The organism is Succinatimonas hippei YIT 12066, from assembly GCF_000188195.1.
GTDB lineage: Bacteria > Pseudomonadota > Gammaproteobacteria > Enterobacterales > Succinivibrionaceae > Succinatimonas > Succinatimonas hippei.
Genome location: NZ_GL830979.1, coordinates 1 through 57,671, shown reverse-complemented (window position 1 = coordinate 57,671; position 57,671 = coordinate 1). Strand labels below are relative to the sequence as shown.

Sequence of the window (57,671 nt, the reverse complement as noted above, 5' to 3'; positions counted from 1 at the left end):
CTTAAAGACGGAAAACTCCAATGAACGCGTCCGTGGCAATCATCCATCAAAACGCCTCTTTCCCTTGCTTTTAACACCGCGTCTTTAACTTTTCCGTTTGCTTCAAAAATAGTTTCACGCTTTACCTGAAAAACATGAGCTACGATATCACCTTTACCTAATACGTTAAATAAATCGGCAACTTTCACGTTATCAGGCAAATTGTCATAGTGCACAACCAAAGGACAGTAATACCCTTTTGATTTAAGATCCTCACTTATCTCTTTAGCTTTTACCAAAGGAGCAAGCCCCTGTTCATTACCTAAAGTTCCAAGACACATCCTGACTTTAAGCCCGCGCAAAACATCAGGATATTTTGCAAAGGTATTTTCAATTAAATCAGGTCTGAAATCTTTAGGATCATGATCTTCTTCATGAATGCACAAACTCTTGTTGCCGAAAGTCTGTACATTTAAGTATGAGTACGTCGAAGCTTCATATCTTATAATATTGCTGTTATAAAACTGCCTGAAATTCGAAGCTCCGCAGGTCCCTCCGTCACAAGCTGTAGTAATTCCGTTCGGAATGCACATCAAATCGCCGTTAACTCCTATCATGCTGCCGTAAAGGTCAAGGTGCAGATGTTCGTCAATAAGTCCCGGCACCACAAATTTATCTTTAGCATCAATAACGGTATTAACTTCAGATTCTTCATTAACTGACGGGGCGGCAGCTATTTTACCGCCGCGTACATACACATCCCCGACAGAAAACTTTCCTGCTTCACTGTCGAAGACTTGTCCGTTTTTAATCAAAAAATCGTACTTCATTTTTACGCCCTCACTACATTAAGCTCGGAAGCAGCATAGCGAAAATCGGCACGTAAGAAACAAGCAATACTGTCGCAAACAGAATAACGACAAACGGGAATGCGTTCTTTGACAAAGTAACGATATCCTGTTTTGTTGCCGGAATTGCAGCAAATAAACAGTTGCCGAAAGGCGGAGTAGCCTGACCTACAGCTAAGTTAAACACAATAATGCAGCCTAAATGGACTGGATCAATTCCATAGCCTACCGCCATATTGTAAACAAGCGGTGCCAAAATCAAGATAATAGCGCCCGAATCCATAATCATGCCCAAAAACAGCAACAGGATGTTCAGGAACAGGATAAACGAGTATTTACCGGTAATAAATGAGCTTACCGCATTGGTAAACAAGGTCGGAACCTGATAAATGGTAAGAACATACCCAAACAAGGATGCGGCCATAATAATCATGAGGATATTGGCAGTACCTTTAACGGAATCGACGACTATATCCTTTAATTTTCTAAGATTAAGCTCACGATGAATGAAAAAAGCCACAAACAAACCGTATATTACGGCCACGGCCGCTGACTCGGTAGGAGTAAAAATGCCGGTATAAATGCCGCCTAAAATAATGATCGGCATAAGCAAGGCCCAAAATGCGTTTTTAGTCGCAACTACAAGACGAGACCAGGAAAACTCATTGGAACTTGGAATATTGTGTTTTCTAGCGTAAAAATACGCATAAATACACATAAAAATACCGCCCATCAATCCTGGAATTACACCTGACATTAAAAGCTGTGAAATTGAAGTACCTGTGATTGCGCCATAAACAACAAAGACGATTGAAGGAGGAATAACTATACCTAAGGTACCTCCGGCAACCGGTAAAGCTGCCGAATACCCTTTCGGATAATTTGCCTTAACCAATTCAGGATAAAGCATACCTCCGATTGCCGCAGTAGTCGCAATTGAAGAGCCCGACAATGCAGCAAACATCATGCATACAGCCAAAACCACAATCGACAATCCGCCGCGAACATGTCCTAAACATGCTTTTGAAAATTCCACCAGCCGCGATGAAATTCCGCCGTGCTGCATAATTGAACCTGCAAGCATGAAAAAGAAAATGGCAAGCAAAGTATAGCGGGCACCGCCGTTATACATCTTCTGAACCATGGTCATTACCGGAAAACCGTTCATCAGACATAATGAAGCCAGGCATGAAATCGTCAGACTCCAGACAAAAAAGGCACACCGATAATAAGCGTGACAATAAATACGATTAATAAGACCAAAATGGGGCTCATGCTGATTTAACCTCGTCCTTGATTTCAATACCGCAAATCTGGCACAAGTGCTTTAAGGCTATGATTAATCTGTCAAGCAGCACCAGGAAAAAGCCGGCGATCATTACTATGTACACGTGGTAAGTATAAAGAGGCAAAGGAGTTAATCTTTGTTTATTGCGCATTACAGCCGCAACAGTATCAAACAATCCGGACAAGCACACGATAATAGCGATGATGGCTATAATGTCGGGGATAAAATGAATCAAACCGTCTTTAAACGGATCTTTTGATCTGAAAAACTCAATTTTTATTTCGTTATCGGTCTTTACTGAGATATTTGCTCCTATCAGCACCATGAACATAAATAAAACTACACTTAACGTTTCACAGTAATTCAAGCTGTAAGAAGCTATATAACGTAAGCACACATTGGCGAAATTTACGAGTACGACCACAAACACTGCAATAAACAGCAGTATTTTTTCAACTACAAACAAACCGTCGCTCAACTTCACCAAAGCCTTGTAAATTTGATACAGCATGGGCGATTCCTTTATTTTTAAGCTAATAAACCTGCAGTAAGTTTTTAAACACAACTGCAGGTTTTACTAAAGTAACGACTATTTACCCATCATCTTCAACATTTCACCGTACTGCGGTGCATATTTCTCATATACACCCTTAGTGGCGTTCAAAAGTTCATCGTGATTTAAGGAAACGAACGTCATGCCGGCATCGATAGCCCCCTGCTTGGCGGTTTCATTATCAGTCTTGGTTGCCTCCCATTCCACATCGGCGGCATAGGCAGCAGCTGCATCCACCCATCCTTTTTGCTCATCAGTCAAATCGTCATAGGTTTGTTTCGAAATAAGCAAGGAAGCAACTTGGAATACATGATTAGATTCAACCAGGTATTTTTGCACTTCATAATAGGTATTGCTGTAGATATTTACATAAGGATTTTCCTGAGCATCAACGGTTCCCTGCTCCATTGCAGTATAAAGCTCGGAGAAACTGATAACGGTCGGAGAAGCGCCTAAAGCACTGAAAATATCCTGATGAACAGCATTAGACTGTATGCGGATCTTAAGTCCCTTAAAGTCAGCTAAAGAGTTGATGGGTTTATTTGAAGTTATCTCTCTAAATCCCATCGTAAGCCAGCTTGCAACATACATATTTTGTTCAGCCATCTTGTCGGATAGATATTTACCGACGTCACCGGTAATCGTAGTTCTGGCATCATCATAAGAAGCAAAAAGAAAAGGCAGATCAAAAACCCCCATTTCAGGACAGAGATCCATCAATGAAGAAGTAACGATTAAAGATACATCACAAGTTCCCTGCTGCAGCATTGCCGGAATTTCATTGATCGCGCCTAAAGTTCCGTTCGGGAACATGGTGCAAGACATTTCTCCTCCGGAAACTTCACTTAACTTTTCAGAAAATGCGATTGCGGCTTTTCCGAAAATGGAGTCTTCAGGATCTGCATATGCAAGCATCAGATTAGATTTTGCGGATGCCGAACCTGCTGTAAACAAAGATGCGGCAAATAACGTACAGGCCAAGCCTTTTGCTAAAGATTTCATAAAGTATCTCCCTTATGCTGAAGTCTGAATTTCTTTTGATTGTATTTAATAAAATAAAATTAAATACGATCGTTTAATGAATATTATGATTTTAATTAAGCAAATTAAATGTGATTTAACACCGAAAATTGATTATTTTTAGTCAAACGATAACCAAGATTGAAACAACAATTCCGATAAAAACGTTCTTATATATACTTTCCCGCATTTAAACATTATAAAAAACATCTATGATTGTTAAAAATCAAGAAATTTTCACAAAAACAATAATATGAATTAAAGAATAAAATAATCTATTTTATTTGCGTATTCTGTCTTGGACAATCATCTCAAAATCAGCAAAAACAATATCACCACCCGCAATCGTGACTAGCGGTCGAATAATTTTTGAGGCTTGTATTTGTTCCCCTGCATAATCTTTAAACACGAAATCTCCGGCATCATCAAGCTTAAAAATACATATATCAGCTGCAGCTCCGCTTTTTATTATCCCTAAATCATGAATTCCCAAACAAGAAAAAGGCGCTACAGTTACAGCTTTAATTACATTTTCCAAAGACATTCCTGCCGCTAAATACTTTGACATGGTATAAATAAGGCCGTAACCGCGGTTGGTATAAAGTTTTTCACATGTTAAATCGGTACTGATGATATCCGGCAAAAAGCCTTCGGCAAATGCTTTTTTTATAATTGAAAAAGAGTTATTTCTATATCCGTCTGCCGAATCAAACAAAACACCGCGCTCTCTTGCCGCTTTTACCTCTTTTAAGATTTTACCGCCTTCATCCAGAATTCCTTCGCATAAATTCTGATAAATATGACAGACCACATCTCCCTTATCCAAAAGACTTACAATGTCGGCAATACGATCGGGATGATTGGCTACATGTACGACTAAAGGAACCTTAAAATCACAGGCAAGTTGTTTTGCTTCCTCCAAAGCCTTTAAACCCAGATCTTTTACGCATGCTTTATCGAATCTTAATTTAAGCCCCCTAATTTGTTTATATTTACCGAAAAGATCTTTAATTACCGATTTATCAAAAAACTGCGGATTGGCATATTCAGGAGAATGTTCATTAACCTGTCCTGCCGACGCAACATTTAAATATGTAAAAATTTTAGTTCTGCTATGAATTACTATATCGTTATAAAACGCTTTAAAATTTGACGCTCCTACGCTCCCGGCATCCGCCAATGCGGTACAGCCCAAAGGAAAAGATCCTGTATCGGGCAGAAAACCTATTCCGGTACCTCCATAAAACACATGACAATGATGATCAATAAAACCGGGAGACACAAACAACCCTGAAGCATCAATCACCGTATCCGCTTGAATGTCAGGCAAGTTTTCAACTAAATAAATCTTACCTTCGGCAACTGCCAAAGATCCTTTATTTACTCTTCCTTCATCAGGAAAAATGATTTCTGCATTTTTTATTAAAAGACTTGCCTGCATTTTTTTGCTCCTGTTTCTAATAGACCAAATTTACAAGTCCCGTAGTAAATACCGGTACAAATGTCAAAAGAATCAAGCAAAATACCAAGAGCAAATAGAAAGGAACCGCTTCTTTAATGAAATTAAGCATCGGACACTTGGTAATTGAGCAAGTAACAAACATCAAAGTTCCCATAGGCGGTGACAACACTCCGATTGAGAAATTAAAAATCACCACCATGGCAAATTGAATTTCATCAATCCCGAAATGAGCTGCAATCGGCGTTAAAAGCGGAACTAAAATAATCATAGCCGCAGTACTTTCAATAAACATGCCGATAAAAATAAGGAACAGATTGACGCAAATCAAAAATAATACGCCGCTGTTTAAATGATGGATAAACAATCCCGTCAAATATTGAGGAACGCGTTCGCGAGTTAAAATCCAAGCAAAAGCAGAAGCTGCGCCAACAATCAGCATAATGCTGGCAGAAGTCAAAACTGTTTCTTTTAGCCCCTGCATGATATTTTTAAAACTCATCTCGCGGTAAATAATTCCTAAAAGAAGCGAATAAACAATAGCAACAGATCCTGCTTCAGTAGGAGTAAAAGCACCGATACGAATACCGCCGATAATTACGATCGGCAAGCAAAGCGGCAAAAAGGCTCCTTTAAAAGTTTTAACAACCCGCTTAAATGACGTATCTACAGGATGTTTGTTGGTATAGCCCCGTTTATATGAAATCACAGCCACCAAAATCATTAAAGTGACGCATAATAATAAACCAGGTCCGATTCCTGCAACAAACAGCTTACCGATTGAAACATTTGCAATTGAACCGTAAATAATCATTGCGATCCCGGGAGGAATAAGCGGAGTAATAATTGCAGCCGTTGCAACCAAAACTGAAGCAAACTCATTTGAAAAGCCTCTCTTTCTCATCTCCGGAACAAGCATTTTCGCTTCCATGGCCGCATCGGCTAAATTTGATCCGGAAAGTCCTCCCATAATGGTAGCAACCAATACCGTCACATGACCTATACCCCCGATTACATTACCGATTAAAGCCTCGCAAAAATCAATAATTCTCTTAGTAACACCGGTGTAATTCATAAACACACCGGCACACACAAAGAAAGGAATCGCCAAAAGAGGTATTGATTGCGTTCCTGCTATAACCCTTTGCACCATAAAAGCGGAATTAAGCTCCGTATGGAACAAAAAATAAATTGCCGTAGCGCCTAAAATAGCCACAAAAACCGGCTGCCGCATAAAAAGAAAAAGCAGTAAAGCAAAGCAGCATAAAAAAATAGCTATATCCATGTCTTACCCCTTAATTTCGATTCTTTTTGCCGCAATTTCCCGATAAGCCTGAACTGACGAACTGACGATCATAATTACGCAGCTTATCGGAACTACCATGTTGATAAATCCAGTAGGGATCTGCAGAATATAAGTTGCTTTATTCAGATTAAACATAATCTGCACAAGTTCAAAACTTAATACCGAGAGATAAACAAACAAAAGAGTCATTAACACGTAGTTGACTACTGAAAGAATAAGCTGATATTTTTTCGGAAGCATGTCATACACAATCTCAATTGACACATGGGATCCGTAGCGAAAAGCAGCTCCCGCTCCTAAAAAAGATATCCATAAGAAGCAGCCCAACTGAACTTCTTCTGTCCAATGCAAAGGATCGGATAAAAAATAGCGCATAATCACGCCGAAAAAGGTAACGGCGACCAGGATAACGAAAAATATACAGGCAATAATCAAATCCAGATTTAACAAAATCTTAAATTTATCTTTCATCAGATTGAGCCTCTTTAAATAAAAAAGCTGTCTTTAAGGCAATTTTTAAAGACAGCTTTATTCTTAACATGTTATTTCATTGCAGCCTTTACGGTCTCATACAAATTAGGAGACCAATCTTTAAAATCAGGCAGCGTGTAAAATTTCTTAGATGCCTCTTTCAGTTCCTGCTTGAATTCAGGAGTAGGTTCAATCACAGTAACCCCTTCATCCTGCATTTTCTTAATAAGAGCAGTATCTGATTCTTCAGAGAGTTTATTCTGATATAAACCTGCTTCCTTACAAGTATCCATCAGCATCTGCTGCTGTTCTTTAGTTAAAGAATTAAAGAAATCAACGCCTACAACCAAATTGGTAATGTTGTAGACATGCGAATCGAGCAACAGATATTTTGCAACTTCATGGAATTTTCCATAATAAAGCAGCGCCACAGGATTCTCTACGCCGTCAATCGTTCCCTGCTGAAGAGCTGTGTATACCTCACCTAAAGCCATCGGAGTCGGAGCAGTTCCTAAAACCTCCATACCTTTTAACTGAATTACATTTGTAGGAACACGCAATTTTATTCCGTGGAAATCAGCAAGACTTTGTACCGGTTTAGTTGTTAATGTATGACGTACGCCGAAACGCCAATTAGAGGCAACAATTTTAAGCTTGGCAACCTCTGCAAGTTTATCCGCTTGCTCCTGATACCAAGAGCTTTCATAAAGCTTATACGCCTCATCCCAAGAATCAAACAAATAAGGTCCGAAGACAATACCGAAATCTTTTACACCACGATCATAAAAATAAGCTCCGTCCGCCAAGGTACAAATTGCTTCTCCGGTAGCTATTTGGTCTAATAAATCATCTTTGCTTCCAAGCTGTCCTGAAGGATACAGCTCAAGCTGCATAGTACCGTTAGATTTGGCTTCCAATAGTTCTTTCCATTTCTCGCAGCCGGCGTAAAAAGGCTCACCCGGATGGGCATCATGACCTACGCGGATCACGATAGGTTCTACTGTCTGTGGTTTTTCTTCTGCTGCAGCTGTAGGAGCTGCAGCTTTTTCCTCTTCCCCGCATCCGGACAAAGAAAAAACCCCTGCCAAAATTGAGCCATCAAAATCGTAGTTTTCTTAAGCATAAAGACACCTACCGTATTCCCAGTGACTCTGAACAAAAAATATCTATATATGATTGATTTCAAGCTTAAGCATGAAAATAGCAATCAATTGCGATCATTATGATTAATTTAACGCAACAAAAACGTGACTTACTGCTTAAAACTATGTGCTATTTAATAAAATTTGATTGTTTTTAATCAAAAAAAATGAATCTGTAAAAATCAAAAAATAAAAAAGGCACAAAGAATTTATCTCCATGTGCCTTTACTTCATATTGTCTTATAAAAAATAAATCAGCATAAGATAAGCTCAATACCAAGCTTTCTTATTTCATCCGCCTCTTTTCCATCAAGAGCGCTGTCTGTAATAATCATATCTACACTTGTAAGCGGACTTACTTCAAAAAGCTGAGTTAGACCGTATTTACTGCTGTCAGCTACTAAAACTCTCTTTGAAGAATGCTGTGTCATAACCCGTTTGACTGCTGCCTTATCCGAAGTCGGCGCAGTGATTCCTGTATCCACCTTAAACGCATTACAGCTTATAAAAGTGTATGTAGGATGAACTTTCGATAAAAAGTTTACGGCAACATCTCCGATACAGGATTGGCTTGACCAGTCTACGCTTCCTCCGGTAACAGAAACTTCAATTTGCTGGTAATCTGCAAGCAAAAGTCCAATATGAAGATCGTTGGTAATAACTCTAAGAGGTATATCTATAAGATTTCTGGCTATTTCAATTGTGGTAGTTCCTGCATCAAGGACAATGGAATCACCAGGTTTTACAAGTTTTGACGCAGCAGCCGCTATCATCAGTTTTTCTTTATGATGCTGGCCTTGCTTTTCTGAAGTCGTAGGTTGATTGGGAACAAAACGATTTAATGTCACTCCACCATGAACACGGTATACTGCTCCTTCTTTATCTAGTTTAATTAATTCCCGCCTAATCGTAGCAGGAGATGCCCCGGTAATAGAAACCAATTCATCTACGGTTACTAAATTATGCATCTTTAAATATTCTACTATTTGCTTTGATCTTTCTTGAGCCATACTACACCGTCTTATTCATCATATATTCTTATCCTCATCATCAAAGATTATAACAGAACAAAAAAATTTTTCTGATTGAATTTGCTCACAATTTTTCTAAAGCTGTCATAAATATCTAAATTATGCGTGACGATATTCACATTTAGCCACTATTGATTATTTACAATCAAAAAATATTAAATATAATCATCATCAAATAAAGGGAGAAAAATATGCAAATTTCTGTTATCGCAGACGATTTGACAGGTGCTAATGATTGCGCCGCTCAATTTGCTCTACACATTGATACAAAAGTATTTTTACCTACAGAAAACATAAAGCTGACTAAAGTTTCAACAGCCGTTTTTGATACCGAAAGCCGAGATATCGACGCACAAAGCGCTTATACAAACGTATTTAAAATTGCAAAATTAATCAAAAAAGAACGTTTTGAAGAAAAAATTGATACTTTTGATCAAAAAAGATCAATTATTTATAAAAAAATCGACTCCACAGTTAGGGGCAATATAGGAAGCGAATTACAAGCAGCTATTGACGCTATTGAACCGGAAATAACAGTATTTGCTCCGGCTTTTCCCCAATCCGGTCGTACCACCGAAAACGGCTATCAATTATTAAACGGAATAAGGCTTGAAGAAACCGAACTTAAGAATATCCCCAAAAGCCCAATCACTACTTCCTTTATCCCAGATATTATCAAAAAACAAAGTAATCTTGATACAGCAATAATCACTCTTGAAGACATCCACAAAGGAAGTGCTTTTATTTATGAAAAAGCTCTTTACTTAAAAAATGCAGGAGTAAAAGTAATCGTTTGCGATGTCACAGAAAAAGAAGATTTAGAAGCTGTTGCAGCGTCTTTCCTCAATTTCAAAACTCCGTTGTTTGTAGGCTCGGCAGGGCTTGCCGATGCAATAGCTTCTCTTGTTTTTAAAAATAAAGAAAAAACCGTAAATAGAAATACTCCGTCTTTTTACAATCTGTCAAAAATTTTGATTCTGGCAGGTTCAATAAGTGCGGTTACCAGAGCGCAATGTCAAAATTTACTGCAAAACTTCAGCAGTAATAACAAAGAACAAAAAATCCGTGTTTTATTAGAAAGAATAGATCCGGAACAATTTTTAACCGATCCTAAAAAAGAACTGGAGCGCATCATTGCATCGGTTACCTCTTCTTTTGCTGCTTTAGCCTTTGATGAAAAACTTATTGTCTTAATTGCTGGTGCTCTTGACGAAAATGATGTAGCTAAATCCAAAGAGTGCGGACAAAAACTTAACATCGAATTTTTTAATGTTGGCGAACGCATGGCCAAGCTTATGGGTGATCTGATGGCCGCCCTGGCTCCCTCTTTTAATGCATTCATCATGACCGGCGGTGACACCGCAGTCCATGCCTGCAAAGAAGTCGGAGCCAACTCTTTTAAAGTTTTAGGTGAAATAGAAAAAGGCATCCCGCTTTGCCTTATCGACAGCGGCATTCCGCAAAACTGCGTCCTGGTTACCAAAGCCGGAGCTTTAGGCACACCCCAAGTATTTACCAAAACAGTTACCAATCTTTTTAATCTCCACAAAGGAAATATCACCATGAAAAAACCGGTACTGGGCATCACTATGGGTGATGCAGCTGGCATCGGATCCGAAATCACCGTAAAAGCGTTATCCGATCCGAAACTTTATGAAAAAGCAATTCCCGTCGTATTCGGGGATGCATATCAGCTGGAAAGAGCAGCAAAAATCATCGGCGCGAACGTTAAAGTTCATAAAATCACCGACCCTGCAAAGGCCAATCCGAGTCCTGAACAGATTGAAGTAATATCTCTTGACAATATTCCTCACGACATTGAATTCGGAAAAATCAATGCCGCCTGCGGAAAAGGCGCCTATGAGTTCATCGCTAAAGCAGTTGAATTTGTAAAAGCAGGAAAAATTCACGCTATCGTCACCGCTCCGCTTAATAAAGAGGCTCTGCATTTAGGCGGATGCCCGCACCCCGGTCACACTGAAATCCTGGCAAATTTAACCGGTACCAAAGACTATTCCATGATGCTTGTAGGCGACAAACTGCGCGTCATTCACGTTTCAACCCACGTTTCTTTAAGAAAAGCCTGCGACTTAGTCAAAAAAGATCGTGTGCTTAAGGTAATTCACCTTGCCGATGACACTTTAAAACTGATGGGTTTTGAAAAACCGCGTATTGCAGTTTCAGGGCTCAACCCGCACTGCGGCGAAGGCGGCATGTTCGGTACCGAAGATGCAGAGGAAATTGTTCCTGCAGTAAAGGCAGCTCAAGAAGAAGGAATAAATGTCGTAGGACCTATTGCCCCCGACACCGTATTCCATCGTGCAGCCAATAAAGGTGAATTCGATATCGTAGTCGTAATGTACCACGATCAAGGCCACATTCCGCTTAAAGTCTTAGGCTTTAGCACCGGCGTCAACGTAACCGTCGGTCTGCCGTGCATCCGTACTTCCGTTGATCACGGAACCGCTTTTGAAATTGCCGGCAAAGGCATTGCCGATCCCGAATCCATGACCGTCGCCTTAAATCTCGGCGCACAAATGGCTAATGTCAAATTCAAAGATTTATTAAATAATTAAAGGAGCTCAAATCATGTTTAAACCTTATGGCGTTATCACTCCGGTATTAACCGCCCTTGATGAAAACGAAAACTTCAATAAAGATGCTTATCAGAAATTTATCGATCACCTCATCAAATCAGGCGTTCACGGCATCTTCTCTTTGGGCACCAACGGTGAGTTCTATGCTTTCTCCTTTGAAGAAAAGCTTGAAATCATCAAAGCCGCAGTCGAAGCCGTTGACGGACGCGTTCCCGTATATGCAGGAACTGGTTGCGTTACTACCAAAGAAACCGTTGAATTGTCAAAGGCCGTTGAAGCTTTAGGCGGAGTTGACTGCTTATCCGTTATCTCTCCTTATTTCACCGCCATCACTCAGGATGATTTATATCGTCACTACAGTGCTGTCGCCAAAGCCGTAAATTTACCGATTCTCCTTTATAACATTCCTGCTCGTACCGGCAATAACATTGCCTTTACCACTGTTAAGAAGTTAGCCGAGTTTGACAATATCATCGGTATTAAAGACAGCTCCGGCAACTTTGACAATACTTTAAAGTACATTGAAAACACCGATCCGCGCCTGCATGTTCTTGCCGGCTCCGACTCCCTTATTCTCTGGACCTTAAAAGCCGGCGGTTCAGGCGCTATCTCCGGATGCTCCAATGTCTTCCCTGAGCTTATGGTTTCCATCTACGAACTGTTTAAGAAAGGTGATTTTGAAGCTGCCAACGAAGCCCAAAAGAAGATCCGTCCGTTCCGCAACGTCATGCAGATGGGCAACCCCAACAGCGTCGTCAAACGCGCTGCTCAGCTTTTAGGCTATGAAGTAGGACCTGCCCGCGCTCCGTCCAACGTACAAAACGAAGCTATCGACAAAGCCCTGCTTGATGTTTTCAAACTCTATAAATAAGGCATAGAAAATGAGTAAAGTAGTAATCACTCAACCTCTGCACAAAGACGGAATGGCCGTATTAAACGCGGCCAATTTGGAAACTGCGGTATCCAATTCAGGTGAGCCTAAAGAATATTTACCTTTTGTCAAAGACGCTGACGGCCTTATCATCCGTATCGGCCATATCGACCGAGCCACTATGGAAGCTTGCCCCAACCTTAAAGCTATCGGCCGCCCCGGCGTCGGCGTCGACAATGTTGATGTCAAAGCCGCAACCGAGCTTGGCATCCCCGTGGTTATTGCCCCGGGCGCCAATACCCGCTCCGTTGCCGAATGCGCTTTTGCCATGATGTTTGCTGCAGCCAAGGATATGGTAAGAGCGGATAAAGAGTTACGTAAAGGCAATTGGGCAATGCGCAGTGAATACAAAGCCTACGAAATTTTCGGCAAAACCTTAGGTCTTATCGGCTACGGTCATATCGGCGGCATTTTAGCTGAATTGTGCAAAGCCGTAGGCATGTCGATCATGGTTTACGATCCTTTCGTAAAGAAAGAAGCCGTTGAAGAAAAAGGCTATACCTACTGTGAAACCATTGAACCGATTCTGGTAAATGCCGATGTTATTTCCGTACACGTACCGTTAACCGATAAAACCCGCAATCTCATTGCCAAAGATGAACTTGCCAAGATGAAGAAAACCGCAATTCTAATCAATTGCGCACGCGGCGGAATCATTAACGAGCAAGATCTTTATAACGCTTTAAAGAACAACGTCATTCAGTGCGCCGCTCTTGATGTCTTTGATAAAGAGCCGGTTCCTGCCGATGATCCTCTTTTAAGTCTTGACAATGTCATCGTGTATCCGCACATGGCGGGTCAAACTAAGGAAGCCGCCTCCAATGTCGCAACAATGGCCGCAAAAGGCGTTGCTGCCATTATTGCAGGAGAAAAATGGCCTTATGTTTGCAATCCTGATGTCTACAAACACCCGCGCTGGGCAAATAAGTAGGAGATAAAAATGTCAATTTATTCACTAGGTCAAATCAGAAAAATAGTAAGCGGCAAAGGAGCTTTAAACGCTCTTAGTGAGATCGTTGCATCTTTAAATGCAAAAAATGCCGTTGTAATAACCGACGCCGGAGTATTTAAAGCAGGTCTTACCGTAAAGGCCGAAGCTCTTTTAAAAGAAGCCGGATGCAATGTCAGCGTCATTAATGACGTTCCGCCTGAGCCTTCATACATGCAGGTCAACGGCATTTATCAGCAGGCAAAAGATCATGCCTGCGATTTCATTGTTGCAATCGGCGGCGGCTCTGCCATGGATACTTCAAAACTAGTGTCATTAATGCTTAAAAATGACATTACTCTTGAAGACATGTTAAAAGGCCAAAAACCGAAGGTTCGCGGCGTTCCTACCGTCATGGTCCCCACTACTGCAGGAACCGGATCTGAGGCTACTCCGAATGCTATCGTACTTGTACCGGAGGAAAACCTTAAAGTCGGCATCGTTACCGATTTGATGATTAGCGATACGGTTATCCTGGATCCGGAAATGACCGCAGGTCTTCCGCCGCGGATCACCGCTAATACCGGCATTGATGCTCTGTGTCATTTAATGGAATGTTACATTTCAAAGAAGGCCAATCCTCTTTCGGATACTTTTGCTCTTTCAGGCATTAAAAAGGTAGCAAGAAGTTTACGTAAAGCCTATCAAAACGGTCAGGATTTGGATGCCCGTGAAGATATGCTGCTGGCCTCCTGCTTCGGCGGCATTGCCATCGCATCATCAAGCACCACGGCAATTCACGCCTTGTCATACCCGCTAGGCGGCCGCTATCACATTCCGCACGGACTATCTAACGCCATCCTAATGCCTCTTGTCATGGACGTAAACAAGCCTTGCTGCATCAAAAAATATGTAGACATGGCCAAAGCTATGGAACTTGATACCGAAGGCAAGAGCGATGAAGAAATTGCCGATCTGTTTGTAAAAGAGCTCTACAGCTTAAATGCCGATCTTGAAATCAAATGCGATCTTAAAGAAAAAGGCATCACCGTCGATATCGTCGACGAACTGGTAGAAGCCGCCTCCAAAGTCACCAGACTGCTTGGCAATAATCCTAAAGATTTAACCCGCGATGAAATGAAAGAGATTTATCTCAAACTCATCGCCGCCAATCAATAAATTCCTGACAATAAAAAAAGGAAGGACACATGAGCAAACGTAATGACCTTATAACCGGTATCGTCATTGCGGTGTTTTCTCTGTGGTATTACTTTGAAGCCTCCAACATTCGCGTGATGAAGGCTTTTAGTAAATCCGCGGTTAACTCCACCTCAATGCCGAAGATTTGGGCAGTCTGCATGCTGCTGCTGGCAATTGCCCTTATCGTCAGAGGACTGCGCAATAAAGATAAAGACGCCAAAGGCGAACCTTTTTCTTTTAGCGCCTGGTTTAACAAGAATCTTGAAGTAGTCGAAACTTTCGGCGCTTTATTGATTTACATCGCAATCATGGATTTTGTCGGCTTTATTATCGCCAGCATCTTCTACATCTTCGTGCAGACATTGATTTTGATGCCCAAAGGTGAGAAGAGCTATGTAAAAGCGGGAATTATAGCTGTCATCTTCTCGGTTGCCACTTACTATATCTTCGTATACTGGCTTGCAGTCCTGCTGCCTGCCGGCGCTATTTTCGAGTAATTAAGGAGCACCTATGGGATCAGATGTAATTCAAGGCCTAATGATGGTAATGGATCCGTTGGTGATTCTGTTCATCCTTATCGGCGTCTTTATCGGTATTATTTTCGGCTCTATTCCGGGTCTTACCGCAACCATGGCGATCGTCATGTTCCTGCCTTTGACCTATACCATGACTCCGCTGCAGGGCGTATCCACCTTGGTAGCTTTGTATGTAGGCGGTATATCGGGAGGCTTGATATCAGCGATTTTGCTGAACATTCCGGGAACCCCGTCTTCAATAGCCACCTGCTTTGACGGTCGTCCTATGGCTATGAAAGGACAAGCCGGTAAAGCTTTAGGTGTTGGTGTAGTATTTTCTTTCTGCGGAACCATCTTGGGACTCCTGGTTTTAGTCTTGGTAGCCCCGCTGCTTGCAAGCCTTGCCATTAAGTTCGGTCCTTACGAGTACTGCACTTTGGCTCTGCTAGCATTGTCTTTGGTAATTTCCCTGACCGGACGCGATCTGGTAAAAGGCCTTATCAGCGGTCTTTTAGGCGTAATGCTTGCTACCGTAGGCCTGGCTCCGATTGACTCGGCAAAAAGATTTACTTTCGGCATGACCGAGCTTAATGCAGGCTTTGCTCTTTTAACTTTACTTATCGGTCTTTTTGCCATCACCGAGGTCATTAAAGCGGCAGAAGATGTCAGAAATCCGGTTAAGGCGGAAATTGAGTCAAACGTCAAGATCAAAGGCTTCGGCTTTACCTGGAAAGAGTTTATCGAACAAAAATGGAACATGGTCAGATCTTCCATTATCGGTATTGTTATCGGTATTCTTCCGGGTATCGGCGGCGCCATCTCCGGCATGTTGTCCTACACTACAGCCAAAAACCAATCCAAGCATCCTGAGAAATTCGGTACCGGCATTGCCGACGGCGTTGTCGCCTCAGAAACCGCTAATAACGCAGGTATCGGCGGCGCCATGATCCCTATGCTGACCTTAGGAATTCCGGGAGATGCTGCAACTGCTATGCTCCTTGGCGGTCTCATGGTTCACCAAATTGCTCCCGGCCCGCTCATTTTTGACAAAAACGGTCCTGAAGTATTCGGTATCTTCTTTGCCTTGGGTCTTTCAGCTATTGCCATACTCTTTATCGAGCTTTTCGGCATCAAGGTATTTATCCGCGTATTAAAAGTTCCCAAGTATCTTTTAATGCCTATCATCATTATTCTGTGCATTATCGGTGCTTTCGGCAACGCCAACCGTATCTTCGATGTCTGGTGCGTACTGATATTCGGCGTTTTAGGCTATGTTCTGCTTAAAGCCAAGATCCCGCATGTTCCTATGATCTTAGGATTCATCTTGGGACCTATCTTCGAACTTAACTTCCGTCGCGCATTCCAGCACGCTCAATTCGAGCCGATGGGCTTCTTCAGCCACCCTATTGCCATCTTCTTCTTTGTCTTCACTATAGTAGTAGTCATCTACTCTTTAATCCGTCAACGCAAAGAAGCCAAATCAATTCTTGTATCTGATGAGGAGTAAAAAATGAAATTTAAATCAAACAAACTGTTATTAGGTGCCGCAGTAATGGCTATGTGCGCAGTTGCTCCTGCTTTTGCCGCAGACGCTGCTGCCGACTATCCTAATAAGACCATCAATATGATCTGCACTCACGGTGCCGGCGGCGATACCGACTACAATGCCCGTTTGATTTCCCGTCTGCTTGAAAAAGAGCTCGGTGTTTCCGTAGTCGTCAATAATGTTCCAGGCGCCAACGGATCTATCGCTCTTACCCAATACAAGGACGAAAATCCGGACGGATATACATTAATCGCCACTAACGCTATGTCCTTGTCTTCAAATGAGGCAAGCGGCCTTAGTGATTACGGTTATGAGGCTTTTGAACCCGTCGCTGTTTACGGCAAACAGTGCGGTGAAAATCTGTTGGTTAGAGCCGACGATCCGTCCAACACCCTTGAAGAGTTAATCAACGCATCAAAAGAAAAGCCTGAAACCATCAAGCTCGGTATCGCCATGGGAGGCTCCTCTTATGTTGCAGCTTTAATCATGGCCCAGGACAAAGGAGCTCAATTTGCATTGGTTGACGCCGGCGGTGACGGTGCCGAACGTATGACCTCCCTTTTAGGCGGACATATTGACGTTACCATCGCTCCGTATACTTTGGCAAAAGAATACATTGAAAGCGGCAAAGTAAAATCAATCTGCACCTTAATGTCAGAGCGTCTGCCGGCAGTCCCGTCCATTCCGACTGCTAAGGAATCAGGCGTTCCTAATCTTGTTATTGATACCCTGTACGCTATCTTGGCACCTAAAGGAACCGATCCTGCAGTTGTCGAGAAACTCAATGCTGCCGTTCTTAAAATAGTCAATAACAGCGAAGAGTACAAAGAAGCCATTAAAGTCTATAACTTCCAAGAGCCTTATGCCTTGAACGTTCAAGACTCAATAAACCGTCTTAAAGAGCTTCGCGAGCACATGATGTCATACGCAGAGTACTTGCAGTAAGCTTTTTAAAGTTAACGCCCGTGTTTCTCCCTTAACGGGCGTTTTTTTACATAAAATATTCAGTAAAAATCTTTGATTAAAATACTACTTTTCAAGTATTTTAACTTCAAAAAATAATTAAATAGCGCGAGAACTCCTTTTTTCTAAGAATAAAAACATTAAAATCACTTATTTTTCATTAAAAAAAGTATTTTTAATTTTTACAAAAGATAGTAAAACTGGTAAAATATCGCGTCTAGTGCCACCTAGTGAATTGGAATGTGGCAAGTGTAAATAATAATCAGGAGCTATTTGTGCCTAATATTAAGTCTGCAAAGAAGCGCGTTATTATCTCTGAGAAAGCACGTCAGCGTAATGTAGCTGCTCGTTCCAAGATGCGCACTTTGATTAAAAAAGTTTTAGCCGCTTGTGCTAACAATGACAAAGCTGCAGCTCAGGCTGCCTTTAAAGAAGCAGAGCCGGTTTTGGACCGTGCCGCTTGCAAAGGTCTTATCCACAAGAATAAGGCTGCTCGTCATAAGAGCGATCTTGCTGCCAAGATTAAGGCAATTGCCTAATTTAGAGCAGATCTAAAAGATAAGCCCCGCAAAATTGCGGGGTTTTGTTTTTTATAACGACAAAAAAATGCAGACACTTAGTAGGAGTCTAAATGTCTGCAAGAACAGCAAAAGGTGAACCACCTAAATACACATGCAAAAAGTCAATTTGCCTCAGTTAGTTTTGGCTAACTGCCATAACTTAATGCTAACCATTTTGTTAAAAAAAAGCAATAGCTTTTATAAAAAAATTTTTTAAATAAAAAAAATCCGCCCGTAATTAAATAAAAATTATTTATAAATCATTAAGTTAAAATTTATTTAAAAATTTTTCATATTTTTTGGAACTTTTCTTTAAAGGTGCACTCTAATTATCAGATTCAATTGAATCGCAGATTTGTTTACGACTTCTGATTAAAAATCCCGCTTTGGCCGATACTTAAAAGTATCGGCTTTTTATTTTCTTCTTCCAAACAAAATTCGACTCTCTGTACAAAAATAATCCTTACAAAATGTTGCCTGCAGAAAATTAACTTTCATCTAAAAATAAAATTTATTTAAATCAATAAGATAAATTTATTTAAAAAATATTTAATATTTTTTGAAACTTTTTTTACACAATCCCCTCTAAGTTTCAGATTCAATTGAATCGCAGATTTATTTACGACTTCTGATTGAAAATCCCGCTTTGGCCGATACTTAAAAGTATCGGCTTATTTTTTGCTGTTAAATTACTTTTCCGGTTTTTAGATTCTTAATCTCAAGATAGTAAACATCTTCAGCTTTAAGATCTTCCTTTTTCCCTAAAGCACAAACCGATCCTAGAGCAAGAACGCTATCTTTATCCTTTACCAGCGGATATGCCGCCCGCTCCCAATAAGGAATAAAATTTTCACCGAAAATCTTTTTAATCTCGCGCCGATGAACTCTATTTACCGGTTTTATTTTAAAACTTCCTGAATATGTAAAATCGAGTGTGACACAATCAGATTTCAAAATAAAACTCTTATTTTTTGCCCTGCCTTTTATAAGAGAATATGCAAAATCATTAAGACAAAGAGTTTCATTTTTATGCAGAATTAATATGCTGTCTTTGTTAGGAGTTATAGCTTTACTGACAATTCTTAGCGTATTTAAATAGCGGCGGATCTCTTTATCGGCAAATTCAACCACTCCCTCCTGATCGTTTGAAGCTTTAATAAGATCATAGCAAGCGGCAACGGTATTAAAATCAGGGGCGGATGATAAAAAATTAAATAAAAATCGCCTTAAAACAAAAAAGGTTAAAGCCTGATCTTCAATATCTATCTTATCAATATAAAAAATATCATCAGCTACAGCTTGTGTATAAAAGGTTTCGGCATAACGCGAGGCTAAATCATGTTCAAAAGCACACAATTTAGCACTTTTTAAAATCGCTTTATCAATACCTATAAAACGTTGACGCAAAAGAGGCAGAACTTTTAAACGAATAAAATTACGCTCAAACTTTAAATAAGTATTAGAGATGTCAAAAACCCAATCAAAACCGAGCGCCGTTAAAATATTTTCGATATCCTTTTTGCTTAAATCCAACAGCGGCCTTATGATAGTTCCCCGATTATCACAGGTTACAGTACTCATTCCGCCAAGGCCTCGCGGCCCCGAGCCGCGTTTTAATGCAAGCAAAAGATTTTCAACCTGATCATCTGATTGATGACCCAGCATCAAATAGCCGTTAGGGCTTAAATTCTCAAGCAGCGCCCGATATCGTTCCTTACGGGATGCATCCTCAGGCGAAACCCCGTTGCCGTATACAATATTCAGCTTAGGGGTTACTAACTTTACTTTTAATCGCTGACACAGATCCTGACAATGCTTTAGCCAAATAGGATCATCCGCATCAAGGCCATGGATACAATGACAGGCTAATACACTAAAACGCGGATCTGTTTCCTGCAGTTTACAGGCAACTAAAAGCGCAAGAGTAGAATCAGCCCCTCCCGATAACCCGACGGTTATAGGAGCAGGCTTTAACTTATGTATAAGGGAAAAGGCAAGACGATTAAGCTCCTGCCTTGCTTTTGAGGTTAACAATAGCCGTAATGCATTAAGCGTTCAAAACGCTGTTCAACAAGAGTATCACTGGGAGTATCGGCAAGCTCGCGTAAATCAAGAAGCAAACGTGCCTTAAGATTCTCAGCCATTGTGTCATAATCGCGATGCGCACCGCCTAAAGGCTCTTTTACGACATTATCAATAAGCTTTAACGACTTTAAGCGATCTGCGGTAATATTCATAGCCTCTGCGGCAAGAGAGGCTTTATCTGCACTCTTCCACAGAATTGAAGCACAACCTTCAGGAGAAATAACCGAGTATGTTGAATACTGCAGCATATTCACTCTATCGCCGACGCCGATTGCCAAAGCACCGCCTGAACCGCCTTCACCGATAACTGTTGAAATAATAGGAACTTTAAGCTCAGACATACACTTTAAGCTTTCAGCAATGGCTCCTGCCTGAGAACGCTCTTCCGCTCCGACACCGGGATATGCGCCCGGAGTATCGACAAAAGTAATAATCGGCAGATTAAAACGCTCGGCAAGGCGCATTAAGCGCATAGCTTTACGATACCCCTCAGGACGAGGCATACCGAAATTGCGTAAAGTACGCTCACGAGTATCACGTCCTTTCTGATGACCGATCACCATAACGGAAGTGCCGTCAAGACGTGCAAGACCGCCGACAATAGCTTTATCATCGGCAAAGGCTCTGTCGCCGGCTAATTCTTGGAAATCAGTAAAGATGCGCTGAACGTAATCTAAAGTATAAGGACGCATCGGATGACGGGATAACTGAGATATCTGCCATGCAGACAAGGAGGAGTAAAGTTTCTTGGTTAATTCAACATTTTTCTTTTCAAGTTGTGCCAACTCTTTTGACATGTCGACATCGGCGCCGACCGTATTGCTTAACCGCTTCAACTCCTCAATATGAGCAAGCAAATCAGCAATAGGCTGTTCAAAATCCAAATAATTGATATTCATAAACCTTCTCTCTAATCTTGCAGGCAAGATATGCCGTTAAATCATTTTTGATTTAACTTTAAGCTTTTGCAAAAGTAAAACTTATCCTCAGCTTTAAAATTCGATAGCCCGGCATTAGCTTTATTTCACGAAAAAACTTATAGCAGTAACTGCCCATAAGTTGATAGTTTAACATTTTACGAACTGCATGGCTATGTATATGCTCATATGAAAACTAAGCACCGGCAGAATTCACCACATGGACAGCTCATTAATTGCAAATAGGCAAGCGTCTCCATAACCATAAAGGAATCAGTCTCCAGAAAAAGACCAAAATACGATAACGCCAATCTATAACCGTAACCCTTTCTTTCTTATTTAACGCTGTCACGATTCTTCTTGCAACCTTACTAACATCCATAACCATCGGATATTTGCCGCCTCCGTCAAGTAAAGGAGTAGCGACAAACCCGGGACGGATATCGGTAAAATCAATATTTAGCTTTCTTATATGACACAGCTGATCAAGACAATCTATATAGGTATTCTGAAAGCGCTTTGACGCTGAATAAGCTGCAGCAGCGCCTAAGCCTTTAGTACCGGCTATTGAACTTATTACAGCTATATGCCCATTTCCTTTTGCCGCAAAATAATTAAAGGCGCAAGTTACCATCCTGACGAAACCGTCAACATTAGTTGCAACGGTATTAAGTTCGATTTCGCTTTTTAAAGAATAATTCTGCTTGCCTATCCCTGAGCAATGCAAATACAAATCAATTCCTCCCAGATCGGCTATGAGCTTATTGAGCTCTGCGCAGGAATTACAGCTTTGGACATCAATTTCTCTATATTTAATCCGATTGGGAGCAAGTGACTGAAGTTCTTTTAATTTATCAACTCTTCTGCCGGCAATTCCTAAGATCCAGCCCTTATTTATCAACTCTAAAGCAACAGCATATCCGATCCCTGACGTCGCTCCGACGATAACCGCTTTTTTGTTATTTTCCATAAGCGCCTCCATATACCAGTAAAAAGACGCAAAAATACCTTAAATCGTCTCTATAATCCCCTTGCCCTCAGCTAGCAGCTTTCTTATAGGAGCGTATGTCATCCGATAACATGAGAGCAAAGGAAGTTTATGCAAAACTTCAAAATGAGCGGCAGTCGGATATCCTTTGTGCCTGGCAAAACCGTACTCGGGATATTGTTTATCTAAAGCATAAAGCTGGGCGTCACGCTCGGTCTTAGCTAAAATAGATGCTGCCGAAATTTCAGGAACGCGTGCATCACCTTTAACCACAGCCTGCATTGCAAGCGGAAAATCCGGAATAAGTTTATTTCCGTCAATTAACATCAGCTCACAGGTTTTGTGCATATTTACATAAGCACGCCGCATCGCCTCAAGTGAAGCGTACAGAATGTTCATTCTGTCAATTTCTTTTGGAGTACATTGTCCTATCCCGTAGGCCAAAGCGTTTTCCTTAATCTGCAAAGCCAAAGCATCGCGCTTTTTTTCCGATAGTTTTTTTGAATCGGCAAGACCTGAAATAGGACGAGACGGATCTAAGATTACACACGCTGCAACAACATTGCCGACCAGCGGACCGCGACCTGCTTCATCTGCTCCGCAAACCAAATGAACTTGCGGATCTATGGGATAGATAAAAGGCTCTAAAACTTTTTTTGCCATTAAAGTCGCGGCTCTTGTCTTGCGGCACGATCAGTACCGGCTATATTTGCCGGAACGGTAAAAGAAGGCTCCACCATTCCGTTAAAAGCTTTATTATCTTTACTTTCAACGGTTTTGATCCCGCTTTTTTTGATTAAGGACAATACGGCTTTTGCAGCAATTTCATCAGAATTTTTAATCATGGCTTTATGCATGCTCAAAAACTCATTCTTCATCAGCAAATTATCTGAAGTCAAAAGCTTCAGCATTTCCTGAGCTAAAGCCTCAGGGGTACACTGCTCTTGAATAAATTCCGCAACAATACGTCTTTTAGCCAATAAATTCGGCAAGGAAAACATATTGATTTTAAGCAGGCGCCTGCCTATGAGCGCAGTCAACGGATTTACTTTATACGCAACGGCCATCGGACGCTTTAAAAGCATTGTTTCAAAAGCAATCGTTCCTGAAGTAAGCAGCACCGCGTCAGCAGCTCCGATAACAGCATGCGTGCAGCCGATGTAAATGGTTAAAGACAAGTCGGGTGCGTGACTTAACCATAAATCCTTGAGCATTTCCGCCCGCTCTTTATCTGGACAGGCTGAAATAAAAACCACATCCGGCATTTTTTCCTTAACGATCCTCGCCGTTTGCGCATATACGGGAACCATATGCACCAACTCATTTTTACGGGATCCTGCCAGAATAGCCATTACCTTGCCCTGTACGGGTTCAACACTGGTTTTTTCAAGCTCGATTTGAGCTTTGGACTCATCCTGAGAAACCTGCAAAGGGATTTGATTGGCTAAAGTATGTCCGACATAAGTACAGGGCATACCTTCCCTATCATAAAATTCTTTTTCAAAAGGCAGCAATGCCAACACTTCATCGCAGGCTTCTTTGATTTTTTTCATGCGACCTTCACGCCACGCCCATACAGACGGGCTGACATAATGAACCGTCGGAATACCGGCACGGCGCATGCGTTTTTCAAGACCCAAATTAAAATCAGGGGAATCAATGCCAATCACCACGCAGGGACGGGCTTTTAATAATTGTTTTATAAGCTCAGAGCGCAGCTTAAGTATGGGCATAAGATGAGAGGCGACTTCAAAAATTCCCATCACCGACAGGACTTCCATCCTGCCAAGCGGAGTAAGCCCCGCTTTTATCATTTTCTCACCGCCGATACCGATAAAGCTTGCTTTAGGATCGGAGCGTAAAATAGCGCGCATTAAGCCCGCGCCTAAAGTATCGCCGGAAGATTCTCCGGCGACTAATGCATAAAGATGAGCAGTATTAACTGCCGCTGAAACTTGAGTGGGCATTAACGGACAATGCCTCTTCCGCTTTCTTTTAAAAACTCAACCAAAGGAGTTACGGCGCTTTCGGTCTTAGCCAACTCTTCAAGCAGCGGAATTGCCTCTTCGATCGTCTTATGCTTATGATAAATAATCATATATGCCTTGCGAATGGCATTTATAGCCTGCTCTGAAAAGCCGCGGCGCGCAAGTCCCACTTTATTGATGCCGTGAGCCTTGGCATAATGGCCTGCCGCCATAACATACGGAGGAACATCCATATTCAAAGCCGCCATTCCGCCGATAAAGGCATGGCTGCCGACGCGTCCGAACTGATGAATGGCACTAAGCCCGCCGAAAATAACCCAATCACCGATAACGACATGTCCGGCTAATGTAGCATTATTGGAGAAAATACAATTGTCGCCTACGATGCAGTCATGCGCTACGTGAACGTTGACCATAAACAGGTTATGCGAACCTACGGTAGTTACCGATCTGCCCTGAACGGTACCGCGGTGCATCGTGCAATGTTCGGGATTACGTTATCATCTCCTATGACAAGACGAGTAGGCTCATTATTGTATTTTAAATCCTGACAAGCCTCACCTATAGAGCAGAATTGATAGAAGTGATTACGCTTTCCGATGACAGTAGGTCCGCGGAACACGCAAAACGGCTCAATAACGCAGCCTTCACCTATGGTAACGTCATCTTCGATGATCACGTTTTCTTTAATAACGACATTCGCACCTATAACAGCTTTATCGCTTATTTTAGCGGATGGGTCTATTTTTGCAGTACTGTCAATCACAGCTTCACCTTACTCTTTTTCTCTATTTTGATTCTTAGCCGCGACGTTTTGCGCACATCAAATCTGCAGAGCAGACGATTTCACCGTCAACAGTTGCAACGCCTTTAAAACTTGCAATACCGCGCTTTTCTTTTAAGAATTCAACGTCAAGCACCAATTGATCACCCGGAACTACCGGACGTTTGAAACGGGCATTATCGATTGCGGCAAAATAATAAAGCTCATCTGGTTCAGGCTTTCCGACCATGGTAAAAGCCAAAACTCCGGTTGCCTGCGCCATTGCTTCTAAAATCAAAACACCGGGGAGAACCGGCTTGCCGGGAAAATGGCCTTGGAAAAAAGGCTCATTAAAAGAAATATTTTTAATGGCACGTAAAGTCTTATGCTCATCGGTAATGGAATAGTCGATTACTCTGTCGACCATTAAAAACGGATAACGATGAGGCAACAGATTCATGATTTGTTCAATTTTTAAAGTTTTTTCCGGATTTCCTGTCACTTGCGCCACCTTACTCTTATTTCTTTAATTCTGCCAAAGCCGATTTTAAATTTTCAATCTGCTTTTCCATGTCATTTACTTTGTGATACATATCGTTGATATGCAGTACGCGGGCTGCAGTAATACGCCACTCTTTATTAGACTGCGCAGGGATGCCCGAAGAGTAAACACCGGGCTTGTCTATAGAGCGCATAACCATGCACATTCCGCTAATCACAGCCTGATCACAAATTTCAATATGTCCGTTAAACACGGAAGTTCCGCCTATAATACAGAACTTGCCGATTTTAACGCTGCCGGCAAAAGTAGTGCCGCCGGCTACGGCTGTGCCGTATCCGATATGTACATTATGAGCGACTTGACATAGATTATCAATAATTACATTATCTTCGATAACGGTATCATCTATTGCACCGCGATCGATACAAGTACAAGCACCGATCTCAACCATATTGCCTATAACCACGCGTCCGGTCTGCGGTATTTTGACCCATTTGCCGGATTCATTAGCGTAGCCGAAGCCGTCACCGCCGATAACGGCATTTGATTGAAACAGACAGTGCTCTCCGATGACAACGTCATGATAAATGCTTACATTAGGATAAAGTTTGGTTCCTTTTCCGATTTTAGCATTAGGACCGACAAAGCATCCCGCGCCGATTTGCACGTCATCGCCGATCTGAGCCCCCGCACTGATGCAGGCATTAGGACCGACTGCGACATTGCTGCCTAAAACCGCGCTTTTATCAATTACGGCAGAAGCATCAATTCCGACGGCAATTGCCGGGGTCGTATCCAAAAGCTGAGCGACTTTAGCAAAGCCGAGATACGGATCTTTAACGATAAGTGCCGCACTTTTTACATGCGGAACATCTCCTTCCCGGATAATCACCGCACTTGCCTGACTTTCTTCCAGAACGCTTCGATATTTAGGATCGGAAAGAAAGCTTATCTCTCCCGTTTTTGCGGTCTTTAAGTTGGCAACGCGGCGGATCTCGACGTCACCGTTTCCGTGCAGCTTGGCACCGATTTTATTTGCGATATCCTGAAGCTTCATCATGAATTACTTCTTGCCGGATTTGCCGACACGCTCAATAACATCCTGAGAAATATCCAAAGCATTAACGGTATAAGCTACCGACTCACCGCGCAGAACAAGCTGAATTCCGCGCTCTTTGGCGATTGCATCAATGGCTTTTTGCACTTCCTGTGCAAGTTTTAAATTTTCATCGGAAACACGCTTTCTCTGATCTTCCTGCAAAGCCTGAGCTTTTAAATTAAAATCAGACTGCATCTGAGCAAAACGTCGCTGCAGATCAACTCTTTCCTTTTCACTTAATTTGCCTTCTTTAAGACGCTGGGCAAGTTTGCTGCCTTCGGCCTCAAGATTCTGCAGTTCACGCTCACGGGGAGCAAATTCCTTAGCAAGATTATCACGGGTGGTCTTAGCCTGCGGAATTTCGTGCATGATAAGCGGCACGTTAATAACTGCAATAGTAGGGGTCTGGGCCTTTTCAGCCGCCATTGCAGGAACGGATACTGCAGCCGCTACCGCGACAGCCAAAGCAAATTTCTTAAACATAGTTATATTTCTCCTTAAATTCTTTAGAAACGACCGCCGATATTAAAGTTAAAGGTCTGAGAGTCGTCTCCCGAGTAATCCTTAATGGGTTTAGCCAGCGAGAATACCAAAGGGCCTATCGGCGACATCCAGTTAAGCGAAACACCGACGGAAGCGCGCATCTTGTCGTTGTCGCTGCTGAAGCCTCCACCTCCTATATTGTTTTCGCGCATATAATCCTTGTAATCGTCCTCACGTGTATCCCACAGCGCGCCGACATCAAGGAAGAATGAAGTACGCACCTGACGCTTATAGGCCTCGGAAATAAACGGAGTCGGCACCGAGATTTCTACGGTACCGGCATACAAAGCGTTACCGCCTACCGAGGTATCGGAATCACCGCTTCCAGGATAAACGGCTTTAGGACCGATGGAGTTGTTGTCAAAGCCGCGCAGCCAATCGTTGCCGCCTAAGTAGAAATTGTTAAAGAACGGCAGGCGCTGATCGTGACCGTTGATAGTACCGTAACCGTCACCGAAAGCCACGCGTCCGCGAATGGTGAAAACGAAATTGCGCTCGCTGTCAAGCGGGAAATAATGCGCTGTTTCGGCAGAAAGCTTATAGTACTGCAAATCAGATCCGGGTACGGTGGCAAAAGCCGAGAAAGACTGCCTGCTGCCTTTGGTCGGGAAAACCGAACGGTCTAAATTATTGCGCGAAAAACCGAAGCTTGCGGTAAAGTTGTTAAACGTACCGCTATCATCCATCGCGTTATCACTATAATCACGCCAAAAAACTTGAGATTGAATAAAATTGTCGCCGGTATTATCGATTTTATTTTGTTCAAAGCCGACGGAATAGGATACCGACATAGTTTCATTAAGCGGATATCCTGACGTTATCTCAATACCCACAGTCTCATTGTCATAAGAAACGACGTCTGCGTTATCGCCTTCAAACTTATCATAGTACGCACGTCCGCCTAAACTGATGCGATCCACCGTGAAATACGGATCGGTGTAGCCTAATTCGATATGCTGGCGGTAGTCATTGTCATAAGCCATAATGGAGGCACGGGAGCCCCAGCCGAATACGTTGTTTTGCGAGATACCGGCCTGCAGGAGCATACCGGAGTTGGTTCCGTAACCGATACCGCCTGAAATAGAGCCTGTAGGCTGTTCTTTAACTTTTACATCAAGATTTACCGTATCGGGAGTATTTCCCGCACGCTTGGTATCAAGCTCAACCGTTTCAAAGAAACCGGTACGGTTCAAACGAGCTTCCGACAGATCAACAGCTTCATTTGACAGCCATGTTCCGTCCATTTGACGCAATTCACGACGAATAACGGTATCATCAGTTGAAGTATTGCCGGTAATATTGATCTGACTTACATATACGCGGGAACCTGGTTCAACATTAAAATCCAGATTAACGACTTTGTTTTCATCATCAAAAGTCGGGAAAGCCCTGACTCTTGAGTAAGCGTAACCGTATTTGCCGAGATAATCGCTTAAAGCTTTTTCTACGGAAGCTACTTTAGCGGCAGAATAAACTTCACCTTCTTCAAAATTCAAAAGCTCTTTCATCTGCTCGCCGTATTTTAAGGTATCACCGCGCAGCGAAGTCTTGCCTACCGTGTACTGCTCTCCTTCCGTAACCGCAATGGTAAGGTATAGGCCCTTGCGGTCAGGCGTCATTTCAACCGAGGTATCGTCAATCTTAAAGCGCACATAACCTCTATCCATGTAGTAAGAACGCAAACTCTCCAAGTCTGCGGAAAACTTCTGGCTTTCATAACGGCGATTGGCAAGAAAGTTCCACCACGGCACATCGTCACGCAGCTGCATCTGCGCTAAAAGCACATCCTCGTCAAAACTCTTGTTGCCGACGATATTAATCTGCTCAATCTCTGCAGAAACGCCTTCGGTAAACTCAAGTTTGATATCCACGCGGTTACGCGGCAAATAAGTTAAAACCGGCTTGACCTTAGCCTGATACATGCCTGCAGAATGGTAAAAATCTTCAAGAGACTTCTGAATTTGCGACAAAGTCTGGACGTTTAAAGCTTCTCCCGCTTTGAGTCCCTGCTGCTCAATTACAGGGCGCAGCGCTGACTCGCTAAGTTGTGAATTTCCGGCAAACTCAATATTACCGATAGTAGGACGCTCTTTAACGTTAACTATTACGGTATTGCCCTCACGCGACAGACTTATGTCATCAAAATTGCCGGTTTCATATAAGCGGCGCATGGTAAGAGCCGAGTTTTCGGCATTCATTACATCGCCTTGTCTTACAGGCATCGCAAGCAGTACTGCACCTACCGTAACACGATTTAGACCTCGTACCTGAATATTGTCAATTACAAAGCTTGAATCATCTGCAGCAAATGACAGCGGAACAAACATTAAACTTCCGACAATTGCCGTCAATGCCAAAGCAAGAGGTTTTTTTGCTTTAAATTTCATCTTCAAATTCCACTTTGCCTAATTTTCATAGAGCTTTTAAATCATTAAAAATCGCCAAGAACGAAATAAAAAGCAGCAAACTAAGTCCGAATAATGACAATATGTACTGCAATTTTTCGTTCGGTGCTTTACGGAAAACAGCCTCATAGGCAATGAATAAAAGCTGTCCGCCGTCCAAAACCGGAATCGGAATCAAATTAAGGATACCTAAGTTTACACTAATAGCAGCCAAAAAACTTATAAAGAAAGTAAGCCCGATAGTGGCACTTTCTCCCGCGCCTTTAGCTATAGCAATAGGTCCGGCTATATTTTGCGCCGAAATTTGTCCCGTAATTAATTTTACTGCTGATTTTACAATAATTAAGGACATTTCGTAGGTGTCTGATGCCGCTTTAATTACTGAATCGGATAATCCGTACTGCACCTTTTGGGTGAGCTCAGGGATCGGCTCAGCTTGGGCAAGCACCCCGATTAAAGGACGGTAAATCTTTGCCGCCTCATCATAAACAAGATCTGCAGTAAGCGTAGTGGTATATAAAACGCCGTCACGCTTTATAACCAAGGTCAAAGGCTGACCGTTCGAAGCGGCTATCATTTCCTGCGTGCGATACCAAGAATCAGAAGCAACGCCGTTTACTGAAACAATTTCGTCTCCGGCTTTAAGCCCTGCACGAAAAGCAGGACTATCCTGATTTACCGAGCTTATAACATTTAAAATTCTCCCGACGCAGACTTTAAGCCCCAATATCCCTAAAGGATCTTTATCCGGCTCCAGCTTAAACGTACTTAAATCCATATTAAGCGCAATATCATCGCCATGACCTAAATCGCGCTTAACTTCAATTAATACGTTTTTCTCTCCTGAGTGTGAAACTAAGGTCAAGAGGGCGTTTTTCCAATCAGCTGTCTCAATTCCGCCGATACTTTCAATTAAATCATATTCTTTAAAACCGGCTGCGGATGCTACCGAATTAGGAACCACATCACCAATAACCGGCTTTATTAAAGTAACGCCGCTTAAATTAACGAAGCAATATAAAAAGAAAGCAAGCAGGATATTACACAAAGGTCCTGCCGCAATAATAAAAGCTCTTGCTTTCAAAGACTTGGCGTAAAAAGATCCAGAAACGTCGGTAAGCGCAGCTGCTTCCTGTTTGTTTTCTCCGTACATTTTTACATAACCGCCCAAAGGAATTGCAGATACGGCATACTCACAGCCGTCTTTTCCCTTGCGCGACCATAATACTTTGCCAAAACCTATGGAAAAGCGCAAAATTTTAACTTTGCAAAACCTAGCAGCAAAAAAGTGACCTGCTTCATGAATAGTCACTAAAATACCGATAGCGATTCCGAAAAACAGCAGGTTCCACAAAAAAGAGCCCATTACATCCTCGCTACCGCAGCTTTAATATAATCCCTGACTTTAGCGTCAAGCTCAAAAATCTCCTCAAGAGAATAAGGAGATTCTCCGCCGAAAGCATCGAGACTTTGAGCGCATAGAGACGCTATATCCAAATAACGGCAGGCACCATTTAAAAACGCCTCTACTGCTACCTCATTGGCTGCGTTAAGTGCTGTAGTTGCTCCCTGTCCTAATTTACTTGCCTGCATGGCAAGAGCAAGACACGGATAACGTTTAAAATCAGGCTGTTCAAAAGTAAGAGCTTTAAGCGAACAAAAATCAAGTCCGCCGACTCCGGATACTACTCTTTGCGGATAAGCAAGAGCTCTTGCTATCGGGGTTTTCATATCAGGATTGCCAAGCTGGGCCAGCACCGCTCCGTCAATATACGAAACCATCGAATGAACTACCGACTGCGGATGGACAACAACCTTTACGTCATCGTCGGAGGCATTAAATAAATATCTTGCTTCAATAAACTCAAGACCTTTATTCATCATTGTCGACGAGTCAACCGAAATCTTCGGTCCCATTGACCAGACCGGATGATTTACCGCCATGGAAGGAGTGACATCTTGTAATTTTTCAAGTTCAATAGTGCGAAAAGGCCCGCCTGAGCCGGTAAGCAAAATCTTATCCACGCCGCAGCCTTTTAAGTCACAACTGCCGAGATTCTCTTGGGCACTTTGCGGCAAACATTGAAAAATTGCACTGTGTTCACTGTCAATCGGCAAAACTTTAGCGCCGTATTTTTTAACTTCATTAAAAAATAATTTGCCTGACATCACCAGCGCTTCTTTATTGGCAAGACCAATTACGGCTCCGCGCTTTACCGCTGCCAGCACCGGAGGAAGACCCATCGCTCCGACAATGGCAGCTACGACATAACCACCCTCTTGGTCGGCAGCAATTTCCACTACTCCGTTAGCACCTGCTAAAATATCACAAGATAAATTATTAAGCGTACAAGCGTCTTTCAAACGACAGGCTGCATCTTTATCATAGACGGCAACCCGCTTGGGCGAAAAATTCCTGATAATATCAAGCATTTTTTCAACATTGTGCCCGCACGCGGCGGCGTAAAGCTCATATTTGTCTGGATTTGCCGCTATTACATCTAATGTGCTGCTGCCTATAGATCCGGTAGCGCCTAATAAAGTTATCTTGGTTTTCATGCCAAATTGCCGCTAATTAACCAATTTACGGATAAAAACAAAGGAACCGCCGCAAGCTGCGAGTCAATACGATCGAGCATACCGCCATGCCCCGGGAAAATTTTGCCTGAATCTTTAACTCCGCCCAAGCGCTTAATCATACTCTCAAGCAAATCACCAATCACGGAAAAAACGATGGCGATAATGCCTGAAGCAATTAACGCGGGAGAACTATCGGCGTAAACAGAAAAAAGGCCAAGATGCATAAAAAGGATCAGCGCGGCAAAAGCTAAAATAAGACCGCCGTATAATCCTTCCCTGGTTTTTTTAGGACTGACTGCAGGGATCAGTTTGTTTTTTCCGAAAAATACTCCGGCAAAATATGCTCCTGAATCTGCGGCCCACACTAAAGCCATTACGGCAAGCACCAAATATGCACCGGTGTTTGCATCAAGTGCAATATCAGTTGCGCGCAAAACCAATAGTCCCTCCAAGAAAGGGACTAACATCAGCAAACCTAAAATCGCGCATATAACTTTATTTTCATACCATGAACTTTTATGCGGATATGCCTTTATAAGCGGAACAACGCCAATCCATAAAGGAATGCTTAGTGCAATTATATATTTGACGACCGGAGGAATGTGTCCTGACACGAACTCACCTGGCGGTGCAATTACAAAGCAGCATACAGCAGCTGCAACTGCCAAAAATAAAAACAAATAGCGCTGCTTAAACTTAAAAATCGGACCTAACTCATAGGCGCCGACCATATAAATAAAAAGTGCGCCCATGGTAAAAATCGGGAAATCGGCAAAAAAAAGCCACGCAATTACAGCAGCGATTAATACGATGCCGGTAATAATACGGGTAACCATTTATTTTCCTCTAATTTGAGCCGAAGTCATGCCGAAACGACGCTCGCGGCCTGAGAAAAACAAAAAGGCTTTTGTAAGCTCTTCTTCATCAAAATCAGGCCATAAAACGTCCGTTACGTATAATTCGCTATATGCACATTGCCATAATAAAAAATTGCTGATGCGCATTTCACCGCCGGTACGAATCAATAAATCGATATCCTGCGGCAAACTTAACTGTTTATTAAAATACTCTTCATTAAGATCATTTTTTGTGACCTGCCCGCAAGAGATTTGATCTAATATTTTGCGGCAAGCCTCAACTATATCCCAGCGACCGCCGTAATTGGCTGCTATATTAAGCTCAAGTCCGGTATTTCCCGCTGTTGTTTCTTCAAGCACATGGATAGCTTTCTGCAGTCCTGAATTAAAGCGTAAAACGTCGCCTATTACTTTGGCTTTTATGTTGTTTTTATGTAAAACCGGAGTTTCTTTTTTCAAAGAAAGTGAAAAAAGTTCCATTAAAGCTGAAACTTCAGTTTGCGGACGCTTCCAATTTTCACTGGAGAAGGCAAAAAGAGTAAGGGAGTGAACGCCGAGCTTTGCAGCGGCTTCAATGGTACGTCTGACAGCAGCGGCTCCTTCTTTATGGCCTTTGACGCGCGACATTCCGCGCTGTTCGGCCCATCGACCGTTACCGTCCATAATAATGGCAACATGACGGGGGATCTTAATCTCTCCCGTCATTTCTTTGTCAGTAAGCATCAGGACAATTATATTTCCATCAGCTCTTTTTCTTTGGCAGCCAAAAGCTCATCACACTTCTTAACTGAAGCATCGGTAAGTTTCTGGATTTGATCTTCACCGCCGTGCTGCTCGTCTTCGGAAATCTCTTTTGCTTTTTCCAAAGCCTTAAGCTCATTGTTGGCATCACGACGAATATTACGAATCTCTACGCGAGTCTGCTCAATTTCACCGCGAACGACTTTAACTAAATCCTTACGACGTTCCTCGGTTAAAGGAGGGAGCGGGACGCGAATATCAATTCCGGCAACGACAGGGTTCAAGCCTAAATCAGACTTCTGAATAGCCTTTTCTACATCTTTAATGGCGTTGCGGTCAAAAACGGTCAATTTTAAGGTACGAGCGTCTTCAACATTAACCTGTGCAACCTGACGCAGCGGGGTCGGACTGCCGTAATAGTCAACCATGATACCGTCTAAAATTCCGGGCTGAGCACGGCCGGTACGGATCTTGGCAAGACGGCTGCTTAAAGAATCAATAGCTTTTTGCATGCGAACGCTTGCATCTTGTTTAACATCGTTAAGCATCAAACATTCTCCTTAGTCTGAAACTAAAGTGCCCTCATCCTTGCCAGTCGCGGCACGTAATAAAGCACCTTCATTATTCATTGAAAAAACACGGATCGGCATGTGATGATCACGGGCCAAAACAAAAGCGGTTAAATCCATAACCTGCAGTTCTTTTGCTAAAACTTCGTTAAAACTAAGCGAAGTATAGCGGACGGCAGACGGATCCTTGACCGGATCTGCTGTATATACGCCGTCCACTTTAGTTCCTTTCATGACTTCATCGCATTTAAGCTCAATTGCGCGTAAAACCGCCGTAGTATCGGTAGTGAAAAAAGGAGAACCGGTACCACCTGCGACAATCACGACATTTCCGTCTTCAAGAGCCTTTCTGCCGGCAACGGCACTATATTGAGCGCTGATGGAAGGAATTCCGTATGCACTCATCAAAACGCACTTGCCGCCCTGACGGATAAGTTCATCGCGCATGGCAAGTCCGTTCATTACAGTTGCGAGCATACCCATTTGATCGCCAGCAACGCGATCAAGTCCGGCTTTTTGCAATGCGGCACCGCGGAAAATATTTCCGCCGCCGATAACTAAAGCCACTTGAACGCCGTCATCCTGAACCTTGCGGATCTCTGATGCCGCATGAGCCAGAATTTGCGGTTCGATTCCGAAGCCGGCACTTCCGCCTAAAGCTTCGCCGGATATTTTCAGCAAAATTCTACGCATATTGTCTGCTTGTCCTGAAGTCATTAAGGTCAATTACTTGTTAGCGGCAGCGATCTGAGCCTGAACTTCTTCTGCAAAGTTCTCTTCTTTCTTAGCGATGCCTTCGCCTACTTCGTAGCGAACGAAGCTTACTGCATCAGCATTGTGGCTCTTTAACAACTCACCGACAGTAACTGAAGGATCCTTAACGAAAGGCTGACCGGTCAAAGAAACTTCACCGGTAAACTTCTTCATGCGGCCTTCAACCATTTTCTCGGCAATAGCGTGAGGCTTGCCGGACTTAACGGCGATCTCAATCTGAATCTGACGCTCTTTCTCAACAACCTCTGCAGAGACATCTTCAGGATGAACGAAGTCAGGCTTGTTGGCGCAAACATGCATAGCAATATCTTTTGCCAAATCCTCGGTGCCGCCGTTTAAAACGGTAACAACGCCGATGCGGCGGTTTGAATGGACATAGATGCCCAAAACATCGCCGGTTACGCGAACAAGACGACGCAAGTTCATGTTTTCGCCGACTTTGGCAATTAATGCAGTTAAAGCATCTGCTACGGTCATACCGCCGAAATCAGCAGCTTTTAATGCTTCAACGTCAGCAGCACCGCTCTTTAAAGCAACGTCGGCAGCTTTCTGAGCAAAAGAGGTAAACTCTGCGTTCTTTGCGGCAAAGTCGGTCTCAGAGTTCAACTCGAGCATTACGACGGTATTGCCTTCGTGAGCTACGGCAATAACACCTTCAGCGGCGGTACGGGTAGCTTTCTTAGCAGCCTTAAGAGCACCGCTCTTACGCATTGCTTCAATAGCAGCTTCGATATTGCCGTCAGCAGCAACCAAAGCTTTTTTGCAGTCCATAAAGCCTGCGCCGGTAATGTCGCGCAGTTCTTTAACCATAGCGGCAGTTACGTTTGCCATTTTTTAATCCTCAAATTCGTAAAGGGCCGGTTATCCGGCCCTAAAAATTAACAGCTTTAAAATTAAGTCTGACGACTTTATCTAAATAAGCCGATAATTACTCAGCCTTTGCTTCAGCAGCTTCTTCTTTAGCTTCCTCGGCAGGCTCGGCTTCCTCTTGAGCCTCTGCAGGCTGCTCAGCTTCAACGTGATTCATCTGAGCACGAGCGGCATTGATAACTTCAACTGCGCCCTTTAAATAAAGCTCAACAGCACGAATAGCGTCATCGTTACCCGGAATTACGTAATTTACGCCGTCAGGATCGGAGTTGGTATCGACAACAGCAACAACCGGAATACCAAGGTTGTTAGCTTCTTTGATAGCAATATGCTCAACTTCAGCGTCGATAACAAACAAAGCATCAGGCAAACCGCCCATATCCTTGATACCGCCCAAAGAACGGTTCAACTTGGCAAGTTCACGAGTACGTAATAATGCTTCTTTCTTGGTAAGCTTGTCAAAAGTACCGTCGGTTGACTGAATCTCGAGCTCCTTCAAACGCTTGATGGACTGACGAACGGTCTTCCAGTTGGTAAGCATACCGCCAAGCCAGCGATGATCGACATAGAACTGACCGCAGGAGGTAGCGGCAGGTCCGATTTGATCGCAGGCGGCGCGCTTGGTACCGACAAACAAAACTTTACCCTTATGAGCGACTACGCTGCTTAAGAAATTAAGAGCGTCTTCGTAGCACTGTACGGTCTTCTCAAGGTTAATGATATGAACGCCGTTACGATGTCCGAAAATATAGGACTTCATCTTAGGATTCCAGTAACGGGTTTGGTGACCGAAGTGAACGCCTGCTTTAAGCATGTCGCGCATAGAAATAGATGACATGAGATTTCCTCTTTAAATTGGGTTATGCCTCCACTGCTCCGTTTCCCCAACCTTAAAAGGCACCCGGGAAAAGCGTTTATAAGCAGTGTGTGTTTTTAAAAATTACACTTAAAACCTTTGCGTACCATACGCAAAGTCTTGCGTATTTTATCATGCAAATAATAATTTTTAATGAAATACCACGAAAAATATCTGATTTTTATCAGAACAAAAAGCATCAAATAAGAGTGTCTTACTTATCATTTTTAAATAAAAATATTAAGTCCAATCGTCCATGAGTAAAAAATCTATAGCATTTTTATGCACAACACCGTCCCTGCTCATATCAACACCATCAAAAGATGCGGCATATATACTGAAAATTATCTTTATATTTGCAATTGTTATTCGATATAACGAACAAAATTTATGTTTTTTCTTTTTGTTCGTTATAACCGATAAAGCTCTACAGCTGTCAAAACTTATATATAGCAGCCAGTGACACCGCCAAGCCATCTCTATCGCCGGTTACCGCATGAAGATCGGAGCTTAACGCAAAGTCAGGATAATCTTTTAAGGCAAAATCCAAACCCAGGCTTCCTATATAAGAAGTTCCGTCCAAATCTTCCTTATCCAATGCATAACCGTTTACATAGGTTTCAACTGATGAGCCGAAACTGCGTTCTAAAGCGGCTCCTGCTGATAAACTTACGCAAGCATTTAGCTTAAAATTAAATTCTCCTCCTGCTCGTACGGCATGCGCAAAACGCGGATCGATGCTCATATTGTCACTATCTTTATTATTAAGTCCGAAGCGATCCGAAGTTTCATAAAGACCCAGATAGCGTATGTAAATATCAGCTTTAGTAAAATCATTTACAGCAAAGCGGTAACCTCCGCCTGCCTGAATACTGCCGTAAAAGCCCCGGCTGACAAAATCAGCCTGATCTTCTTCATAAACTGCATCAAAATCAGTTTTGATATAACCAAAGCGTACGGCAGCATCAGCATACATCCCGTTGTTAAAGCTGTAATCAACCAAAGCGCCTAAACCTGCATAACTTATATCAGTGTCAACATCAGCTCCTTCTTTTAAACTCGCACTGCCGATGCCGGTTTCGGCAAACAGCGACCACATAAGATTATCAGATTTAAAGGAACTGCCTGCCGCAAGATGATACCCGCGCAAAGAAAAATCACTGTCACCGTCATAGTTAAAATAACTGCCTGATACTGCAGCAAATAAAGCAGTACCGTTTCTTCCTTCAAGCGATCTCAATGCTGCACTCTTAGCATCCTCAATAATAAAATCAGCTCCTTGCTTAATTAATGCCGTTGAGCTTAATGCGGCTTTAGATAAAGTTCGCGCCTGCGGGCTTATTACCGTTTCCTCAATAAAATCATCATCGTTGACGATATCTTCAACCCCAAGCTCATTCTCATAATCATGACTATCCTTTGAAGTCCAGCGCTTGAACACAAAGGTATTATCACCCTCCACCACGGTGTGATCATCAGTATGAATATATCCATCCGACCATAAAAGGGCAATATCCTGTTTAGGATCAACCTTATGCGAAGCTACGACTAAAGTTTTATTTTTAAGATCAATATGTTTACTGACCTCAAGAATGTACTGGTTTCTAACACCTTCTTTATCATGGCTTACTTTAATATTATTCTCGTTAACCGTAAGCTTTAAGACCTTAAAACCTTCTATGCTTTGAACCTGAACATTTCCTTCAGCACTTATAATATTGTAGTCATCGATAGCGTTGTTTCCGTTTCCGCCACCAAATACTGTACCATCAACATCAGTTTTACCTGACAAAATAACGATATTTGACTGCGCTTTTTGCCCGTAGCCGCCGTAAACATCCCCTGAAACGCTAGCATTTTTAATTAATATGGTATTGTGGGATGCACTTATTTCGCCTCTTCCGCCGTAAACAGTGCCGTTGATCTTAGCATCATCAAGCACGTTGACGTAGTTAAAATCCGCGCTGCCTGTATTACTCCAGCCGCCGGCTGCGCTTGCAACGCTGCCGTTTACTTCCATATAGTTGTAGCCGGCAGCACCGTTTGCGGAAAATCCGGCATAAGCATTCCCCGAAACTTCTGCGCCTTGCTTTATTCGCAGCTGGTTGCCAAAAGCCTGCGTCGTTCCGCTTCCGGCAATTACATTTGTTGAAACAAGTGAACCTGCATTTAACGTAACCGAATTATTAAGGGCTTTGCCGCCGGCACTTTCACCACCTACAATTTTGCCTGCATGACCTGCTACATCAACGGTATTGTATGAAACGTCGCCATTGTCACTTTTAGCGCCTATTACACTTTTAGCTTCAGCTCCTTCATTCACGGTTATAAAATTAGATGCAGCCGTACCGCTTTTAGCATAGGCCCCAAAAACATCTAAAGCGTGTGCCTCTGAATTTAAAATAAGGCTGTTATATAAGACGTCGCCGTTTTGCGCATACCCGGCATAAGAAGCATCGCCAACTGTACCGTTTATTTCTACGTAATTGCTTTGAGCTCCGTTAGAACCGAAACCTCCGTATACTTTGCCCTTAACATCGCCGTTAACAATAACCTCATTGCTGTCTGCGAAGGCTTTTTGTGCATAACCGCCTAAAACACTATCGGAAACTGAAGCATTAGATGCAATTTCGACACTGTTGCCGCGAGCATAGCCCCTTTCCGTCGTATATCCGCCGATAACATTCTGTGCCTGACCTTTTACCGTCACCATGTTATACATCGCTGAGGCATTTGAATTAAATCCGCCTATAGCACTGCCGACTTTAGCACCGTCTAAAACAGTAAGCTCATTATCCGTAACATTAACCGAACTTTGTGTCCAACCTCCAAAAACCGTACCGCCGCTAAAATTAGCATCGATATTTACCTCGTTTCGCCTTACGGTATTGCCGCTATTTAAAGAAGGCCCAAACCATTTTACATTCTGTGCAATAGGATTATTGTCTGCCGGGTACGCCTGACTTTCTCTATCAAAATTTAAAACTGCAGCCTGACCTGCAGAGCTTAAAGCCAGCAAAACCGCGATTGCTGAAATTTTTTTACAATTTTTCAAAATAACTCCAAATCTTTTTGTATCTACCTCCTATATTAGGCTTATCTATTCCTTTCTGTTATCAGTTGCGCTTTTTACGCAAGTTCCCGTTACTTTTTACTAAGACTTAAGGCAAAAAATTTCTCTGCTCTTCTTTTTTTTTGCCTCAATTCAACTGTCCCATTGTCACGGATGCGGACGCACCGGTGCAGGTATTACAGGATGAAACAGAGGCGGAGGAGCTTTATGCATCGGTCTTTCAATACGATGCGGTCTTTGCGGGCCCCGATCATAATGAACGGTGCAGCCGTTTAACAATAAAACAGTAATGCCTATTCCAATCACTGCAGCAATTTTGTTTCCTTTCATATTTATCTCCTTCAAAATTATTTTCTTTTAGTATGAAAGACAATGCTTAGCGGCAAATTAGCATCAGCTAAAGCCTTAGTCTTGTACTGATGTTTGCTATATTCCGGCTTTAAATTTGTGTGACTTGGGCGGCAATTTTCATTTCATGAGTTTTTAATTCTCTTTTTTTCTTCTAAACTAATTAATGACACTAGTGTCATTAACTGAGGTCTTTATATGGCAGAATCAAAAAGAGTACGGCGTAAAGACGCCCGCCCCGGTGAAATCCTCGAGGCTGCCGTAGATATTTTCTTAAATAACGGTTTTAACCAGACAACTTTGCTTGATATAGCCAAAAAAGCCGGAATTTCACGCAGCACAATTTATCTTTATTACAAAACCAAAGAAGATCTGTTTTTACAGGTTGTACGTACAACTATCCACAAACACTCTGCTCAAATACAAAAAATTAATGCTCAAAGCAATGAAGATTTAAGACAAAATATCCATAATATCGTTGAGTTGGTTTTTACTACCACAGGCGATCAGAATTATTTAAGGCTGCTGCTTATTTTCATTACTGAAAGCGCTAATAATCCTTTCTTGCAACAAATATTTTTCACTGAAATCGTCAGCAAAATAACCAATCCTGCCAAAGAACTGTTTAAAAGCACTAAAGAAACCAAAGAAATTTGCGACGTGATCCTTGCCATGATCGCCGGATCTTTTTTTATTTCATCATTGTCCACCATGATACTGACGAAAAAAGGAAATTTCCTGCCCTCAAGACAGACGCTTAAGGAAATGCTGCCGAAGCTGATTTTAAACAGCTTGAGTAAGGCTCCTTCACCTGACGCAAAGGAGTAAGTATGAAAAAGAAAATTCTGGCTTTTTTGTTTTTAATAACTCTTATTATTTTAGGCATTGTCTTATTTTTTAATCAAAATAAAGAAGACGCAAAGCTTAAAGCTTACGGCAACGTCGATATTCGCGAAAGTTCTCTTGCATTTGAGGCAAGCGGCAAAATCAATGCTCTTTTCTTTGATGAAGGACAAAAAGTTTCTAAAGATGAAGTTCTTGCCACAATTGATACAAAAGCTCTTGAGCATGAAAAAGCAATTAAGCTGTCATCCTGCAAAGGATTAAAAGCCGAACTTAATCTTCTTGAAAACGGGTACAGAAAAGAAGAAATAGCTAAAGCGAAAGCTGAAGTCAAAGCACTTGAAAATGAAGTCAAGCTTCAGGAAAAAACTTTTGTCAGAACCGATAACTTATATAAAAAAGATGCAGTCAGCGCCCAAACCCATGACAGTGACTTCTTTAAGCTAAACGCCTTAAAAGAAAATTTAAATACGGCCAAAGCAAGTCTTGAATTACTTGTAAACGGATATAGAAGCGAAGAGATCGAAGCTAAAAGGGAAGAATATAAAACCTGTATCAATGAACTTAACTATATAAATTACAAGATTGAAGATCAAAGCGTCATTAAAGCCCCGTATGACGGCAAGATCCGTACGCGCAACCTTGAGCTGGGCGATATGGCATCCCCACAAACTCCGGTCTTTACCTTATCTCAGCTTGACCGTAAATTTGTACGTTGTTATTTATCTGAAATGCAGCTTATTAAAGTAAAAACCGGAAATGAAGTTACGGTACAAACTGCAAGCGGCACCGACATTAAAGGAATTGTTGCAGTAATAAGCGACACTGCAATGTTTACCCCTAAAACCGTACAAACAGAAGAGCTGCGTCCCGATCTCGTCTACGAAATACGGGTCGATGTTGCCGATCCTGATGAATTATTGCGCCTTGGGCAAAGCGTAAGCGTTATTTTTGAATAAGGAAACTGAAAATGGCCGGATTAAAGCTTGACAAGCTTTATTTTTCCTACCTGAAAGAAGGTAAGAAAAAGCCCGTGTTCTCAGGACTTAATCTTAAAATTGAAGGCAATCTTATCAGTATCACCGGGCCGGACGGTTCCGGCAAAACTACGCTTTTAAAGCTTCTAGCCGGAAACTTAAAACCTACATCCGGAGACTGTCTGATTTTAGACAATGCTCTTAAAAAACACGCTGCTTTCGGCTATATGCCTGAAAAACTCGGACTTTATGAAGAGCTGTCGGTTATCCATAACCTGCATTTTTTCTGCGCGATAAAAGATAAAGATCCGGCACAAAACGAAGACAAGCTTAATAAGCTTTTAACCAAGGTCGGACTGATTAAATTTAAAGACTATCAGGTTAGCGCTCTGTCAGGCGGCATGAAACAGAAACTTGCCTTATGCTGTACCTTGGCAACCGAGCCTAAAATCATTATTCTGGACGCTCCTACCGTAGGCGTCGATCCTTTGTCGCGCAGAGAAATCTGGGACATTATTTTTGAATATATAAAAAGTAACAATGCTTTCTGTATCTTCTCCACCTCCTATTTAGAAGAAGCGCAAAAAGCCCAAATCTGCATCTTTTTAAAAGACGGAAAAATTATAAGCTGTGCTCCCCCTGATAATTTACTTAAAAATATCACCGCGCGCTGTTTCTCATTCATGTGTAATGATCATTACAAAGATTTGCTGCACTTTTTTATATTAAATAAAGAAAAATACTTTAATTTTTTAAGCGATATTTTTCCAAGACAGGGTCGAATCGATCTTTTAACCGTAAAAAGCTGCAGTATTGCAGAACTTGACGCCGAACTAAAAAAACTTTTGCCGTTTATTGACTTTAAGCTTGTCCTACGCCGGCCTTTTCTTGAAGATGTTTACATCGCCCTTAACGAAAATACAAATCTTCCGGAATACAAAAAAGCGCTGCATGAAGTAAACAGCAGCAATATCATCAAGGCGCAAAACAATAATGAAGACATCATCAAAGTAAGCGGAATCAAAAAGAAATTCGGTAATTTTACCGCCGTACATCATTCTTCTTTTACCGTACAAAGAGGTGAAATTTTCGGACTGCTTGGACCCAACGGGGCCGGCAAGACCACTACTTTCAGAATGATGTGCGGTTTATTAAATCCGACTTATGGCAATATTCTGATAAACGGTTTTGATTTAAGAAAAGCCAAAGCTGCCGTCCGCGGCCAAATCGGTTACGTCTCGCAGAAATTTTCTTTATATAAAAAACTGACGCTAAAACAAAATATCGAATACTTTGCCGGCAGCTACGGACTTTACGGCAAAGAAAAAACCGAACGCATCAATTATCTTATTGATGATTTTCTGCTGCGGCCTTATTGCGAAGTTTTAGGAGAAGATCTGCCCTTTGGCATTCAAAGACAACTGTCAATGGCCTGCGCACTGCTGCATAAGCCTAAAATTTTATTTTTAGATGAAGCCACTTCAGGAGCAGATCCTTCGGCAAGACGAATTTTCTGGCAGAGAATCATTGAGCTCTCGGCACAAGGAACAAGCGTTATCGTCACAACCCACTTCATGGAAGAGGCTGAATACTGCGATCGTTTTTTAATCCAAGATCAGGGAACAATCCTTTGCCTGGGGGCACCTGATAAAATCTGCGTAAAAGATGGCAAGCGCATAAGTGTTGAAGAAACATTTATGCAGAAAGTAGAAGAGTTCAGATTAAAAACAAAGGAGGCGGCAAATGAGTCTCCTTAGGCTTAAATATCTTATAAAAAAAGAAATCGAACAAATAAACAAAGATAAATCAATTCTTATTATTGCTTTTATCGTGCCGTTTTTACTTATTTTAATTTACGGCTACGGCATGAGCATGGATATAAAACCGGTAAAAGCGGCTTTGGTCTTAGAAAACAACAGCTCTGTTTCAACCTTGCTGTACTCAAGGCTGCAAGGTTCAGAGTATTTACAAATAACAACAGTCTATTCTCATCAGGAGGGCGAAGATCTTTTAAAACGGCATAAAATTGACGCAATCATTGACATCAAATCCGATCTTAAAAGTCCTCTTAATTTAAGCCAAAGAGAAATTTTAATCACCGTCAACGGATCTTCAGGAATTTTCGGCATCAACGCCCAAAGTTATTTACAGCAGGCAATAAGCGGAGCGCTTTCATCCTATCAAACAGTAAAAACACAATCGGTTGAAATAATATCCCGTAATTGGTTTAACGAGGCAAACATTTCAAACCGCTATATTCTTCCCGGACAAACCGTCGGCATTATTACGCTTGTCGGCGCTTTTATGTGCAGTCTTGTCATCGCGCGTGAAATAAATCGCGGCACCTTTGAGTCGCTGATTGCTTCTAATGTCACGGCATTTGAAATCATGCTGTCAAAAACTATTCCGTACTTTTTTATGTCTTTATGGGGATCTTTTCTGACCTTAATTTTAACCGAGCTTTTATTTAAGATCCCGATACAAGGATCGGTACTTCTCCTTATCCTGACCGTTTGTGCCTATACTCTTTCAAGCGCTGCTTTAGGGCTGTTTATTTCCGCTTTAATGAAAGATCAATTCCTTGCAACGGAATACGCGATTATTTTAAGCTTCCTGCCTGCAATCTTGCTTTCAGGATCTTTATTTGATTTAAGAAGCGTGCCCCCTTTTATTGCTTTTATCGGCTATTTAATTCCTCCTACTTATGCAGTTGAGTCCTTTAGGATCTGCTTTTTATCAGGAGGAAATACCGATACCCTGCTTATTAACCTAGGCATCATAATTTTCTATATAGTTTTCTTCTCCTCCCTTACAGTTTTACTGCTAAAACGCAGCGGTATTAAAGGAGGACGCCATGATTAAATCTTTGCTGCGCATTATTGCCTTAATAAAGAAAGAATTTGTAGCAATGTGGATGGATAAAGGAACCCGCAAAATCCTGATTCTGCCGATTATCATCCAATCTTTCATTTTCGGCTACGGAGCCTCTTTTAACCCGGAAATCATCCCTTTTGCTTTTTACGATGAAGCCAAAAGCGCTAAAACAACTGAGCTTTTTAACGATATAAATTCCACCTTGTTTAAACTTACAGACTTTTGTTATAACCCGTACTGTCTAAAAAATTCCGTCAGTGACGGCAACGCTTTAATCGGAATTTACGTAAAAAGCGATTTTGAAAAAGATCCTAAAATTTTCGTAATAGCAGATGCACGCAATACTACATCGGCCAATATCGCCATAGGCTATTTAACATCAATTGTCGCTGCGTTTAACCACAAACACTACAATAGTGAACAGATCAACATTAATACTCGCCTTAGATTTAACGAAAACAATATTTCGCGCTTTAGCATTATGACGGGAATGATCTTGGCTTTATCCTTCATTCAAGTCATGCTTCTGTCAAGTTTCAGCGTTTCCCGCGAACGCGAGGACGGCACTTTTGATATGCTCTTAATGACTCCGGCAAATCCCGCGGAAATTTTAATCGGCAAAGCCGTTCCTCCTACATTGGTTGCAATAATGCAAGGACTTATGCTGTTTATCATTTGCCGTTTTTATTTTGAAATCCCGTTTGCAGGAAGCTTATTGAACGTCATTTTTATACTATCTTTATTCAGCATCAGCATCGTAAGCTTGGGCCTTGCGATTTCAGCTTTGGCTAAAAGCCCACAGCAATCTCTCGTATTTGTATTTACCTTAATTCTCCCCTCAATTATTCTTTCAGGTATGCTGACCCCGATTTCCGCCATGCCGGCATGGTTTCAATCTATTACTAAATTAAATCCGCTCTATTACGGCATGACGGCACTGCAGCGCGTATACCTTGAAGGGCAGAATTTTTATGAAATAGCACCGCTGCTTATACCGCTTATTCTGGTCGGTTTGGCACTAATGCCGCTTACCATGTATCTTTTCCGCCATAAAATTGACTGATAATCTTTAACGCAACGTGTCACAAACCTCGCTTTTTTCATATAATTTTCCTAAAACTAAAAAAGGACATTACAAAAATGGATATTTCCTTAAAATCAGCAGGCGAAATTGAAAAAATGCGCGTTGCCGGCAAACTTGCCGCTGACGTTCTTGAAATGATTACCCCGTATGTAGTCCCCGGTGTTACTACAGAAGAACTTGATGACCGCTGCCTTGAATACATTGAAAAAACCCAGCATGCAATTTCAGCATGTCTTGGTTATAACGGCTACCCCAAATGTACCTGCATCAGCGTAAACGAAGTGGTTTGCCACGGTATCCCCGGAAAGAAGCATCTGCATAAAGGAGATATCGTCAATATTGACGTTACCGTAATCAAAGATAAATATTACGGCGACACTTCCATGATGTTTATCGTAGGCGACGAAACCTCCGTACGAAATCACAAATTATGCGAATGCGCGCAAGAGTCCCTTTACGCAGGCATTAAAACCGTACGCCCCGGCAGCAATTTAGCCGATATCGGCACGGCTATCGGCAAAATAGCCCGCCGTTACGGCTTCTCCATCGTCCGCGACTACTGCGGCCACGGCATCGGAACACAATTTCATGAAGATCCGCAAGTTCTGCACTATCCTAACGATTTAGACGTTTTATTAGAGCCCGGCATGACTTTTACCATTGAGCCGATGATTAATGCCGGAACCTGGAAATGCAAGGTAAATCGTAAAGACGGATGGACGGTTACCACGGCAGATCATCAGCCGTCGGCACAATATGAACATACTATCCTGGTAACCGACTACGGTTGTGAAATCCTAACTTTGCGCAGCAATGAAAATTTTGAGCGCTATGTGAAAAACGTTTAAAAAATGTTTGAACCGATAACCGTCCCCCGTAAAGTAAGACCCGACAAATTAAAACAAACTTGTCCTTTTACGGAAGAGCTTAGTGAATACAGTGTTAAAGCCGGTCGAGAGTATCTTAGTAAGCTGCGCTGTTATCTTGAGGAGCGCTTTAAAGACGGTTATGCGGTCGCTGAGCTTTTATCCTGCCGTACCTATGTGATTGATAAACTCCTGTCAGGACTTTATCATCACTTTAATCTGACCGCATTTGACAATTTTGCGCTTGCCGCAGTAGGAGGTTACGGACGCGGAGAATTATTTCCCCTGTCTGACATTGATATCTTAATAGTCGGCGATTATGACAAGCTTCCTGCTGAAAGCACCGAGTCTATTGAGTCTTTAATTTCCTTTTTATGGGATTTAAAACTTGATATCGGATCATCGGTACGTACGATTTCCGAATGTGTTTTAGAAAGCCGTCAGGATTTAACCATTAAGACCAACCTGCTTGAAACCAGGCTGATTTGCGGATCCTACTATACATACGGCAAACTGCTGCAAAAACTTGCAAGCGATCTGTATTGGGATCCGCTGCGCTTTTTAAACGCCAAGCTTCATGAGCAGCTTGATCGGCATCACTCCTACAAAGACTCGGCATATTTGTTGGAACCTGACATCAAAAACAATCCCGGAGGCCTTCGCGACATACAAATCATGCAGTGGATTGCCAATTTCCACTTTCATGCCAAAACCATAAATGACATGCTGTCTTTAGGATTGCTGACCAGAAGCGAATTTGACGAGCTTATTTCTTGCCGTAATTTTTTATGGGAAACCCGCTGCGCTTTACATCTGTCTTTAACCAAAGAAGATGACAGACTTACTTTGGATATGCAAAAAACCGTCGCCAAGCTTTTAGGCTTCACCGGAGACGGAACGCTTGCCGTCGAAAAAATGATGCGTACTTTTTTCCGGTCCATAAGGCGCGTGCGCGAATTAAACTCTATGGCTCTGCAGCTTGAAACTCTGCGTATAACAGGACATTTAGGAGCCGATTCTCCCGTTTTTATCAATAGCTACTTCATAAAACGCGGTCCGCTTATTGATATATCCGATCCGGATATTTTCAATACTAATCCTGATAAAATGCTGGAGATTTTCGTCGTCATGGCGGAGACGCCCGACCTTCTGGGTCTGCATGTCAACTGCCTAAGGCTGCTGCGCGAAGCTCGCCGTTCCCTGCATCATTATTTAATTGAAATTCCCAAATGCCGTGAGACTTTTAAGCGCCTGCTGCAAAACAGTCCCAACCTTGCATCTGCAATTACGCTCATGCATGAACACCGTGTACTATCCGCTTATATGCCGCAATGGGAAAAAATTGAAGGGCTGTCTCAATTTGACATGTTTCATACCTATACGGTTGATGAACACACGATTCATGTCATAAAAAATATTCAAGAACTCAATCAAACCCAAGAAAGCAAATACAGTTTATTCCGCAATGTCTACCATCAAATAAACGAGCCTGAACTGCTAAACGTAGCAGCACTGCTTCATGATATAGGTAAAGGCCGCGGAGGCCATCACGCAGATATAGGTGCTCATGAAGCCATCTATTTCTGTCAGCTCCATGATTACACTCAATATCAGAATCGTACCGTGTCTTGGCTCGTGCAAAACCATCTAACCATGTCGGCAATCGCCATGCGCCGCGATATTTCCGATCCTGAAGTGGTTAACGACTTTGCCAAACTGGTTCAAGATGAAGAACATTTAAATCTGCTTTACTGCCTGTCCGTTGCCGATATTGCGGCAACCAACGATCACGAATGGAATTCATGGAAAGAATCAATTTTCAGACAGCTTTACTTTTCCACCCGTCAGGCCTTGCGGCACGGTCTTGAACACCCTCAGGATATAGCGCTGCATGTTAACGAGAATATGCAAATCGCACTGCAATACATTGCGGATCTAAAAGAAAATGACGTTAAGGAACTGTGGAATGATTTCCATGAAGGTTACTTTATTCGTTTTTCCCCTTTGGAACTTGCCTGGCATGCGCGCAATATAATCAAATACCCGTATGAAGATACTCCGTTAGTGCTTTTTGCTCAGCACGAAAACGTCGGTACAGAAATGTTTATCTATCAAAAAAGAGCTCCTTTTGATTTTGCTGCCGTTGCCTCGGTAATGGCTTTAAAGAAAATAAACATCCAAAGTGCACAGATAGTACGCACCAAAAAAGATCATTGTCTGTGTTCTATAAAATTTCAGACTAAAAATGGTGCTTTAATTGATAACGATCGCCTGCACACTTTAAGAAAAGCAATAATCGCGGGGTTTGAACGCAAACCCGCTCTCCCTAAAGGTTTAGAAGAAACTAATTCTTTATTTAAGATCCCGACCGTCATATCTTTTTTAAAAGACTCGGGAGCCAACCACTCCAATCTTGAAGTTTCGACGCTTGACAGATCCGGTCTATTAGCTAAGATCGGCATTACTTTAGAGGCTTGCGGATGTAATATTCTGGCAGCACGCATCACCACCACGGGAGAACGCGCTGACGACTTTTTCACGCTTACCAACAAAGAAGGCACCGCCTTAAGTCAGAGCTTGAAAGATGAATTAACCGAAGAGCTGCATAAAGTGCTTGACCAGAAATCCGATTCAAAAAATTAAGGAGACAAAATGTCTGACACCAAACTTATAGAAATCATCGAAAACGCTTTTGATAATCGTGCCGCTATCAGTGCAACCTCTGTTGACGCAAATGTCCGTGATGCAATTAACGACGTAATCGCAGGTCTTGATGACGGCTCTTTACGCGTTGCCGAAAAAGTTGACGGTGAATGGGTTACTAATCAGTGGATTAAAAAAGCGGTATTGCTTTCTTTTAGAATTCAGGACAATTTCGTAACCGAGGCTCCGGGCGGCGCTTTCTATGACAAAGTTCCTTTAAAATTTGACGGTTATACTGCAGAAAGATTTGCAAAAGAAGGATTACGCGTAGTTCCGGGCGCCGTCGTCCGTCGCGGCAGCTATATTGAGCCCAATGCCGTTTTGATGCCTTCTTTCGTTAATATCGGTGCACGCGTCGGGTCCGGCACAATGGTTGATACCTGGGCAACAGTCGGCTCCTGCGCACAAGTAGGCAAACATGTTCATTTATCAGGCGGAGCCGGTATCGGCGGCGTTTTAGAACCGGTTCAGGCAGGTCCTACTATTATTGAAGATAATTGCTTTATCGGCGCACGTTCCGAAATTGTCGAAGGTGTTATCGTCGGCGAAGGCTCTGTTATTTCCATGGGCGTATTTATCGGCAAATCAACCAAGATCTACGATCGTACCACCGGTGAAATCATGTACGGTAAAGTTCCTCCGTACTCAGTTGTCGTTTCAGGTAATCTGCCTTCAAAAGACGGCAAATATTCACTTTATGCAGCCATCATCGTAAAACACGTTGATGAAAAAACCCGTTCTAAAATCGGTCTTAATGAATTACTGCGTCAGGCTGAAGAAGAGGCCCGTCAATAATTTTTCCGTTAAAGATTTTCAAACCCGCATTTTCGCGGGTTTGTTATATTAAAAATCTAATCCTTTTTATACACGTCTTTAGTTTAATAATACATAATATCGTTAAAAATACATTCGATATCTCTATCAGGAAACGCCGTCTTATCATTGTAATACAAATCTCATTTATATTTTTGAAAAATTATTGTCTATAGGTAACCTAAATTAGCTTAAACTAACAAAATTAATCTTATGAATTAAGAAAATCGCATATCTTTGCGGTATAATTCAGCGTTTGAAATTTATTGTTTAATAACTCCCGGTAATATCCATCTATGTCAAGACTTTTTACCTCAGAATCCGTTTCAGAAGGACATCCTGATAAAGTTGCCGATCAGATTTCCGATGCGGTACTGGATGCCATCTTAGCCCAAGATAAAAAGGCTCGTGTTGCCTGTGAAACTCTGGTTAAAACCGGTATGGTGGTTTTAGCAGGAGAAATCACTACAACAGCTAACGTCGATCTTGAAGATGTAGTCAGAAAAACCGTCTGTGCTATCGGCTACAACAGTACCGAGGTCGGTTTTGACGGTCGTTACTGTGCTTTCTTAAATGCTATCGGCAAACAGTCTCCCGATATTAATCAAGGCGTCGATCGTGAAAATCCGGAAGATCAGGGAGCAGGAGATCAAGGACTTATGTTCGGCTATGCCTGCTCTGAAACTGCGGTTTTAATGCCGGCTGCCATTACCTATGCTCATCTGTTGGTCAAACGCCAAGCTGAAGTAAGACGTATGGGCATCATACCTTGGCTGCGTCCAGATGCAAAAAGCCAGGTTACCTTCGTTTACGACGACAACGGAGCCATTGAATCCGTTGATACCGTTGTCTTGTCTACCCAGCACAGTCCTGATGTTTCTTTAAGCTCCGTCATAGAAGGAGTCCAGGAAGAAATCATCAAAAAAGTCATTCCGGCAAAATATCTGACCAAAAACACCAAATATTTCATTAACCCGACCGGACGTTTCGTAATCGGCGGGCCGGTCGGCGACTGCGGTCTCACCGGACGTAAAATCATCGTTGATACATACGGCGGAGCAGCTCGCCACGGAGGCGGTGCATTCTCAGGAAAAGATCCGTCAAAAGTTGATCGTTCTGCAGCCTATGCCGCTCGTTATGCTGCTAAAAACGTCGTTGCGGCAGGACTTGCCAAGCGCTGTGAAATTCAAGTGTCATATGCTATCGGCGTAGCCAAGCCGGTTTCCGTTTCCGTCAACACCTTCGGCACCGGAGTCATTTGTGATGAAAAGATAGCGGCAGCCGTCAATGAAGTTTTCGATTTAAGACCTTACGGCTTAATCAAGATGCTGGATTTGATTCGTCCTATCTATAAAGAAACGGCAGCTTACGGACACTTCGGCAGAGATAACTTCCCGTGGGAAAAAACCGATAAAGTCGATGCTTTAAAAGCTGCTTTATCTTAGTTTACCTTTAGCATTTAAAAGAGCGGCCCGTTAAGGGCCGTTCTTTTATCAAAAAAGCAGATTCAATTAAACGATTACTTCCTGAATCAGAACAGAAATATCATCCTCTTCAAGATTATCTTTACCGACCCGCTTAATTATCTCTTCCTGTGAATAAACATCCTCAGGATATACAACTACTACGGCTTTATCGCCATGCTGCAGGAAATTATGCTCACCGTAGTCGGTATAACGCGTTGCACCTACTGAAATCATTACCTGCTTAGGACAGCCTGCCTCATTTAAATATAAATTAATGTTCTCAGCAGGACCAGCATTCTCCTGGTTATTGAATTTATCGATAAGCCATGTAATAAGCTTCTCATAAAAATAACTGTAGTCGCGTACCGGGCTGTCCTCACCGTACACAAAAACTTCTCCGTTACGCACCAGGAAGCTGGCAATACGATATCTGTCTAAAATGCCGCCTTCGGTAAACTTATCAATCTTAATTAAATTTGAAGCAAAGCCCTTGGATGCGCTTCCCCAGTTTTTCTTCTCACTAATCTTTTTTGCTCCCTCTTTACGAATCGAGCAATCATTGCTTGCACCGAAAACCAGAGGAGTTATAGATGTGACTTTTCCGTTCTCCCAAGTTAAATCACAGACAATTGCACACTCCGGTTCAATTTGCAGTTTGCTTTCTCCTTTGGGAAATTCAATTTTATATTCATCAAAAGGAAAAACATTTAAAAAAGCAGGAATTGAATTTCCGCTTTTAGGCAGATAAGTAGGGAAAACAGCCTTCGGAGCATTTTTCTCTGCGGTTTTAACCTGAGTAAAATCACGTGCTTCTCCGGCTTGTTCCAAATGACCGGTAAAATTACCGGCAACGCCGAAAGTTGCCAATTGTTTTAAATCAATGAACATATACTCTCCTTAGAGACTGTTTTTAAATTCAATTTATGAGATTATTTAAAGATTAGATTAACAAAATTAAGCGCTTTTAGGTATGAAGCTGCGTCATATTTTAATTCCTTTTTGTTTAGCAAACATTACTGCCAATCAACTTTATAATGCGGCAAGGGTGTCCTGCCACCCTAAAACCCGTAAAATATTACCCGATATATTAGGTGAGCTTGAAAAACTAAAACCGTATATTATTAATGTCCCTTTATTTTTTAATAAACAATACCTATTGCCCTAATCTCAGGGCGTGTCATTATCAGGTAAAAAAACAAAAATTTTGGGAAAATTTAAATATACAAAAGAGCCGAACAATAACATTGCTCTTTTCTTAAAGGAAAATTCTTTATTTTAAGTGAGTTAAAAGTGAGAACAGTACGCATATACGAGCCGCAAGGCAATCTTCATGAAAATATGGAAATTACACTTAGTGAAAACGGATCGGGACATCTTTGTCGAGTTCTGCGTTTTAAAGAAGGAGATCTATTCAACATTTTTGACGGAATCGGTCATGAGTTTAAGGCTAAATTAGTTCGTTCCGGCAATAAAGCTGCAGCACAGATATTAGAAACTGTCGCAAACAGCAGCGAATCTCCGCTGCAGATTGAACTCGGCCAAGTAATAAGCCGTGGGGATAAAATGGACTTAACCGTTCAAAAAGCGGTAGAGCTTGGAATTTTTGAGATAACCCCCTTAACTTCAATTCGCTGCAATGTAAAACTTGATGAAAAAAGATCTTTTAAAAAAGTTGATTCATGGCAAAAAATTGCCGTCAGCGCTTGCGAGCAATCCGGAAGATCTTTTGTCCCCAAAGTTAACGAGATCACCGATCTTAAAACTTGGTGCAGCAAAGACCGAGAAGCTTTAAATTTAACTCTTGATCCTTTATCTTCCTTACGACTTAAAAATTTAAAACCGACAGCGGCAAAAATTCGCTTGCTTATAGGTCCTGAAGGGGGATTATCGCAAGATGAAATTAACGATGCCGCTGAAAACGGATTTATCGGCGTAAGTTTAGGACCGCGTATTTTACGTACTGAAACTGCAGCCTTAGTTGCCTTATCAATTCTAGGCAGTCACTTCGGAGATTTATAACATGCAAAAAAATGAATTACTCCTTGGAAAAGCAACTTCTTATCTTGAAGAATACGATCCTACCGTGCTGCAGCCTATCGGACGCAATTTAGGTCGCGCTCAATTAAAAAGCAACGTAAGTTTGGGATACGACTTATGGCGCCTTTATGAAATTACTTATTTAAATCGCCAAGGGATCCCGCAGATTGCCGTAGGAACAATAAAAGTTCCGGCAACCTCTCCTTATATTGTCGAATCAAAATCATTAAAACTCTATATCGGATCTTTTACCCAAACTAAATTCAGCAATAAAGAAGAAGTTACAGCTATTATCGCCCATGATCTGAGCAAGGTTCTTGAAACCAATGTTGAAGTTAAATTATTTGCTTTAAACGAAAATAACGAGTGCTTTAATATTCAAATGCTAAGCGGTACATCAATTGACCAAGAACCTATAGAAAAGCCGGTCTATGAGCCCGATCCTAAATTGCTTGTTCCCTCAAACGGTCATTACGTTATTGAAACTTTAAGATCTGATTTGTTAAGAACATTATGTCCGGTAACTGGACAACCCGATCATGCTTCAATCATGATTAGGTACGAAGGTGAACAAATAGACAAAAAAGCACTTCTTTCCTATATTGTCTCATATCGGCGTCACAGAGGCTTTCACGAGCAATGCTGTGAACAGATTTTCAATGACATAAAACAAAATCTGCGTCCGGTAAAGCTCTGCGTTATGGCATGTTTTACCCGCCGCGGCGGAATTGACATCAATCCTATTCGTAATGAATTTAGTGAAGACATAATTCCTGTAAGGACTATCCGCCAATAATCATTGTTTTAACTGAAAAAAAACGATTAAATAGTTACAATAAAAAAAAGATCAACATAAGGACAAAAGTATGAGTGTAAAAGTAGTATGGCCCCAAGGCTCAATGGCCCTTTTAACGCAGCTTGAAGCCGACAGCATCTCTCTTAATTCAAGAGGTGAATTATACGATTTGTATCGTAATTGCTCACTTGCAGTCTTAAACAGCGGCAACCTTACAGATAATTCAAAAGAACTGCTTGAAAATTATCAGAATTTTGAAATCAATGTGGTAAGAAACGAGCGCGGACTTAAAATTGAATTAATAAACCCGCCGGAGTCTTCAATCGTTGACGGTGAAATAGTATCCATGCTGCAAAAGCATCTGTTTTCAGTACTGCGCGATATTGTTTTAACGAACGTTGCCCACAAAGAGCTCTTAAAGCTTTCATCCGACAAATTGTCTAAATCTCAAGGCATAACCAATTGGATATTTTTAATTCTGCGCAATGCAGGAGCGCTGCTTGCCGATACGCAGCCTAATATCGCTGTTTGCTGGGGCGGTCATTCAATAAGCACGGAAGAATATAATTACGCCTATAAAGTCGGAAAAGAGTTAGGCTTACGCAAGATTGACATCTGCACGGGATGCGGACCGGGAATAATGGAAGCGCCGATGCGCGGCAGCATTATGGGACATATTCAGCAGAGTGCTGAATATTGCCGCCGCATCGGACTTACAGAGCCGTCAATTATTGCCGCGGAGCCGCCTAACTCCATGGTATCCGAACTCGTTATCTTGCCTGATATCGAAAAGCGTCTGGAAGCTTTCGTGCGCTTGGGACACGTTCTTATTGTATTTCCCGGCGGTCCCGGTACAGCTGAAGAGCTGCTTTTTATTCTCGGAATTAAATTATTAAGAGAAAATCGTCATAATCCTGTTCCTCTGATTTTGACCGGCAATGATAAGAGCCGTCCCTATTTTGAGGCCTTAGATTCATTTTTAAAATCTTCACTTGGCGATGAAATCTCGCGTTATTATCAAATCATAATAAATGATCCTAAAGCTGTAGCAATTGAAGTAAGCAAAGGTCTTGAGACTGTCCACGAACACCGTAATCTTGTGCATGAATCCTATTGCTTTAACTGGTCTTTAACCATTCCTGAAGAGTTGCAAAAACCTTTTGAAGTCAATCATGAGAATATGAGTGCCCTTGATCTGCATAAAGATCAAGAGCCGTGGAAGCTTGCTGCCGCCTTACGCCGCGCTTTTTCAGGAATAGTCACCGGCAACGTTAAAGAGTACGGCATAAAAATGGTTGCGGAAAAGGGTCCGTTTACCCTTCATGGGGATAAAGAAATCATTGATAATATGGATAAATTGATGCGCGACTTTATTGCCCAGGGACGCATTCTTTTATCTGAGCGCAAATATAAACCGTGCTACCGTTTTGAACACGATAAGTAAGTTAACCTGTGACCGGGAGAGATTCCGGTTCTTCTTTTTTTTATTATGAAAAATATATTAAAAATTTCTCTTTTATCTGCTCTTCTTATCACGCTTAGCGCCCATGCAGCTGATAAAGCATCAAATCAATCAATTAAACAACTCTCTTTTAATCTTGATGACAGAGACTACACCGTAAGTTTTAATTGTCCTAAAGAATTTAAAGACAGTGTGTTCAAACATGACAACATGCTAAGCATTATTTTGAGCAATGAAAATAACAAACTTACTATTTCATATACAAACATTAAATTAAACAAGGAAGAACTTAACTACCTAAAAGATAAACAGCATTTTAAAGACAGCATATTAAAGCCTTTTTCCGACAAAGAAAACTTGTTATATGGACAATATAATCTGATAAAAGAACAATATGCTAAAGATCACTACAGCATCATACTAACCGGTTTTTTAAAAAAACCTGAAGACGAATATCTTCCTGATTCTGAAAATCACTTCTATCAGCGCACTGATCTGATGTTTAATGATTTTCATCGTCTAAGCTGTCAAGTATCAGGACGTCAAAGCGAAGCTGCCGTAACCAAATTCATATTCAACAGCAACCTATCACTATGTAAAAGCGTAATTAACAGCTTTAAAGTAAATCCGAAATAAACTAACTAAATAAAAGATAAAATCACACTTCCGCAAATAAAAGCGTATATGCCGGCTAAAACATCGTCTATCATAATACCGAAACCGCCGGCAACTTTTTTATCAGCCAAGGAAACCGGAAACGGTTTTAAAATATCAAAAATTCTAAATAACACAAAAGCTAAAAAGGCATACCAGTAGTTTGCCGGATAACACATAACACTTATAAACATACCGACAAATTCGTCAATAACGATTCCGCCGTGATCGTGCACGCCCATAGTCTTCTCTGCTTCAGAGCAAGCCTTAACCCCGATAAAGAAGCTTAAAACTATAAACAAAGCAGAGATAATCGGATCTATATATAAAAGAACCATGCAAATCGGAATTGCGGCTAAAGAGCCGAATGTTCCGGGAGCTTTAGGAGCAAGACCGGCTCCGAAACCTACTGCCAACAAGTGCCAAAGATTTTTTAAATTTAATTTACGCAGTAATTCACGGGATGCCATGGTAAATCCTTAAAGAAAAATATATAAACTAATTTACCCAAAGAGAAACCAAAATAAAAGACAGGAAAACGAAAAAGCCGCTATCAATATGACAGCGGCTCTTAAAAAGATAAGCCCGGCAATGACCTGCTCTCGCGCAAACGTACGTTGCACTACCATCGGCGTGTTTGCATTTCACTTCTGTGTTCGGAATGGTTACAGGTGGTTCTGCAAAGCTATCGTCACCGGGCGAATTCGTTAACTTCACTCAAGCTTCCTTACTCTCTTATGCCTTCTCAAGGTTCCTCTTAAGCGCCGCACTCCTCCGTGCTTTCCGGGGTTGTACGGCCAA

General features: G+C 41.9%; 51 protein-coding genes, 1 rRNA gene and 1 pseudogene (1 of these 53 running past the window's edge). 21 read left to right on the top strand and 32 right to left on the bottom strand.

Features of this window, described 5'->3' with window-relative positions:
* The 9 genes from HMPREF9444_RS04130 to HMPREF9444_RS04090 all read right to left on the bottom strand — a co-directional run.
* Nucleotides 1-809 carry the 5' portion of an amidohydrolase family protein gene (locus tag HMPREF9444_RS04130; RefSeq protein WP_009143107.1) on the bottom strand. 361 nt of this gene lie to the left of the window's left edge, so the window shows 809 of its 1,170 coding nt (coding positions 1-809); its start codon is at nt 807-809; the stop codon falls past the left edge of the window.
* A gap of 13 nt (nt 810-822) precedes the next feature.
* Nucleotides 823-2,130, bottom strand: coding sequence for a TRAP transporter large permease (locus HMPREF9444_RS04125; RefSeq protein ID WP_198002754.1), 1,308 nt, complete (start codon nt 2,128-2,130; stop codon nt 823-825).
* Nucleotides 2,099-2,626 (bottom strand): TRAP transporter small permease, encoded by a 528-nt coding sequence (locus HMPREF9444_RS04120; protein WP_009143105.1) that lies wholly within the window; start codon nt 2,624-2,626, stop codon nt 2,099-2,101. Before HMPREF9444_RS04120 ends, HMPREF9444_RS04125 begins: the two co-directional genes overlap by 32 nt.
* Nucleotides 2,627-2,704: 78 nt before the next feature.
* Entirely contained in the window at nt 2,705-3,670 is a 966-nt protein-coding gene (locus tag HMPREF9444_RS04115; protein ID WP_040909193.1) for a TRAP transporter substrate-binding protein, read from the bottom strand.
* A gap of 298 nt (nt 3,671-3,968) precedes the next feature.
* Nucleotides 3,969-5,129 carry an amidohydrolase family protein gene (locus tag HMPREF9444_RS04110; RefSeq protein WP_009143102.1) on the bottom strand — a complete coding sequence of 387 codons (1,161 nt, stop codon included), beginning with the start codon at nt 5,127-5,129 and terminating at the stop codon, nt 3,969-3,971.
* A gap of 16 nt (nt 5,130-5,145) precedes the next feature.
* Nucleotides 5,146-6,432, bottom strand: coding sequence for a TRAP transporter large permease (locus HMPREF9444_RS04105; RefSeq protein WP_009143101.1), 1,287 nt, complete (start codon nt 6,430-6,432; stop codon nt 5,146-5,148).
* Nucleotides 6,433-6,435: 3 nt separating this feature from the next.
* A complete protein-coding gene (locus HMPREF9444_RS04100) occupies nt 6,436-6,924 on the bottom strand; it encodes a TRAP transporter small permease (RefSeq protein ID WP_009143100.1) in 489 nt (162 codons plus the stop codon).
* Nucleotides 6,925-6,995: 71 nt separating this feature from the next.
* Nucleotides 6,996-8,012 (bottom strand): C4-dicarboxylate TRAP transporter substrate-binding protein, encoded by a 1,017-nt coding sequence (locus tag HMPREF9444_RS04095; RefSeq protein WP_009143099.1) that lies wholly within the window; start codon nt 8,010-8,012, stop codon nt 6,996-6,998.
* Nucleotides 8,013-8,320: 308 nt separating this feature from the next.
* Nucleotides 8,321-9,076, bottom strand: coding sequence for a DeoR/GlpR family DNA-binding transcription regulator (locus HMPREF9444_RS04090; RefSeq protein ID WP_009143097.1), 756 nt, complete (start codon nt 9,074-9,076; stop codon nt 8,321-8,323).
* 212 nt (nt 9,077-9,288) lie between these two features.
* On the opposite strand from HMPREF9444_RS04090, the gene pdxA reads away from it, so the two are divergent.
* The 8 genes from pdxA to rpsT all read left to right on the top strand — a co-directional run bounded on the left by pdxA (nt 9,289) and on the right by rpsT (nt 18,316).
* Nucleotides 9,289-11,673, top strand: a complete 2,385-nt coding sequence (gene pdxA / locus HMPREF9444_RS10755) for a 4-hydroxythreonine-4-phosphate dehydrogenase PdxA (protein WP_009143096.1) — start codon at nt 9,289-9,291, stop codon at nt 11,671-11,673.
* 13 nt (nt 11,674-11,686) lie between these two features.
* Nucleotides 11,687-12,565, top strand: a complete 879-nt coding sequence (gene dapA / locus HMPREF9444_RS04080) for a 4-hydroxy-tetrahydrodipicolinate synthase (protein ID WP_009143095.1) — start codon at nt 11,687-11,689, stop codon at nt 12,563-12,565.
* A 10-nt stretch (nt 12,566-12,575) separates the two neighbouring features.
* Nucleotides 12,576-13,556, top strand: a complete 981-nt coding sequence (locus HMPREF9444_RS04075) for a hydroxyacid dehydrogenase (RefSeq protein ID WP_009143094.1) — start codon at nt 12,576-12,578, stop codon at nt 13,554-13,556.
* Nucleotides 13,557-13,565: 9 nt separating this feature from the next.
* Nucleotides 13,566-14,732 (top strand): iron-containing alcohol dehydrogenase, encoded by a 1,167-nt coding sequence (locus tag HMPREF9444_RS04070; protein ID WP_009143093.1) that lies wholly within the window; start codon nt 13,566-13,568, stop codon nt 14,730-14,732.
* A 29-nt stretch (nt 14,733-14,761) separates the two neighbouring features.
* The gene (locus HMPREF9444_RS04065) at nt 14,762-15,250 is read left to right on the top strand and encodes a tripartite tricarboxylate transporter TctB family protein (RefSeq protein ID WP_009143092.1); all 489 of its coding nucleotides are present in this window, start codon (nt 14,762-14,764) and stop codon (nt 15,248-15,250) included.
* Between the two features lie 13 nt (nt 15,251-15,263).
* Nucleotides 15,264-16,775, top strand: a complete 1,512-nt coding sequence (locus HMPREF9444_RS04060) for a tripartite tricarboxylate transporter permease (RefSeq protein ID WP_009143091.1) — start codon at nt 15,264-15,266, stop codon at nt 16,773-16,775.
* Between the two features lie 3 nt (nt 16,776-16,778).
* Nucleotides 16,779-17,759, top strand: a complete 981-nt coding sequence (locus HMPREF9444_RS04055) for a tripartite tricarboxylate transporter substrate binding protein (RefSeq protein WP_009143090.1) — start codon at nt 16,779-16,781, stop codon at nt 17,757-17,759.
* Between the two features lie 293 nt (nt 17,760-18,052).
* Complete coding sequence (rpsT, locus tag HMPREF9444_RS04050; protein ID WP_040909192.1) at nt 18,053-18,316, top strand: 30S ribosomal protein S20; 264 nt, start codon at nt 18,053-18,055, stop codon at nt 18,314-18,316.
* Nucleotides 18,317-19,021: 705 nt separating this feature from the next.
* On the opposite strand, the gene tilS is transcribed toward rpsT, so the two are convergent.
* The 20 genes and pseudogenes from tilS to HMPREF9444_RS03950 all read right to left on the bottom strand — a co-directional run bounded on the left by tilS (nt 19,022) and on the right by HMPREF9444_RS03950 (nt 40,277).
* A complete protein-coding gene (gene tilS / locus HMPREF9444_RS04045; RefSeq protein ID WP_009143088.1) occupies nt 19,022-20,371 on the bottom strand; it encodes a tRNA lysidine(34) synthetase TilS in 1,350 nt (449 codons plus the stop codon).
* Nucleotides 20,365-21,321 carry an acetyl-CoA carboxylase carboxyl transferase subunit alpha gene (gene accA / locus HMPREF9444_RS04040; protein WP_009143087.1) on the bottom strand — a complete coding sequence of 319 codons (957 nt, stop codon included), beginning with the start codon at nt 21,319-21,321 and terminating at the stop codon, nt 20,365-20,367. Before accA ends, tilS begins: the two co-directional genes overlap by 7 nt.
* Nucleotides 21,322-21,571: 250 nt before the next feature.
* Nucleotides 21,572-22,309 (bottom strand): SDR family NAD(P)-dependent oxidoreductase, encoded by a 738-nt coding sequence (locus HMPREF9444_RS04035; protein WP_040909191.1) that lies wholly within the window; start codon nt 22,307-22,309, stop codon nt 21,572-21,574.
* A gap of 39 nt (nt 22,310-22,348) precedes the next feature.
* Nucleotides 22,349-22,990, bottom strand: coding sequence for a ribonuclease HII (gene rnhB, locus HMPREF9444_RS04030; RefSeq protein WP_009143085.1), 642 nt, complete (start codon nt 22,988-22,990; stop codon nt 22,349-22,351).
* Nucleotides 22,990-24,294, bottom strand: a complete 1,305-nt coding sequence (gene lpxB / locus HMPREF9444_RS04025; RefSeq protein ID WP_009143084.1) for a lipid-A-disaccharide synthase — start codon at nt 24,292-24,294, stop codon at nt 22,990-22,992. The genes rnhB and lpxB overlap by 1 nt, the downstream gene beginning before the upstream one ends.
* Nucleotides 24,294-25,081, bottom strand: a pseudogene (lpxA, locus tag HMPREF9444_RS11370) (acyl-ACP--UDP-N-acetylglucosamine O-acyltransferase). The gene lpxB and the pseudogene lpxA overlap by 1 nt, the downstream one beginning before the upstream one ends.
* Before the next feature lie 34 nt (nt 25,082-25,115).
* Complete coding sequence (gene fabZ, locus HMPREF9444_RS04015) at nt 25,116-25,589, bottom strand: 3-hydroxyacyl-ACP dehydratase FabZ (RefSeq protein ID WP_009143081.1); 474 nt, start codon at nt 25,587-25,589, stop codon at nt 25,116-25,118.
* A gap of 7 nt (nt 25,590-25,596) precedes the next feature.
* Entirely contained in the window at nt 25,597-26,640 is a 1,044-nt protein-coding gene (lpxD, locus tag HMPREF9444_RS04010; protein ID WP_009143080.1) for a UDP-3-O-(3-hydroxymyristoyl)glucosamine N-acyltransferase, read from the bottom strand.
* Nucleotides 26,641-26,643: 3 nt separating this feature from the next.
* Nucleotides 26,644-27,162, bottom strand: a complete 519-nt coding sequence (locus HMPREF9444_RS04005; protein WP_009143079.1) for an OmpH/Skp family outer membrane protein — start codon at nt 27,160-27,162, stop codon at nt 26,644-26,646.
* A 23-nt stretch (nt 27,163-27,185) separates the two neighbouring features.
* Nucleotides 27,186-29,609 (bottom strand): outer membrane protein assembly factor BamA, encoded by a 2,424-nt coding sequence (gene bamA, locus HMPREF9444_RS04000; protein ID WP_009143078.1) that lies wholly within the window; start codon nt 29,607-29,609, stop codon nt 27,186-27,188.
* 25 nt (nt 29,610-29,634) lie between these two features.
* Nucleotides 29,635-30,993 carry an RIP metalloprotease RseP gene (rseP, locus tag HMPREF9444_RS03995; protein WP_009143077.1) on the bottom strand — a complete coding sequence of 453 codons (1,359 nt, stop codon included), beginning with the start codon at nt 30,991-30,993 and terminating at the stop codon, nt 29,635-29,637.
* Nucleotides 30,993-32,186 (bottom strand): 1-deoxy-D-xylulose-5-phosphate reductoisomerase, encoded by a 1,194-nt coding sequence (gene ispC / locus HMPREF9444_RS03990; protein WP_009143076.1) that lies wholly within the window; start codon nt 32,184-32,186, stop codon nt 30,993-30,995. Before ispC ends, rseP begins: the two co-directional genes overlap by 1 nt.
* Nucleotides 32,183-33,043 (bottom strand): phosphatidate cytidylyltransferase, encoded by an 861-nt coding sequence (locus HMPREF9444_RS03985; RefSeq protein WP_009143075.1) that lies wholly within the window; start codon nt 33,041-33,043, stop codon nt 32,183-32,185. Before HMPREF9444_RS03985 ends, ispC begins: the two co-directional genes overlap by 4 nt.
* A complete protein-coding gene (uppS, locus tag HMPREF9444_RS03980) occupies nt 33,044-33,787 on the bottom strand; it encodes a polyprenyl diphosphate synthase (RefSeq protein ID WP_009143074.1) in 744 nt (247 codons plus the stop codon).
* 8 nt (nt 33,788-33,795) lie between these two features.
* Nucleotides 33,796-34,353 (bottom strand): ribosome recycling factor, encoded by a 558-nt coding sequence (gene frr / locus HMPREF9444_RS03975; RefSeq protein WP_009143073.1) that lies wholly within the window; start codon nt 34,351-34,353, stop codon nt 33,796-33,798.
* A 12-nt stretch (nt 34,354-34,365) separates the two neighbouring features.
* Nucleotides 34,366-35,091 (bottom strand): UMP kinase, encoded by a 726-nt coding sequence (gene pyrH / locus HMPREF9444_RS03970; RefSeq protein ID WP_009143072.1) that lies wholly within the window; start codon nt 35,089-35,091, stop codon nt 34,366-34,368.
* Between the two features lie 9 nt (nt 35,092-35,100).
* Entirely contained in the window at nt 35,101-35,979 is an 879-nt protein-coding gene (gene tsf / locus HMPREF9444_RS03965; RefSeq protein ID WP_009143071.1) for a translation elongation factor Ts, read from the bottom strand.
* A gap of 97 nt (nt 35,980-36,076) precedes the next feature.
* Entirely contained in the window at nt 36,077-36,856 is a 780-nt protein-coding gene (gene rpsB, locus HMPREF9444_RS03960; protein ID WP_050778995.1) for a 30S ribosomal protein S2, read from the bottom strand.
* A 454-nt stretch (nt 36,857-37,310) separates the two neighbouring features.
* The gene (locus HMPREF9444_RS03955) at nt 37,311-39,929 is read right to left on the bottom strand and encodes an outer membrane autotransporter barrel domain protein (RefSeq protein WP_009143068.1); all 2,619 of its coding nucleotides are present in this window, start codon (nt 39,927-39,929) and stop codon (nt 37,311-37,313) included.
* A 165-nt stretch (nt 39,930-40,094) separates the two neighbouring features.
* Complete coding sequence (locus HMPREF9444_RS03950; protein ID WP_009143067.1) at nt 40,095-40,277, bottom strand: hypothetical protein; 183 nt, start codon at nt 40,275-40,277, stop codon at nt 40,095-40,097.
* Nucleotides 40,278-40,493: 216 nt separating this feature from the next.
* Here HMPREF9444_RS03950 and HMPREF9444_RS10500 point away from each other — a divergent pair, with 216 nt between their 5' ends.
* The 9 genes from HMPREF9444_RS10500 to metK all read left to right on the top strand — a co-directional run bounded on the left by HMPREF9444_RS10500 (nt 40,494) and on the right by metK (nt 51,900).
* Nucleotides 40,494-41,123, top strand: a complete 630-nt coding sequence (locus HMPREF9444_RS10500; protein ID WP_009143066.1) for a TetR/AcrR family transcriptional regulator — start codon at nt 40,494-40,496, stop codon at nt 41,121-41,123.
* Between the two features lie 2 nt (nt 41,124-41,125).
* On the top strand, nt 41,126-42,097 hold the full coding sequence (locus HMPREF9444_RS03940; RefSeq protein ID WP_009143065.1) for an HlyD family secretion protein: 972 nt from the start codon (nt 41,126-41,128) through the stop codon (nt 42,095-42,097).
* An 11-nt stretch (nt 42,098-42,108) separates the two neighbouring features.
* On the top strand, nt 42,109-43,872 hold the full coding sequence (locus HMPREF9444_RS03935) for an ATP-binding cassette domain-containing protein (protein ID WP_009143064.1): 1,764 nt from the start codon (nt 42,109-42,111) through the stop codon (nt 43,870-43,872).
* Entirely contained in the window at nt 43,859-44,977 is a 1,119-nt protein-coding gene (locus tag HMPREF9444_RS03930; RefSeq protein WP_009143063.1) for an ABC transporter permease, read from the top strand. The genes HMPREF9444_RS03935 and HMPREF9444_RS03930 overlap by 14 nt, the downstream gene beginning before the upstream one ends.
* Nucleotides 44,970-46,052, top strand: coding sequence for an ABC transporter permease (locus HMPREF9444_RS03925; protein ID WP_009143062.1), 1,083 nt, complete (start codon nt 44,970-44,972; stop codon nt 46,050-46,052). Before HMPREF9444_RS03930 ends, HMPREF9444_RS03925 begins: the two co-directional genes overlap by 8 nt.
* A complete protein-coding gene (gene map / locus HMPREF9444_RS03920; RefSeq protein WP_283163091.1) occupies nt 46,049-46,921 on the top strand; it encodes a type I methionyl aminopeptidase in 873 nt (290 codons plus the stop codon). The genes HMPREF9444_RS03925 and map overlap by 4 nt, the downstream gene beginning before the upstream one ends.
* A gap of 3 nt (nt 46,922-46,924) precedes the next feature.
* Nucleotides 46,925-49,582, top strand: a complete 2,658-nt coding sequence (gene glnD / locus HMPREF9444_RS03915; protein WP_009143060.1) for a [protein-PII] uridylyltransferase — start codon at nt 46,925-46,927, stop codon at nt 49,580-49,582.
* Nucleotides 49,583-49,591: 9 nt separating this feature from the next.
* Nucleotides 49,592-50,437: a 2,3,4,5-tetrahydropyridine-2,6-dicarboxylate N-succinyltransferase gene (gene dapD, locus HMPREF9444_RS03910; protein WP_009143059.1), complete on the top strand. Its 846-nt coding sequence runs from the start codon at nt 49,592-49,594 to the stop codon at nt 50,435-50,437.
* A 314-nt stretch (nt 50,438-50,751) separates the two neighbouring features.
* Nucleotides 50,752-51,900: a methionine adenosyltransferase gene (gene metK / locus HMPREF9444_RS03905; protein WP_009143058.1), complete on the top strand. Its 1,149-nt coding sequence runs from the start codon at nt 50,752-50,754 to the stop codon at nt 51,898-51,900.
* Nucleotides 51,901-51,966: 66 nt separating this feature from the next.
* Here the strand turns inward: metK and HMPREF9444_RS03900 are convergent, their stop codons facing one another.
* The gene (locus HMPREF9444_RS03900; protein WP_009143057.1) at nt 51,967-52,809 is read right to left on the bottom strand and encodes a DUF5718 family protein; all 843 of its coding nucleotides are present in this window, start codon (nt 52,807-52,809) and stop codon (nt 51,967-51,969) included.
* A 402-nt stretch (nt 52,810-53,211) separates the two neighbouring features.
* Between HMPREF9444_RS03900 and HMPREF9444_RS03890 the strand changes: the two genes are divergently transcribed.
* From HMPREF9444_RS03890 to HMPREF9444_RS03875, 4 genes are all read left to right on the top strand, one after another.
* Nucleotides 53,212-53,940, top strand: a complete 729-nt coding sequence (locus HMPREF9444_RS03890) for a 16S rRNA (uracil(1498)-N(3))-methyltransferase (protein WP_040909189.1) — start codon at nt 53,212-53,214, stop codon at nt 53,938-53,940.
* 1 nt (nt 53,941) lies between these two features.
* Nucleotides 53,942-54,754, top strand: coding sequence for an NADPH-dependent 7-cyano-7-deazaguanine reductase QueF (queF, locus tag HMPREF9444_RS03885; protein WP_009143054.1), 813 nt, complete (start codon nt 53,942-53,944; stop codon nt 54,752-54,754).
* A 70-nt stretch (nt 54,755-54,824) separates the two neighbouring features.
* Nucleotides 54,825-56,198, top strand: coding sequence for a nucleotide 5'-monophosphate nucleosidase PpnN (gene ppnN, locus HMPREF9444_RS03880; RefSeq protein WP_009143053.1), 1,374 nt, complete (start codon nt 54,825-54,827; stop codon nt 56,196-56,198).
* 45 nt (nt 56,199-56,243) lie between these two features.
* Nucleotides 56,244-56,852, top strand: a complete 609-nt coding sequence (locus tag HMPREF9444_RS03875) for a hypothetical protein (RefSeq protein WP_009143052.1) — start codon at nt 56,244-56,246, stop codon at nt 56,850-56,852.
* 5 nt (nt 56,853-56,857) lie between these two features.
* Here the strand turns inward: HMPREF9444_RS03875 and HMPREF9444_RS03870 are convergent, their stop codons facing one another.
* Complete coding sequence (locus HMPREF9444_RS03870) at nt 56,858-57,340, bottom strand: phosphatidylglycerophosphatase A family protein (protein WP_009143051.1); 483 nt, start codon at nt 57,338-57,340, stop codon at nt 56,858-56,860.
* 113 nt (nt 57,341-57,453) lie between these two features.
* A 5S ribosomal RNA gene (rrf, locus tag HMPREF9444_RS03865) occupies nt 57,454-57,569 on the bottom strand.
* Nucleotides 57,570-57,671: the final 102 nt, after the last annotated feature.

Coding starts and splice junctions, on each gene's coding strand:
- HMPREF9444_RS04120 (WP_009143105.1), bottom strand. CDS start 2,626: ATGCTGTATCAAATTTACAAGGCTTTGGTGAAGTTGAGCGACGGTTTG.
- HMPREF9444_RS04115 (WP_040909193.1), bottom strand. CDS start 3,670: ATGAAATCTTTAGCAAAAGGCTTGGCCTGTACGTTATTTGCCGCATCT.
- HMPREF9444_RS04110 (WP_009143102.1), bottom strand. CDS start 5,129: ATGCAGGCAAGTCTTTTAATAAAAAATGCAGAAATCATTTTTCCTGAT.
- HMPREF9444_RS04105 (WP_009143101.1), bottom strand. CDS start 6,432: ATGGATATAGCTATTTTTTTATGCTGCTTTGCTTTACTGCTTTTTCTT.
- HMPREF9444_RS04100 (WP_009143100.1), bottom strand. CDS start 6,924: ATGAAAGATAAATTTAAGATTTTGTTAAATCTGGATTTGATTATTGCC.
- HMPREF9444_RS04090 (WP_009143097.1), bottom strand. CDS start 9,076: ATGGCTCAAGAAAGATCAAAGCAAATAGTAGAATATTTAAAGATGCAT.
- pdxA (WP_009143096.1), top strand. CDS start 9,289: ATGCAAATTTCTGTTATCGCAGACGATTTGACAGGTGCTAATGATTGC.
- dapA (WP_009143095.1), top strand. CDS start 11,687: ATGTTTAAACCTTATGGCGTTATCACTCCGGTATTAACCGCCCTTGAT.
- HMPREF9444_RS04075 (WP_009143094.1), top strand. CDS start 12,576: ATGAGTAAAGTAGTAATCACTCAACCTCTGCACAAAGACGGAATGGCC.
- HMPREF9444_RS04070 (WP_009143093.1), top strand. CDS start 13,566: ATGTCAATTTATTCACTAGGTCAAATCAGAAAAATAGTAAGCGGCAAA.
- HMPREF9444_RS04065 (WP_009143092.1), top strand. CDS start 14,762: ATGAGCAAACGTAATGACCTTATAACCGGTATCGTCATTGCGGTGTTT.
- HMPREF9444_RS04060 (WP_009143091.1), top strand. CDS start 15,264: ATGGGATCAGATGTAATTCAAGGCCTAATGATGGTAATGGATCCGTTG.
- HMPREF9444_RS04055 (WP_009143090.1), top strand. CDS start 16,779: ATGAAATTTAAATCAAACAAACTGTTATTAGGTGCCGCAGTAATGGCT.
- accA (WP_009143087.1), bottom strand. CDS start 21,321: ATGAATATCAATTATTTGGATTTTGAACAGCCTATTGCTGATTTGCTT.
- HMPREF9444_RS04035 (WP_040909191.1), bottom strand. CDS start 22,309: ATGGAAAATAACAAAAAAGCGGTTATCGTCGGAGCGACGTCAGGGATC.
- rnhB (WP_009143085.1), bottom strand. CDS start 22,990: ATGGCAAAAAAAGTTTTAGAGCCTTTTATCTATCCCATAGATCCGCAA.
- lpxB (WP_009143084.1), bottom strand. CDS start 24,294: ATGCCCACTCAAGTTTCAGCGGCAGTTAATACTGCTCATCTTTATGCA.
- lpxD (WP_009143080.1), bottom strand. CDS start 26,640: ATGATGAAGCTTCAGGATATCGCAAATAAAATCGGTGCCAAGCTGCAC.
- HMPREF9444_RS04005 (WP_009143079.1), bottom strand. CDS start 27,162: ATGTTTAAGAAATTTGCTTTGGCTGTCGCGGTAGCGGCTGCAGTATCC.
- bamA (WP_009143078.1), bottom strand. CDS start 29,609: ATGAAATTTAAAGCAAAAAAACCTCTTGCTTTGGCATTGACGGCAATT.
- rseP (WP_009143077.1), bottom strand. CDS start 30,993: ATGGGCTCTTTTTTGTGGAACCTGCTGTTTTTCGGAATCGCTATCGGT.
- ispC (WP_009143076.1), bottom strand. CDS start 32,186: ATGAAAACCAAGATAACTTTATTAGGCGCTACCGGATCTATAGGCAGC.
- HMPREF9444_RS03985 (WP_009143075.1), bottom strand. CDS start 33,043: ATGGTTACCCGTATTATTACCGGCATCGTATTAATCGCTGCTGTAATT.
- uppS (WP_009143074.1), bottom strand. CDS start 33,787: ATGCTTACTGACAAAGAAATGACGGGAGAGATTAAGATCCCCCGTCAT.
- frr (WP_009143073.1), bottom strand. CDS start 34,353: ATGCTTAACGATGTTAAACAAGATGCAAGCGTTCGCATGCAAAAAGCT.
- pyrH (WP_009143072.1), bottom strand. CDS start 35,091: ATGACTTCAGGACAAGCAGACAATATGCGTAGAATTTTGCTGAAAATA.
- tsf (WP_009143071.1), bottom strand. CDS start 35,979: ATGGCAAACGTAACTGCCGCTATGGTTAAAGAACTGCGCGACATTACC.
- rpsB (WP_050778995.1), bottom strand. CDS start 36,856: ATGTCATCTATTTCTATGCGCGACATGCTTAAAGCAGGCGTTCACTTC.
- HMPREF9444_RS03950 (WP_009143067.1), bottom strand. CDS start 40,277: ATGAAAGGAAACAAAATTGCTGCAGTGATTGGAATAGGCATTACTGTT.
- HMPREF9444_RS10500 (WP_009143066.1), top strand. CDS start 40,494: ATGGCAGAATCAAAAAGAGTACGGCGTAAAGACGCCCGCCCCGGTGAA.
- HMPREF9444_RS03940 (WP_009143065.1), top strand. CDS start 41,126: ATGAAAAAGAAAATTCTGGCTTTTTTGTTTTTAATAACTCTTATTATT.
- HMPREF9444_RS03935 (WP_009143064.1), top strand. CDS start 42,109: ATGGCCGGATTAAAGCTTGACAAGCTTTATTTTTCCTACCTGAAAGAA.
- HMPREF9444_RS03930 (WP_009143063.1), top strand. CDS start 43,859: ATGAGTCTCCTTAGGCTTAAATATCTTATAAAAAAAGAAATCGAACAA.
- HMPREF9444_RS03925 (WP_009143062.1), top strand. CDS start 44,970: ATGATTAAATCTTTGCTGCGCATTATTGCCTTAATAAAGAAAGAATTT.
- glnD (WP_009143060.1), top strand. CDS start 46,925: ATGTTTGAACCGATAACCGTCCCCCGTAAAGTAAGACCCGACAAATTA.
- dapD (WP_009143059.1), top strand. CDS start 49,592: ATGTCTGACACCAAACTTATAGAAATCATCGAAAACGCTTTTGATAAT.
- metK (WP_009143058.1), top strand. CDS start 50,752: ATGTCAAGACTTTTTACCTCAGAATCCGTTTCAGAAGGACATCCTGAT.
- HMPREF9444_RS03900 (WP_009143057.1), bottom strand. CDS start 52,809: ATGTTCATTGATTTAAAACAATTGGCAACTTTCGGCGTTGCCGGTAAT.
- queF (WP_009143054.1), top strand. CDS start 53,942: ATGCAAAAAAATGAATTACTCCTTGGAAAAGCAACTTCTTATCTTGAA.
- ppnN (WP_009143053.1), top strand. CDS start 54,825: ATGAGTGTAAAAGTAGTATGGCCCCAAGGCTCAATGGCCCTTTTAACG.
- HMPREF9444_RS03875 (WP_009143052.1), top strand. CDS start 56,244: ATGAAAAATATATTAAAAATTTCTCTTTTATCTGCTCTTCTTATCACG.
- HMPREF9444_RS03870 (WP_009143051.1), bottom strand. CDS start 57,340: ATGGCATCCCGTGAATTACTGCGTAAATTAAATTTAAAAAATCTTTGG.